Annotated in this window: 48 protein-coding genes, 2 tRNA genes and 1 pseudogene (2 of these 51 cut by a window edge); 18 read left to right on the top strand and 33 right to left on the bottom strand. The window is 65.1% G+C overall.

Annotated features, from left to right (window positions below):
• From CDN36_RS02025 to CDN36_RS02035, 3 genes are all read right to left on the bottom strand, one after another.
• Window positions 1-751: the 5' portion of a bifunctional helix-turn-helix transcriptional regulator/GNAT family N-acetyltransferase gene (locus CDN36_RS02025; protein WP_287495873.1), read on the bottom strand. 230 nt of this gene lie to the left of the window's left edge; 751 of the gene's 981 nt are visible here — the first part of the coding sequence; it begins with the start codon at window positions 749-751; the stop codon falls past the left edge of the window.
• A gap of 161 nt (window positions 752-912) precedes the next feature.
• Entirely contained in the window at window positions 913-2,115 is a 1,203-nt protein-coding gene (gene purT / locus CDN36_RS02030; RefSeq protein WP_287495874.1) for a formate-dependent phosphoribosylglycinamide formyltransferase, read from the bottom strand.
• Window positions 2,116-2,219: 104 nt separating this feature from the next.
• Window positions 2,220-2,915, bottom strand: a complete 696-nt coding sequence (locus tag CDN36_RS02035) for a TetR/AcrR family transcriptional regulator (protein ID WP_150556901.1) — start codon at window positions 2,913-2,915, stop codon at window positions 2,220-2,222.
• A gap of 270 nt (window positions 2,916-3,185) precedes the next feature.
• Between CDN36_RS02035 and CDN36_RS02040 the strand changes: the two genes are divergently transcribed.
• From CDN36_RS02040 to CDN36_RS02055, 4 genes and pseudogenes are all read left to right on the top strand, one after another.
• Window positions 3,186-4,091 (top strand): SDR family NAD(P)-dependent oxidoreductase, encoded by a 906-nt coding sequence (locus tag CDN36_RS02040; RefSeq protein ID WP_287495875.1) that lies wholly within the window; start codon window positions 3,186-3,188, stop codon window positions 4,089-4,091.
• A gap of 46 nt (window positions 4,092-4,137) precedes the next feature.
• The gene (locus tag CDN36_RS02045) at window positions 4,138-5,721 is read left to right on the top strand and encodes a flavin-containing monooxygenase (protein WP_287495876.1); all 1,584 of its coding nucleotides are present in this window, start codon (window positions 4,138-4,140) and stop codon (window positions 5,719-5,721) included.
• Between the two features lie 192 nt (window positions 5,722-5,913).
• Window positions 5,914-6,962 (top strand): annotated as a pseudogene (locus CDN36_RS02050) (alpha/beta fold hydrolase).
• A gap of 176 nt (window positions 6,963-7,138) precedes the next feature.
• A complete protein-coding gene (locus CDN36_RS02055; RefSeq protein WP_287495877.1) occupies window positions 7,139-8,833 on the top strand; it encodes an MBL fold metallo-hydrolase in 1,695 nt (564 codons plus the stop codon).
• A gap of 148 nt (window positions 8,834-8,981) precedes the next feature.
• On the opposite strand, the gene CDN36_RS02060 is transcribed toward CDN36_RS02055, so the two are convergent.
• From CDN36_RS02060 to dusA, 4 genes are all read right to left on the bottom strand, one after another.
• Entirely contained in the window at window positions 8,982-9,230 is a 249-nt protein-coding gene (locus CDN36_RS02060; protein WP_287495878.1) for a hypothetical protein, read from the bottom strand.
• 50 nt (window positions 9,231-9,280) lie between these two features.
• Complete coding sequence (locus CDN36_RS02065) at window positions 9,281-9,541, bottom strand: DUF1488 family protein (protein ID WP_174966457.1); 261 nt, start codon at window positions 9,539-9,541, stop codon at window positions 9,281-9,283.
• An 823-nt stretch (window positions 9,542-10,364) separates the two neighbouring features.
• Window positions 10,365-10,440, bottom strand: a tRNA-His gene (locus CDN36_RS02070).
• Window positions 10,441-10,613: 173 nt separating this feature from the next.
• Window positions 10,614-11,642, bottom strand: coding sequence for a tRNA dihydrouridine(20/20a) synthase DusA (dusA, locus tag CDN36_RS02075; protein ID WP_287495879.1), 1,029 nt, complete (start codon window positions 11,640-11,642; stop codon window positions 10,614-10,616).
• Between the two features lie 287 nt (window positions 11,643-11,929).
• Here dusA and CDN36_RS02080 point away from each other — a divergent pair, with 287 nt between their 5' ends.
• On the top strand, window positions 11,930-12,814 hold the full coding sequence (locus CDN36_RS02080; RefSeq protein ID WP_287495880.1) for an EamA family transporter: 885 nt from the start codon (window positions 11,930-11,932) through the stop codon (window positions 12,812-12,814).
• 202 nt (window positions 12,815-13,016) lie between these two features.
• Here the strand turns inward: CDN36_RS02080 and CDN36_RS02085 are convergent.
• Window positions 13,017-13,093 (bottom strand) — tRNA-Met (locus CDN36_RS02085).
• Between the two features lie 18 nt (window positions 13,094-13,111).
• Between CDN36_RS02085 and CDN36_RS02090 the strand changes: the two genes are divergently transcribed.
• The 7 genes from CDN36_RS02090 (at window position 13,112) to CDN36_RS02120 (ending at window position 18,552) form a co-directional block, all read left to right on the top strand.
• Complete coding sequence (locus CDN36_RS02090) at window positions 13,112-13,258, top strand: hypothetical protein (RefSeq protein WP_287495881.1); 147 nt, start codon at window positions 13,112-13,114, stop codon at window positions 13,256-13,258.
• 34 nt (window positions 13,259-13,292) lie between these two features.
• Entirely contained in the window at window positions 13,293-13,910 is a 618-nt protein-coding gene (locus CDN36_RS02095) for an NUDIX hydrolase (RefSeq protein WP_174966467.1), read from the top strand.
• A gap of 74 nt (window positions 13,911-13,984) precedes the next feature.
• A complete protein-coding gene (gene aat / locus CDN36_RS02100; protein ID WP_150556918.1) occupies window positions 13,985-14,749 on the top strand; it encodes a leucyl/phenylalanyl-tRNA--protein transferase in 765 nt (254 codons plus the stop codon).
• Window positions 14,746-15,522, top strand: coding sequence for an arginyltransferase (locus CDN36_RS02105; RefSeq protein ID WP_150556919.1), 777 nt, complete (start codon window positions 14,746-14,748; stop codon window positions 15,520-15,522). Before aat ends, CDN36_RS02105 begins: the two co-directional genes overlap by 4 nt.
• 210 nt (window positions 15,523-15,732) lie before the next feature.
• Complete coding sequence (locus CDN36_RS02110) at window positions 15,733-16,761, top strand: quinone-dependent dihydroorotate dehydrogenase (RefSeq protein WP_150556920.1); 1,029 nt, start codon at window positions 15,733-15,735, stop codon at window positions 16,759-16,761.
• 47 nt (window positions 16,762-16,808) lie between these two features.
• Window positions 16,809-17,606, top strand: a complete 798-nt coding sequence (locus tag CDN36_RS02115) for a cystine ABC transporter substrate-binding protein (RefSeq protein WP_244958204.1) — start codon at window positions 16,809-16,811, stop codon at window positions 17,604-17,606.
• Between the two features lie 286 nt (window positions 17,607-17,892).
• Window positions 17,893-18,552, top strand: a complete 660-nt coding sequence (locus CDN36_RS02120; RefSeq protein ID WP_150556922.1) for an amino acid ABC transporter permease — start codon at window positions 17,893-17,895, stop codon at window positions 18,550-18,552.
• Between the two features lie 141 nt (window positions 18,553-18,693).
• On the opposite strand, the gene CDN36_RS02125 is transcribed toward CDN36_RS02120, so the two are convergent.
• The 3 genes from CDN36_RS02125 to CDN36_RS02135 form a co-directional block, all read right to left on the bottom strand.
• Window positions 18,694-20,103 carry a lactate utilization protein B gene (locus CDN36_RS02125; RefSeq protein ID WP_150556923.1) on the bottom strand — a complete coding sequence of 470 codons (1,410 nt, stop codon included), beginning with the start codon at window positions 20,101-20,103 and terminating at the stop codon, window positions 18,694-18,696.
• 91 nt (window positions 20,104-20,194) lie between these two features.
• A complete protein-coding gene (locus CDN36_RS02130) occupies window positions 20,195-20,920 on the bottom strand; it encodes a (Fe-S)-binding protein (protein WP_287495882.1) in 726 nt (241 codons plus the stop codon).
• Window positions 20,921-21,012: 92 nt separating this feature from the next.
• Window positions 21,013-22,407, bottom strand: a complete 1,395-nt coding sequence (locus tag CDN36_RS02135; protein WP_287495883.1) for a hypothetical protein — start codon at window positions 22,405-22,407, stop codon at window positions 21,013-21,015.
• A 289-nt stretch (window positions 22,408-22,696) separates the two neighbouring features.
• On the opposite strand from CDN36_RS02135, the gene CDN36_RS02140 reads away from it, so the two are divergent.
• Window positions 22,697-23,524 (top strand): IclR family transcriptional regulator, encoded by an 828-nt coding sequence (locus tag CDN36_RS02140; RefSeq protein WP_287495884.1) that lies wholly within the window; start codon window positions 22,697-22,699, stop codon window positions 23,522-23,524.
• 134 nt (window positions 23,525-23,658) lie between these two features.
• Here CDN36_RS02140 and pbpG read toward each other — a convergent pair whose 3' ends face one another.
• The 4 genes from pbpG to CDN36_RS02160 form a co-directional block, all read right to left on the bottom strand.
• Window positions 23,659-24,918 carry a D-alanyl-D-alanine endopeptidase gene (gene pbpG / locus CDN36_RS02145; RefSeq protein WP_150556927.1) on the bottom strand — a complete coding sequence of 420 codons (1,260 nt, stop codon included), beginning with the start codon at window positions 24,916-24,918 and terminating at the stop codon, window positions 23,659-23,661.
• Between the two features lie 188 nt (window positions 24,919-25,106).
• Window positions 25,107-25,910, bottom strand: a complete 804-nt coding sequence (locus tag CDN36_RS02150) for a nitroreductase (RefSeq protein ID WP_150556928.1) — start codon at window positions 25,908-25,910, stop codon at window positions 25,107-25,109.
• A 44-nt stretch (window positions 25,911-25,954) separates the two neighbouring features.
• Window positions 25,955-26,992, bottom strand: coding sequence for a DMT family transporter (locus CDN36_RS02155; protein ID WP_287495885.1), 1,038 nt, complete (start codon window positions 26,990-26,992; stop codon window positions 25,955-25,957).
• Complete coding sequence (locus tag CDN36_RS02160) at window positions 26,989-28,002, bottom strand: histone deacetylase family protein (protein WP_287495886.1); 1,014 nt, start codon at window positions 28,000-28,002, stop codon at window positions 26,989-26,991. The genes CDN36_RS02155 and CDN36_RS02160 overlap by 4 nt, the downstream gene beginning before the upstream one ends.
• A 492-nt stretch (window positions 28,003-28,494) precedes the next feature.
• Here CDN36_RS02160 and CDN36_RS02165 point away from each other — a divergent pair, with 492 nt between their 5' ends.
• Window positions 28,495-29,055 carry a phasin family protein gene (locus CDN36_RS02165; RefSeq protein ID WP_150556930.1) on the top strand — a complete coding sequence of 187 codons (561 nt, stop codon included), beginning with the start codon at window positions 28,495-28,497 and terminating at the stop codon, window positions 29,053-29,055.
• Window positions 29,056-29,392: 337 nt separating this feature from the next.
• Here CDN36_RS02165 and lpdA read toward each other — a convergent pair whose 3' ends face one another.
• The 4 genes from lpdA to aceE all read right to left on the bottom strand — a co-directional run bounded on the left by lpdA (window position 29,393) and on the right by aceE (window position 36,352).
• Window positions 29,393-31,177: a dihydrolipoyl dehydrogenase gene (lpdA, locus tag CDN36_RS02170; RefSeq protein ID WP_287495887.1), complete on the bottom strand. Its 1,785-nt coding sequence runs from the start codon at window positions 31,175-31,177 to the stop codon at window positions 29,393-29,395.
• A 20-nt stretch (window positions 31,178-31,197) separates the two neighbouring features.
• Complete coding sequence (locus CDN36_RS02175) at window positions 31,198-31,779, bottom strand: Ntn hydrolase family protein (protein ID WP_150556932.1); 582 nt, start codon at window positions 31,777-31,779, stop codon at window positions 31,198-31,200.
• A gap of 81 nt (window positions 31,780-31,860) precedes the next feature.
• Window positions 31,861-33,567 (bottom strand): dihydrolipoyllysine-residue acetyltransferase, encoded by a 1,707-nt coding sequence (gene aceF / locus CDN36_RS02180; protein WP_287495888.1) that lies wholly within the window; start codon window positions 33,565-33,567, stop codon window positions 31,861-31,863.
• 97 nt (window positions 33,568-33,664) lie between these two features.
• Window positions 33,665-36,352, bottom strand: coding sequence for a pyruvate dehydrogenase (acetyl-transferring), homodimeric type (gene aceE, locus CDN36_RS02185; protein ID WP_287495889.1), 2,688 nt, complete (start codon window positions 36,350-36,352; stop codon window positions 33,665-33,667).
• 342 nt (window positions 36,353-36,694) lie between these two features.
• On the opposite strand from aceE, the gene CDN36_RS02190 reads away from it, so the two are divergent.
• The 4 genes from CDN36_RS02190 to CDN36_RS02205 all read left to right on the top strand — a co-directional run bounded on the left by CDN36_RS02190 (window position 36,695) and on the right by CDN36_RS02205 (window position 43,451).
• A complete protein-coding gene (locus CDN36_RS02190; RefSeq protein WP_244958205.1) occupies window positions 36,695-39,178 on the top strand; it encodes a PAS domain S-box protein in 2,484 nt (827 codons plus the stop codon).
• Window positions 39,175-39,819 (top strand): response regulator transcription factor, encoded by a 645-nt coding sequence (locus CDN36_RS02195; RefSeq protein ID WP_039410467.1) that lies wholly within the window; start codon window positions 39,175-39,177, stop codon window positions 39,817-39,819. Before CDN36_RS02190 ends, CDN36_RS02195 begins: the two co-directional genes overlap by 4 nt.
• Before the next feature lie 310 nt (window positions 39,820-40,129).
• On the top strand, window positions 40,130-40,984 hold the full coding sequence (folD, locus tag CDN36_RS02200) for a bifunctional methylenetetrahydrofolate dehydrogenase/methenyltetrahydrofolate cyclohydrolase FolD (RefSeq protein WP_287495890.1): 855 nt from the start codon (window positions 40,130-40,132) through the stop codon (window positions 40,982-40,984).
• Window positions 40,985-41,372: 388 nt separating this feature from the next.
• Window positions 41,373-43,451 (top strand): M3 family metallopeptidase, encoded by a 2,079-nt coding sequence (locus CDN36_RS02205; RefSeq protein ID WP_287495891.1) that lies wholly within the window; start codon window positions 41,373-41,375, stop codon window positions 43,449-43,451.
• A gap of 282 nt (window positions 43,452-43,733) precedes the next feature.
• Here the strand turns inward: CDN36_RS02205 and CDN36_RS02210 are convergent, their stop codons facing one another.
• The 14 genes from CDN36_RS02210 to ispG form a co-directional block, all read right to left on the bottom strand.
• Window positions 43,734-44,354, bottom strand: coding sequence for a DUF4189 domain-containing protein (locus CDN36_RS02210; RefSeq protein ID WP_287495892.1), 621 nt, complete (start codon window positions 44,352-44,354; stop codon window positions 43,734-43,736).
• A 275-nt stretch (window positions 44,355-44,629) separates the two neighbouring features.
• Window positions 44,630-45,166, bottom strand: a complete 537-nt coding sequence (locus CDN36_RS02215; RefSeq protein ID WP_150556938.1) for a phosphoribosyltransferase — start codon at window positions 45,164-45,166, stop codon at window positions 44,630-44,632.
• A gap of 27 nt (window positions 45,167-45,193) precedes the next feature.
• Complete coding sequence (locus CDN36_RS02220) at window positions 45,194-46,534, bottom strand: adenylosuccinate synthase (RefSeq protein ID WP_150556939.1); 1,341 nt, start codon at window positions 46,532-46,534, stop codon at window positions 45,194-45,196.
• Window positions 46,535-46,607: 73 nt separating this feature from the next.
• A complete protein-coding gene (locus CDN36_RS02225; protein WP_287495893.1) occupies window positions 46,608-47,768 on the bottom strand; it encodes an ATP phosphoribosyltransferase regulatory subunit in 1,161 nt (386 codons plus the stop codon).
• A 37-nt stretch (window positions 47,769-47,805) separates the two neighbouring features.
• Window positions 47,806-47,997 carry a DUF2065 domain-containing protein gene (locus CDN36_RS02230; protein WP_174966463.1) on the bottom strand — a complete coding sequence of 64 codons (192 nt, stop codon included), beginning with the start codon at window positions 47,995-47,997 and terminating at the stop codon, window positions 47,806-47,808.
• 72 nt (window positions 47,998-48,069) lie between these two features.
• A complete protein-coding gene (gene hflC, locus CDN36_RS02235; RefSeq protein ID WP_150556941.1) occupies window positions 48,070-48,969 on the bottom strand; it encodes a protease modulator HflC in 900 nt (299 codons plus the stop codon).
• Window positions 48,970-48,981: 12 nt separating this feature from the next.
• Entirely contained in the window at window positions 48,982-50,334 is a 1,353-nt protein-coding gene (gene hflK, locus CDN36_RS02240; RefSeq protein WP_150556942.1) for an FtsH protease activity modulator HflK, read from the bottom strand.
• A 221-nt stretch (window positions 50,335-50,555) separates the two neighbouring features.
• Window positions 50,556-51,722, bottom strand: a complete 1,167-nt coding sequence (gene hflX / locus CDN36_RS02245) for a GTPase HflX (RefSeq protein ID WP_150556943.1) — start codon at window positions 51,720-51,722, stop codon at window positions 50,556-50,558.
• A 100-nt stretch (window positions 51,723-51,822) separates the two neighbouring features.
• On the bottom strand, window positions 51,823-52,059 hold the full coding sequence (gene hfq / locus CDN36_RS02250) for an RNA chaperone Hfq (RefSeq protein ID WP_010807283.1): 237 nt from the start codon (window positions 52,057-52,059) through the stop codon (window positions 51,823-51,825).
• 125 nt (window positions 52,060-52,184) lie between these two features.
• Complete coding sequence (gene der / locus CDN36_RS02255; RefSeq protein WP_150556944.1) at window positions 52,185-53,522, bottom strand: ribosome biogenesis GTPase Der; 1,338 nt, start codon at window positions 53,520-53,522, stop codon at window positions 52,185-52,187.
• Window positions 53,523-53,598: 76 nt separating this feature from the next.
• The gene (bamB, locus tag CDN36_RS02260; RefSeq protein WP_353846840.1) at window positions 53,599-54,771 is read right to left on the bottom strand and encodes an outer membrane protein assembly factor BamB; all 1,173 of its coding nucleotides are present in this window, start codon (window positions 54,769-54,771) and stop codon (window positions 53,599-53,601) included.
• A gap of 98 nt (window positions 54,772-54,869) precedes the next feature.
• Complete coding sequence (locus CDN36_RS02265; RefSeq protein ID WP_150556946.1) at window positions 54,870-55,499, bottom strand: YfgM family protein; 630 nt, start codon at window positions 55,497-55,499, stop codon at window positions 54,870-54,872.
• 32 nt (window positions 55,500-55,531) lie between these two features.
• Window positions 55,532-56,920, bottom strand: a complete 1,389-nt coding sequence (gene hisS, locus CDN36_RS02270; protein ID WP_287495895.1) for a histidine--tRNA ligase — start codon at window positions 56,918-56,920, stop codon at window positions 55,532-55,534.
• 33 nt (window positions 56,921-56,953) lie between these two features.
• Window positions 56,954-57,671, bottom strand: the 3' portion of a protein-coding gene (ispG, locus tag CDN36_RS02275; protein WP_150556948.1) for a flavodoxin-dependent (E)-4-hydroxy-3-methylbut-2-enyl-diphosphate synthase. Its footprint extends 563 nt past the window's final position; only the last 718 of its 1,281 coding nucleotides appear in the window; the start codon falls outside the window, past its right edge — the gene reads right to left on this strand; the stop codon is at window positions 56,954-56,956.

The raw sequence follows: 57,671 nt of genomic DNA on the forward strand, positions 1-57,671 counted from the left end.
TGAACCAGCGCAGATGCGCGGCGCTGTTGCCGAAATCTTCGCCGAGGTCCTCGCCGTCGATCGCCACCGAGCCGACGATTTCGCCGGCTTGCCGCGCCGTCCAGATCGCGTTGTGCGGATTCGCGAGACGATCGCAGAACGCTGCGAGACCGCTCGCCACGACCGATTCGAACCGCTGGCCGAAGCCCGCCTCGCGGGCGTAGTAGCGCGCGTGCATTTCCGTGATGCGAGCGATGAGTCCGGGGCAGTAGCCTCGCACGAGTTCGATCGGTGCGGCATACGCCGCGCTCGCGTCGCCGTCGTGGGCGATGGCCAGTGCGCGCGCGTATAGCGTCATGTCTTCGAGCACCGCGCGGCCCTGATTGGGCTTCAGACGTCCCAACGCCTCGACGACCTGCGCCCGCGCGTATGCATGGACCGCCGCCACACGCTTGCGGCCAGCCGCCGTCAGCGACAGGAGTTTGACGCGAGCATCATGCGCGGCGGCCGTCTCCTTCACGTCGCCGGAGGCCACGAGCTTACGCAGCATGCGACTCACGCTCGACTTCTCCAGTCGCAACAACACGCCGAGCTCGCGCGCCGAAATTCCCGCCTTGCCTCGCCTGCTGCACTTCTCGATTTCGATCAACGCATGCACCGCGGACGGCGACAGGTCGGTGCCGGCAAACGCGCCGCCCATGAATCCCAGCTCGCGCACCATTTCGCGCGAGACGGCGCGAATCGCTTCCACCAGAGACGGATCGACGGCCATGGGAATACGCTCCTCGCTTCACATGGTTGTACATTACAACTTAATGGTTGCAACATACAACCATGAAAACAAAAAAAACGCCGCGGGGCAAAGGCCTCGCGGCGCCTTTCCTGCTGACTCGCCTGGGCCGGCGCCTCGCGCCGGGCGCGCGGCGCGTGTGCTCAGAGCGCGCGCGGCTTCACGCGACTGGCGGCCTCGAGCGCGTTGCGGCGCGCCACGTCGAGATCGTCGTCATACGCGAGCGCCACGCCCATGCGCCGCTTGACGAAGCTCTCCGGTTTGCCGAACAGACGCAGGTCCGTGCGCGGCACCTGCAACGCGCGCTCGACGTCGTCGAACACGATTCCCGTTGCATCCACGCCGCCGTAGATCACCGCACTGGCGCCCGGCGTCTTGAGCGAGGTGTTGACCGGCAAGCCGAGGATGGCGCGCGCATGCAACTCGAACTCGTTCTGCCACTGCGTGATCATCGTGACCATGCCCGTGTCGTGCGGGCGCGGACTGACTTCGCTGAACCACACGTCGTCGCCCTTCACGAACAGTTCCACGCCGAAGATGCCCTGCCCCCCGAGGTTGTTCGTGACCTCGCGCGCAATCACGCGCGCGCGCTCGAGCGCGACCGACGACATCGGATGCGGCTGCCAGCTCTCGACATAGTCGCCGCTCACCTGCTTGTGGCCGATGGGCGCGCAAAAGTGTGTCTCGATCTGCGCGTCGGCACCGCGTGCGCGCACGGTCAGCAGCGTGATCTCGTAGTCGAAGTCGATGAAGCCCTCGACGATGATGCGCCCGTGGCTCACGCGCCCGCCCGCCATCGCATGGTCCCAGGCGGCCTTGACGTCCTCGGGGCCGTCGATCTTGCTCTGTCCCTTGCCCGAACTGCTCATCACCGGCTTGACGATGCACGGATAGCCGATGCCGCCGTCGATCGCCGCCTGCAATTGCTCGAGCGAATCGCAGAACCGATACGGACTCGTGGGCAGCCCCAGCGTCTCGGCGGCCAGACGGCGAATGCCTTCGCGGTCCATCGTCAGGCGCGCCGCACGCGCTGTCGGGATTACGCGCACGACGCCGTCCGCCTCCAGCGCCTCGAGCATCGGTGTGGCAATCGCCTCGATTTCGGGCACGACGAGATCCGGCTTCTCGGCCTCGATAAGGGCCTTCAACTGCTCGGGGTCCGTCATCGTGATGGTGCGCGAGTGATGCGCGAGTTGCTGGCCGGGCGCGTTCTCGTAGCGATCGACGGCAATCGTCTCGACGCCGAGGCGCTGCAGCGCGATCAGCACTTCGCGGCCGAGTTCGCCGGCGCCCAACAGCATGACCTTCGTCGCGCTCGGCGACAGCGGGGTTCCGATAGTGGTCATTTGTGACCTTTGGAGAGTAAGAAATGGGGAAGCATCGACGCTTGCCGAGGTGCACGCCCGGCGCGTCATGCGAAAGACGTATTGTAGCCGCGCCGTTTGCGAATTCACGTCAGCGCGCCGCGCAGCACGCGACGGCAACTCGCCACCATGCGGGCTTCGCTGTCCTGATAGCCGGCGAGCACCCACGCCGTGCCGGCGTGGGTCATCGCACCAACGAGCGCCAGGCCGACGATCCGCGCTTGCGCCTGCGCCTCCTCGTGCGCCGGCGGCGGCGCATCGGCCATGCCCAGGATCAGCTTCGAGAATTCGAAGATATAGCGCTGATAGACGAGATCCGTCTGCGGACTCACGCCCATGACTTCGAGCAGCAGCACGCGCGCCGCGGGCGCACTGCGCAGGAACGAAAAGAAGGCGTGCAGGCCAGCGTCGATGCGCGCGTCGAGCGTGGGCGGACTCGAGGCGATGGTCGTCTGCAACTGGCGCAGCAGGGCCTGCGCGTGGTGTGCGTAGGTCGCCTGCAGCAAGGCCTCCAGGTTCTCGAACGCCGCATAGAAATACCGATCGTTGAGCTTTGCCAGACGGCACACCGCGCGCACGGTAGCGCGCCGAAAGCCTACGGTGCCGAAAACCTGCGTTGCCGCGTCGATGAGCGCCGTGCGACGCGCCGACTCGCGCTCGGCCTGCGCCACGCCGCCATAGCGCCGCCCGCGCGCCCTCGGGCCGTCGGTCGCACGAGACGCCGCTTCACCCGGGGCGGCTTCCTTCGATTCGAGTCCTTGTTCCATTTCGTTATTTGACATCACGGAAGCGGAAAACTAAAGTGGTGACGCACAACACCAAATTATAGGCGACGCCCTTATGGCAACACGCGCCGTCACATTCGCCGCTCGACACGTACCACCGCTCACGCCCGTGGCCATCAGTTGTCGACGCTTGCCGGACGTTGCCGGACGTTGCCGAAAGCCGGTGTCAGCCGTCATGCCGCGTCGGCATCCGTCGATGCCGGACACGCCAGCGACCTGCTGGCCGCGCTTCGGACTTTGCCCGGCGGGAATCCAGGGAGACGCACAATGAAGACGTTCAGGGACAAGGTAGCGGCCATCACCGGGGCCGGTTCGGGCATGGGGCGCTCGCTCGCGCTGGAACTCGCGCGCCGCGGCGCCCACCTCGCGCTCTCGGACATCGACGAAGCCAGCGTCGCCCGCACCGCCGAGGCGTGTCGGGCGCTCGGCGCGCGCGTCACGTCGCAGCGGCTCGATGTCGCCGATCGACAGGCCGTGTTCGCCTGGGCAAACGACACGCTCGCCGCCCACGGCAAGGTGAACCTGCTCTTGAACAACGCGGGCGTCTCGCTGTCGGTGCCGGTGGCCACCGCGCGGCACGAGGACTTCGAGTGGCTGATGAACATCAATTTCTGGGGCGTCGTACACGGCACCCAGGCGTTCCTTCCCGCGCTCACGGCGAGTGGCGACGGCCATATCGTCAATACGTCCAGCCTGTTTGGCATCATCGCCATGCCCACCCAGTCCGCCTACAACGCGAGCAAGTTCGCCGTGCGGGGCTTTACCGAAGCGCTGCGCATGGAGCTCGATCTGGCGCGCTCGCCCGTCTCATGCACATGCGTGCATCCGGGTGGCGTGGCCACCAACATCGTGCAGACCTCGCGCATCGACGAGAGCATGGCTGCATTCACCGGGCTCGACGCGCACACGCATCGCAAGCGGGCGAACCGGCTCATCGACGTGACGAGCCCGGACGCCGCTGCACGACAGATCCTGGCGGGGGTGGAGCGCAATGCGCGCCGCGTGCTCGTTGGCGCCGACGCCCGACGCGTGGACAAGCTCGCACGGCTGCTCGGCGCGTATTACCAGGCGCTGGTGGTCCGGCTGTACCGGCGCACCGCCATGGCGCGTGCGCCGCGCCAACGCCGCGATGCTGCGCGTCCTGCCGCCGCCGAATCGCCGGGTAAGCGATAAGTAAGTGAGTGAGTGAATGAATGAGCGACCGTCCGAGGAGAACGCCATGACCGGCAACGCTGCTGTCACCGACATTGCCTCCGCCACGACCGATCTCGACGTCATCATCGTGGGCGCCGGGCTCTCCGGCATTGCCGCGGCACACTATCTGCGCGAACGCTGCCCCGGCACACGGTTTGCGCTGCTCGAAGCGCGTCAGTCGCTCGGCGGCACATGGGACCTGTTCCGGTATCCCGGCGTGCGCTCCGACTCCGACATGTTCACGCTCGGCTTCAGCTTCCGGCCCTGGGCAAGCGATGAGGCCATCGCGGACGGCGGCAAGATCCTCGACTACCTGAAGGACGCCGCGCGCGCCGAAGGCCTCGATACCCGCATTCGCTACGGTCACAAGGTGCGCGAAGCGCGCTGGGACTCCGCCCTCGCCCGCTGGACGCTCGACGTCGAACGCAGCCATGCCGACGGGCAGCGGGACACGCAATCGCTCACGTGCCGCTTCCTGTTCATGTGCAGCGGGTATTACGCCTACGATGCCGGTCACGCGCCCACCTGGCCGGGCATGGACCGTTTCGGCGGCATCGTCGTGCATCCCCAGCACTGGCCCCGGGATCTCGACTATCGCGGCAAGCGGGTCGTCATCATCGGCAGCGGCGCGACGGCGGTCACCCTGCTGCCGAGCATGGCCCCCACTGCCGCACACGTGACCATGCTGCAGCGCTCGCCCAGCTACATCCTGTCGATGCCGCAACGCGACGGTCTCGCGGAGATGTTGCGCGCCGTGCTGCCGGCGGGCGTCGCGCACCGCGTCGTGCGCATGAAGAACGTGCTCGTCACGCTCGGCTTCTACAATGCCGCGCGGCGCTGGCCAAACGCCATCCGGCGCGTGCTGATCCGGCGCGCCGCCCGTCAGGCGCACGGGCATGCCGACATCGCGCGCGACCTCTCGCCGCGCTACAACCCGTGGGATCAGCGTCTGTGCCTCGCGCCCAATGGCGACATCTTCAAGGCGCTGCGCAGCGGCCGTGCGAGCATCGTGACCGACGAGATCGCGTCGTTCACGCCGACGGGGCTTGCGCTAACGAGCGGCAAGTCGCTCGACGCGGACATCATCGTGACAGCCACCGGCCTGCGCGTGCAATTGATGGGCGGTGCGCGCCTGTCGGTCGACGGCGCGCCGGTCGCGCTGGCGGATACCGTGGCCTACAAGGGGATGATGTACAGCGGCGTGCCGAACCTCGCCTCGATCTTCGGCTACACGAACGCGTCGTGGACGCTCAAGGCCGAGTTGATTGCCCAATATGTGTGTCGTCTCATCAACCACATGAACGCGCATGGCTTCGACACGTGCATACCGCAATTGCGCGACGGCGAGCATGGCGAGTTGCCGGCCATCGGGCTCACGTCGGGCTACATTCGGCGCGCGGCCGGAGTGTTGCCCAAGCAGGGCGGGCGCAAGCCCTGGGTGTTCTATCAGAGCTATCTGCGCGACCTGCGGCTCATGCGCTGGGGGCGTATCGAGGACGGGGCAATGCGTTTTGAACGACGTGCCGCGTGCGGCGTCGAAGCGAAGACGACAGCGCGAGGCGCTGGCGCATCGGGCGCCGGCGATAAGGTCCCCGCCGCTTCGCGTTAGCATGCGGGTTCGGTTACGCGCGGGGGCCGGGGCGCACCGGCGCAGACCGTGCGCTCCGGGTGTTGGCGAAGCGCCGTGCGACGCGTCACTGCATTGCATCGACACCGGCCGTTGCCCTTTGAACGTCCCTTTGAACGTCCCTTTGAACGCCTAACCTTGAACGCCTAACCTTGAACGCCCCCCTTTGACATCATGCTCATTGCCTACCTGTTCGGCTGTCTCGTCATCGCGCTCGTTGCCATGGGGTTCGTGCTGCGCCGCTTCACGCAACGCGTGGCGCGCCGCGCGCAGGCCGCCGTGCCGCCCGACGGGCAGTTTCTCGACATCGGCGCTCAGCGTGTGCATTACGTCGACTTCGGGCACGGTCCGGCCATCGTGTTCGTGCATGGCCTGTGCGGGCAGTTGCGCAACTTCGCGTATCTGCCGCTCGCCGCGCTCTCGCGCACGCATCGCATCGTGCTCGTCGATCGTCCGGGATCGGGCTATTCGACGCGCTCGGCACAAAGCGACGGCGACCTCGGCGCGCAGGCCGACGCCATCGCCGGACTCATCGATGCGCTCGGCCTGGGCCGGCCGCTCGTGGTCGGGCATTCGCTCGGCGGCGCGATATCGCTCGCGCTGGCGCTCGATCACCCGCAGCGGGTCGGCGCGCTTGCGCTGATCGCGCCGCTCACGCAACCGGTGGCCGAGCCGCCGGCTGCGTTCCGCTCGCTCGCGATCCGCCGCGCGTGGCCGAGCCGCCGGCTGCGTTCCGCTCGCTCGCGATCCGCCGCGCGTGGTGGCGTCGCTGGGTCGCGCGCACGCTTGCCGTGCCCGTGGGCATGATGACCGGACGTGCGGCCCTCGGCTACGTCTTCGCGCCGGAAGCGGCGCCAAAGGACTTTCTCGTTCGCGGCGGCGGCGTGCTCGCCTACCGCCCGGACAACTTCGAGGCGGCCAGCGTCGACATGCTCGCCGCCGAGCGCGACATGCCGGGTCTCGCGGCGCGTTATGGCGCGCTGTCGGTTCCCGTCGACATTCTGTTCGGTCGCGGCGATCGCGTTCTCGATGCCCGCGTGCATGGGCAGACCATGCCCGAGGCGAGCCCGCGCGTGCGCCTGACGCTCGTAGAGGGTGGCCACATGCTGCCCGTCACGCAGCCGGAAGCAACGATGGCGTGGGTGCAGGCGGCCGCCGCGCGCATGCCGTCGGCGTCCTACCGTGACGCCAGCCATGCCGCTCCCACCATGACGCCACCATGACGGTTTCGACGCACGCTGCCAACGACTCGCCCTGAGTCGATTGCGCCGGTGCCGCGGGTTGTGCGCTCGCACATTCGCGCCTCTCGCCCGCACATGGCATGCACGCGCCTGCGGCATCGCCCGTCCGATGGCACACTAGGGGCTTTCCAACTTCGCGCCGCGGGTGCGACCGCCCCATGTCCGAACGTGCCGACACCCCTTCCGCCCTGCCCGCCTTGCGGCTCGCCGCAAGTCTCGTCGTGCTGCGCGAGCGCGCCAGCGGTCTGGAGGTCTTGCTGCTGCGGCGCGCCGTGCGCGCGAACGACTTCAGCTCGGATGCCTATGTCTTCCCGGGCGGCGTGCTCGACGCCAACGATCGCGCGGCGCACGCCGTCTGCCTCGGCATGGACGATGCGACGGCGAGCGAGCGTCTCGGGCTGCTCGGCGCAGGCCTCGACTACTACGTGGCGGCCATGCGCGAGTGCTTCGAAGAAACCGGCGTGCTCTTCGCCAGCGACGAGCACGGCGCACCGCTCGACGCGGCGCGTCTGGCCGAAGTACGCGCCCGGCGTGAAGCGTTGCATGACAGGCAAATCGATATCGCCTCGCTGTGCCGGTCCTTCGGCATTCGCCTCACGCCCCGCCGTCTGCACTACCTGAGCCATTGGGTCACGCCACTCGGCCTGGCGAAGCGTTTCGACACGCGGTTCTTCCTTGCCGCGCTGCCCGAGGCGCAACAGGTCGAAGTCGATCATGTCGAGACGGCGGCGCATCGCTGGATGCGTCCGCAATACGCGCTCGCCCACGCCGATCAGTTGCGGCTGTTGCCGCCGACGCGCAAGTTGCTCCAGTGGCTCACGGGCATGGACACCGTCGAGTTGGCAATGGCCGCCGCCGGCGCACTCGTCGACGTGCCGCGCGTGCAGCCGCGGCTCGCGAACGGCAGGCGCGGACGCTGGCCAATCACGCCCGACGAGCCGGCGTGGGCAGAACTGACGCTGACCGATCCCGACGAGCGCGGCGGCGGCAGCTACGACATCGTGCCGGGGCGCGTGGTGACGCTGATGCCCGGCGTGCTGCGGCTCACCGCACCGAATCCCGGCATGATGACCGGGCCCGGGACGAACACTTATCTCGTCGGCGGCGGGCCGCAGAACGGTTGGGCGGTAATCGATCCCGGTCCTGACGACCCGGCGCACATCGACGCGATCGTGCGAGCCGCGCCGGGCGAGATTCGCCAGATACTGGTAACGCACACGCATCGCGATCATTCGCCGGGGGCGGCGCGGCTCCGGGCCCGCACGGGCGCGCGCACCTACGGCATGGCGGCACGTCATGACGTCGGGCAGGACACCGCGTTCTCGCCCGACGTCGAACTCGCTGACGGCGACACCGTCGTGCTGCCCGACGGACGCGTGCTGCGCGCCATCCATACGCCCGGACACGCGTCGAACCATCTTTGCTATGCGCTGGAGGACGCCAGACTCGTCTTCACCGGCGACCACGTCATGCAGGGCTCGACGGTGGTCATCAATCCGCCCGACGGCCATATGGCGACGTACCTGGCGTCGCTGCAAAGGCTGGCCTCGCTCGAACCCGAGTGGCTCGCGCCCGGGCACGGCTTTGTGATGGATCGCCCCGCGCAGCGCATCGGGCAACTGATCACGCACCGATTGGCCCGCGAAGCGCGCACGCTCGACGCGCTAGGGCAACTCGGCCCGGCAACGCTCGACGCCCTCACGCCGGCCGTCTATGCGGATGTGCCGGCGGCGCGGCATGCGGTGGCGCGTCGCTCGCTGCGCGCGCATCTGGACAAACTGGTGGAGGACGGTCGCGCCGCCGTGTCGCAGGACGGGCGCTGGCGCGCCGTAGACGTGAGCGCGACGCGGTAACGGGCGCCGGTAACGGGCGCCGGTAGCGGTCGACGCGCTCGCTGGGGCGCACCGAGGCGCGCACCGAGGCGCTCACCGGGGCGCTCACCAAGGCGTGTTATGCGGCCGGCTGCGCGTCGGGCTATGCCGGCGCTGCCGGACCGATGCGTCAGGCGTCGCCGTCGCCGAGCAGTTCGTCGACGATACGCTCGCCGGCCTTGCGCCCTGCCATCTCGGCGTCGACGCGATTGTCGCGGTGTCCGTCCGGAGAGCGGACTTCGGGGCCCTCCGGTTTGCCGTGTCGGATCACCTGCACCAGATAGTCCCAAGGCCCGGCGTACTCGTTCTGAAACGCGCGGACACGGATTTGGTAACCGGCGCGGTACTCATAGACCTGCTCATGCGATGCGTAGCTCATGACGGACTCCGTTCGGCGAAAGTGCGGAAACCGGGTTGCGCCCGACCGGCCTACGAAACGTCGTCGATCTCGATCGGTTCGCTCGCGGCGCCGGCGGCGATGACCCTGGCGGCACGCTCGACGATGTCGTCCTCGTGCTCCATGAACTGATCGAAGAGCGCATCGCCGGCGGCGTCGGCGCCAGCGAGACGGTTGAGCGCGTTGCGCGAGATCTGGCACGTCCAGACCTTGCCGTCGACGTTGAGGTAAAAGCGCACGAACCCGCCATCGTTGCCAACGAGCCCGAGACCACCATGCACAAAGGGATCCATTGCCATCTCCACGACGTGTCGATCGTCAAAACACCCGGTGTTGCCAAAAATGCTAGCACGTTCGAATTCGATGAGTCACATCGCGGCGCCGACGGTGCGCCGCGGCGCAGGGCAGCAAGATGACGGAGGGGGGAGGAGCGCGATGAAGGACTAAGGGAATAAGGGGCTAAGGGAATAAGGGGCTAAGTCGCTAAGTCGCGAAGCGGGGGAAAGGCGAAGAGGTAGAGCGTAGAGCGCCGGAGGAAGCGAAAAAAAGCCCGCCTGAGGCAGGCGGGTTCAAATCCGGGATGCATGGGGCACCATGGCGACCCCGGGAAGACAGGGTCATGAAAACATGACGGTTTCATTATGGGCCGCGCATGGCCGAGCGCACCTCGCTCTCGCGCACGGAATTAGATCTGGATCAAACCGGGGCTTTCATTTCGGTGCGGCGAAGCGGATGTCGACGGCCGAAGCGCAGATTCGGATCTCGTCGCCCAGCGACCACTCCGCGGCCCTGGCGAGCATGGCGGCAGGCACGGGTTGCAAGCCGGCACGCCAGCGGCCCTCGCCCTGGTGCGCCCTTGTTTGTTCCCGTTTGGTCACATCGGCAAGCCATGCGCGAATCCCACATGGACCATGCCCGCGAAGCGCCGATTTTGGCAGCCCGCCTGGCGCCATGCGCCAACGCAAACCCGCCGGCACTACACCGACGCGACGGCCGATGCGATGCGAGGGTCGTCAACGCTGCTCAAATTCTGAAATTGGGATCTTCGTTCCGAATTCACTGCGTGGAACGGTTGGACAAGCAGAAACGCTTTGAACTACAAGGCAAGGGGAATTTTGGGGTGACCGATGGGACTCGAACCCACGACGACTGGAATCACAATCCAGGACTCTACCAACTGAGCTACGGCCACCGCCGTGATCAGCAACGTGACTTGCTTGCTGAACAGAAGCAAGATTATAGCGACGTTTTTATCGCGTTGCCAAGCACTTTTTTCACGTCTTCAAAATATTTCTCGGCTCAGGTGCGCGTTCGACGCGCGGCACGTCCTTCTCGCGCGGGGAACGCTCGCCGCGCCTCGTGCACTCATGCCGCCGTCAGCGACGTCGCCTCCGTCAGACCTTCGACCTCACGCGCCGACAACGCGCCCGCACGCAACTGCGCGCGCGCCTCGTCGAACGCGCCTACCCCCGCCTTCAACCGCTTCGGGTCAGACAACACGCGACGCCAGCCGCGCGCGCCCGGCACGCCCCGATACAGGCCGAGCGCATGACGCGTGATCGCGCCCAGATATTGACCCTTCTCCACCTGCGCCGCCGCGTATTCGATGAGCGCATCCTCGATGGCTTCGCGCGACTTCACCGGCGACGTGTCGCCATAGAAACGGGCATCGACCTGCGCCAGCACGTAGGGGTTGTGGTATGCCTCCCGACCGAGCATCACGCCATCGACATGCCGCAAGTGCGCCTCGACTTCGTCGAGCGTCTTCACGCCGCCGTTGATCAGAATCTCCAGTTGCGGGAAGGCCTGCTTCAACCGATACGCATAGTCGTACTTGAGCGGCGGGATCTCGCGGTTCTCCTTCGGGCTCAAGCCCTTGAGGATGGCATTGCGCGCGTGCACGATGAACGTGGTACACCCGGCCTGCGCGATCTTGCCCACGAAGTCTTCCACGAACGAGAACGACTCCACGTCGTCGATACCGATCCGATGCTTCACCGTCACTGGCACCTGCACCACGTCGCGCATTGCCTTCACGCAGTCGGCCACCAACTCCGGCTCGGCCATCAGGCACGCACCGAATGCGCCGCGCTGCACCCGCTCGGAGGGGCAGCCGCAGTTCAGGTTGATCTCGTCATAACCCCACTGCTCGCCGAGCTTTGCCGCGCGCGCCAGGTCGTGCGGTTCGCTGCCGCCCAACTGCAACGCCACGGGATGCTCCACGGCGTCGAAATCGAGATGGCGCGCCACGTCGCCGTGCAGCAGCGCTCCCGTCGTCACCATCTCGGTGTAGAGCCACGTATGGCGCGAGATCTGACGATGGAAAACGCGGCAGTGCGAATCCGTCCAATCCATCATCGGCGCCACGCTCACGCGGCGGGCAGGCAGGTTCATGCAAATTCCTCAGCAACAGCAAACGCCGCCCCGCGCCAGCAAGACGACGTCTCTTGATAAACGAAACACGAAGTATACGTCATGCGCCCGCCGTACCGCCCCGGCGCGGCGAGTACGGCGAGTACGGCGAGTACGGCGATCGGACGACCAAGCGCGCACGAAGCGGCACGGGGCCCCATGCGGCGAGCGCGTGGATTCTTCGCACGACACGTTCACGCGCCAGGAGTACACTTTCGCCTTTCCCCAAACGACAAGCTGACGAACAACGCAGCGCAAGGAGAGGCCGCATGGCACCGAAGGATCTGTTACAGGCACTCGTCGTCGTACTCGCCTGGGGCGTGAACTTCGTCGTGATCAAGGTCGGCCTGCATGGCGTGCCGCCCATGCTGCTCGGCGCGCTGCGTTTCCTGCTGGCTGCCTTTCCGGCCGTCTTCTTCGTCAGGCGTCCGCAAGTGCCCTGGAAATGGCTGATCGCCTACGGCGCCACGATTTCCTTCGGACAATTCGCCCTGTTGTTTACCGCGATGTACGTGGGCATGCCCGCCGGCCTCGCTTCGCTCGTGCTGCAGGCACAAGCATTCTTCACGCTCGGGCTTGCCGTGCTCTGCCTCGGCGAGCGCTTTCGCGCGCAGAACGTCGCCGGCTTGCTGATCGCCGCAGCGGGCCTTGCGGTCATCGGTGCCCAGGGCGGCGGCGCCATGACGCTGCTCGGCTTCGTGCTCACACTGTGCGCATCGCTGAGCTGGGCAACCGGCAACATCGTCACCAAGAAAATCGGCAACGTCGATCTGGTCGGCCTCGTGGTGTGGGCGAGCCTGGTTCCGCCCATCCCCTTCGCCCTGCTGTCCTACGGGTTCGAAGGACCGCAGCAGATTGCGGATTCGCTCGCGCACATCTCGGCGGCCTCGGTGTTTGCGATCGCGTACCTCGCCTTCGTCGCCACGCTCGTCGGCTACTCGCTCTGGGGGCGTCTCATGACGCGCTATCCGGCCAGTCAGGTCGCACCGTTCTCGCTGCTCGTACCGATCATCGGCCTCGCTTCGGCCGCGCTGCTGCTCGACGAAAAGCTCGCCGCGCCCCAGATCGCGGGCGCCGTGCTCGTCATGTCCGGCCTCGCCGTGAACGTCTTCGGCGCCAGAATCAAGCAGCGTCTGATGCCGTCTTCACGCTAGCGAGCTGCATATGCAGGAGCGGGGACGGCCGCCCCTGCCCGTCGAGTTCGGAACCGCCCGCAGCGCAACATCGCCCCAAATGCCTGACATGGCAGTGTCTGACCAGGCATCGTCGATACAATTGGCGTTCGGACAACATCGGCACATGGCGACGCCAGAACGCAAAAAGCCTGATTTCGCGCGGAAATCAGGCTTTCGAATTTGGTTGCGGGGACAGGATTTGAACCTGTGACCTTCGGGTTATGAGCCCGACGAGCTGCCAGACTGCTCCACCCCGCGTCTGAAGAATAAGATTATATGACAATTGCCATCGCAGTGCAACAAGAAGGGCAGAATATCGTCGCTGCGTCCGCCGAAGGCTGCGGCACGCTCGGCGCGCTGCTCCGCAACACGGGTTATCCCGCGACGTCGGCCGCCGCGCCGCACAGCGTGCGCCGCCGATGATACACTCGCAGCAACCATGAACCGACGTCCTCCCATCCAATTCTGCTCCGCCTGCGGCCATCCGGTCGAGCTGCGCATTCCGCCCGGCGACAACCGCGAGCGGCATGTCTGCACCCATTGCGGCACCATCCACTATCAGAACCCGCGCAACGTGCTCGGCACGGTGCCCGTGTGGGGCGATCAGGTGCTGCTGTGCAAGCGCGCGATCGAGCCGCGCCTGGGGTACTGGACGCTGCCGGCGGGCTTCATGGAAATCGGGGAGACGACGGCGCAGGCCGCCGCGCGAGAGACGCTCGAAGAAGCCGGCGCCGTCGTGGAAGTCGGCGCCCTGTTCTCGCTGCTCAACGTCCCGCACGTCAATCAGGTCCATATCTTCTATCTGGCACAAATGCGCGAGCCGCAATTTGCCGCCGGCGAGGAAAGCCTGGAGGTCGCCCTGTTCTCGGAAGACGACATTCCCTGGGAGGACATCGCCTTCCCGACCGTGGCCAAGACGCTGCGCTTTTTCTTCGAGGATCGCCGCGCCGGCGCTTTCGGCGTGCATCTGGAACCGGTCGCCGACGACACCGCGCTGCCGGGTGCACCGGTGCCGGGCCTGCCGGTCAACACCGCGCACACCGAAGACATCCTCACGCCGATGCTGCGTGTCTGAGCGCGCCGCCACTCCATTGCGCACAGGTCCGGCCGCCGTCCACCGATTCGCTCGCTCCGCAGGTTAACGTCGTCATGGTCGTCTGGCTCGAAGCAAACGATCCCTTCCCTCCGGTCGACGAGGCGCTCGATGCGTCGAGCGACGCCCCGGGCCTGCTCGCCGCCGGGCTCGATCTCTCGCCGCAACGCCTGCTCGCCGCCTACCGCCGCGGCATCTTCCCGTGGTATTCGCAGGGCCAGCCAGTGCTCTGGTGGAGTCCCGACCCGCGCATGGTGCTGCGCCCCGAGAACTTCGTCGTCAGCCACAACTTTCGCAAGCTGCTGCGCCGCGTGCTGCGCGAGGACGCCTGGGAAGTCCGTCTCGATGACGACTTCGCGGCCGTCATGCGCGCGTGCGCCGAAGCACCGCGACGCGGTCAGGACGGCACCTGGATCACCCCGGCCATCATGAGCGCTTACCGCGCGCTGCACGACGCCGGCCTCGCGCACAGCGTGGAGACGTTCTACGAAGGCGAGCGCGTCGGCGGCCTGTACGGTGTGTCGCTCGGCCGCATGTTCTACGGCGAATCGATGTTCGCCAGACGCAACGACGCCTCGAAGATCGCCCTCGCGGCGCTCGTCGCGTTTGCACGCACATACGCAATAGAGGTGATAGACTGCCAGCAAAGCACTGCCCATCTGGCGTCGCTCGGCGGCGGCGAAATTCCCCGCCACGCGTTTGTCGCACACGTGCAGACGGCGGTCATGGCACCGGCACCGGTCTGGCGTCTGGACAAACAGATTCTGGGCGCACTGGCCTACGGTAACGCAGCAGACAAGGCTCACGAGGTTTCGCAGTGACCCATCCGAACGAACTGCCGCTCTCCCCGCTGTCCGCCCTTCAGTTCTACGCAACAGCGCCCTACCCCTGCAGCTATCTCGACAATCACACGGCGCGCTCGCAGGTCGCCACGCCCAGCCACCTGATCAACTCCGACGTCTACAGCGAGCTGGTTCGCGCCGGCTTTCGCCGTAGCGGCGTTTTCACCTACCGGCCGTATTGCGACGGCTGCCGCGCCTGCGTCCCCGTGCGCGTGCCGGTCGCGCGCTTCGCTGCAAACCGCACCCAGCGACGCATCTGGCGACGCCACGCCACGCTCGCGGTCAACGTCTCCGGCCTGCACTACACGGAAGAGCACTACCAGCTGTACATGCGCTACCAGTCGCGCCGCCATGCCGGCGGCGGCATGGACCATGACAGTCGCGAGCAATACGAGCAGTTCCTGCTGCAAAGCCGCGTGAACTCGCGTCTGGTCGAATTCCGCGAGCCGCCCGGCCACCAGGGTGCGGGCACGCTGCGCATGATCAGCATGGTCGACATCCTGAGCGACGGGCTGTCGTCGGTGTATACATTCTTCGATCCGGACGTCGAAGGCGCGTCCTACGGCACGTACAACATTCTCTGGCAGATCGAACAGGCGCGCGCCCTCGGGCTGCCGCACGTCTACCTCGGCTACTGGATTCAGGCGAGCCGCAAGATGGTCTACAAGGCGAACTTCCGCCCGCTGCAAGGGCTGGTCGACGGCCAGTGGCAGGACATGCCCGAACACCTGCTCGACGCGGCCGGCGGCTGACTGCGTCCGCGCCGGGCGGGGCCGCCAAGCACCACCAGTGCCATCACTGCCATGGGTGCCACGGGTGCCATCAGTGCCGCAGTGCGCACCGCGTTCATAGCACGCCTGAAGTTATGGGGGAAAGAAGTACGCAGAGCGTAGAAAAAGATGCGCTCTGCGACCCGTATCCCGGTAAAATGGCGACTTTCCGATTCCGCCGAACCTGACATCGTGCTTGCGCCTCTCTATCCTTTGGCCCGTCGCGCCCTGTTCTGTCTCGACGCCGAACAGGCTCACCATCTGACGTTGGCCACGCTACGCGGCGCCGCCTCGCTCGGCTTGGCCGGACTCGCCGGCCAGACGCTCCCCGAAGATCCGCGCACGGTCATGGGCATTCGTTTTCCGAACCCGGTCGGCCTGGCCGCCGGCCTGGACAAGGACGGCAGTTGCATCGACGGCCTCGCCGCCCTCGGCTTCGGCTTCGTCGAAGTGGGCACCGTCACGCCGCGGCCCCAGCCGGGCAACCCGAAGCCGCGCATCTTCCGTCTGCCGCAGGCCGAAGCGATCATCAACCGCATGGGCTTCAACAACGGCGGCGTGGAGCAATTCCTTCAGAACGTGCAGTCGGCCCGCTACAAGGGACCGCTCGGCCTGAACATCGGCAAGAACGCCGACACTCCGATCGAGCGCGCCGTCGACGATTACCTCATCTGCCTCGAGAAGGTATATCCATACGCAACATACGTGACGGTGAACATCTCGTCGCCCAACACGAAGAACCTGCGCCAGCTCCAGGGCGGCGACGAACTCGACGCGCTGCTCGGCAAGCTCAAGGACAAGCAACGTGCGCTGTCCGATCGCCACGGCAAATATGTGCCGATCGCACTGAAGATCGCCCCGGATCTCGACGACGAACAGATCAAGGTCATCGCGGGCACGCTCACACGCCACGGCTTCGACGGCGTCATCGCCACCAACACGACGCTCTCTCGCGAGGCGGTGGCGGGGCTGCCCTATGCGAACGAGACGGGCGGTCTGTCGGGGCGTCCGGTGTTCGAGGCGTCCAATCGCGTGATCCGCGCGCTTGCCGCCGAACTGGGCGGGGCGCTGCCGATCATCGGGGTGGGCGGCATCCTGAGCGGCGCGCAAGCCCAGGCCAAGCTCGACGCCGGCGCCAGTCTGGTACAGGTCTACAGCGGCCTGATTTACCGCGGACCCGAGCTGGTGCGAGAATGCGTGCAAGCGTTGCGCACGGCCTGAGCGCCGCACGTCACGCGCCCCTCATTCCCCAGGGAGACACCCTCACCATGAAACACTGGCTCAAGACGTTGTGCCTCGTCCCGCTGGCTGCCGCCGCGCTCGTGACCACCTCGCCGGCGCGCGCCGCCGACCTGCTGAGCACGGTCAAGTCCGCGGGCGTGCTCAAGATCGGCATCGAAGGCACCTATCCCCCGTTCAACTATCGCGGCGCTGACGGCCAGCTCGACGGCTTCGACGTCGACGTGGCCAAGGCGGTCGCCGAACGTCTGGGCGTGAAGCCCGTGTTCGTGACCACCGAGTGGAGCGGCATCATCGGCGGGCTGGTGGCCGGCAAGTTCGACGTCATCGTCAATCAGGTGGCGATCACCGACGAGCGCAGGAAGTCGGTGGACTTCAGCCAGCCCTACGTCTACTCGGCGGCCCAGCTCATTCAGCGCAAGGACGACACGCGCGAGTTCAAATCGCTCGAAGACCTCAAGGGCAAGAAGCTCGGCGTGAGTCTCGGCAGCAACTACAACACGCTCGCCAAGTCGGTGCCGGGCATCGACGTGCGCACGTATCCCGGTGCGCCGGAGTATCTGCGCGACCTGGCCGCGCAACGGATCGATGCCGCGCTCAACGATCGCCTGATGCTGGCCTACCTCATCAAGACGTCGAATCTGCCGCTGCGCCCGGGCGCGGTACTCCAAGGCGCCAACGAATCGGTCGGCATCCCGTTCCGCAAGGGCAACCCCGAATTCGCCAAGGCCATCGACGACGCCCTCACGAAGATGAAGCAGGACGGCTCGCTCGCCAGGCTCTCGCAGAAGTGGTTCGGCGAAGACACGTCGAAGCCTGCCCGCTAATCGAGTCGACACGACCCGGCTCGGCTCGGCCGATCCGGCAACGCAACGCTATCCCTCCAGGCCCGACGGCCGGCACCAGGCGCACGACGCGGGTGCCGGCCGTCGCGTTTGCGGCATCTCGCAAACGGGACATTAACGGGAGATTGCACAAGCTGCCGGCGCGTCCGCTTCACCGCGAATGACGTACGATGACGGCTGCGCCGGCGCCGGCTGACGAGACGCACGACGTCAGGCCGTCAGGCGTGGTCGCCGCCCCTTGCCTCATCGCCAAACACTGACAGTCCTCATGAATCCAATCGAACTCGCCGCCCAATCCATGCCGGTGCTTCTGCAAGGCACCGTGCTCACGATCAAGTTTGCCTTGATGTCGATGGTATTCGGCCTGGCGATCGGCATCGTCGTGGCGATCATGGGCATCGGCAAGATCCGCGTGCTGCGCGCCGTGGCCCGCGCCTATGTGAGCGTCATGCGCGGCACGCCGCTGCTCGTGCAGATTTTCGTGGTGTATTACGGCTTGCCCGGCATCGGCATCTCGCTCGAGCCGACGCCTGCCGGCGTGCTCACGTTGAGCCTGAACGTCGGCGCGTATCTGTCCGAGAGCATGCGCGGCGCGCTCGAGGGCATGCCGCGCGGCCAATGGCTCGCCTCGTACAGTCTCGGGCTGTCGTACTGGCAAACGCTGCGCTACGTCATCGCGCCGCAAGCGTTGCGCATTGCCGTGCCGAGCCTTGGCAACAGTCTCATCAGCCTGATCAAGGACACGTCGCTCGTGTCGGTAATCACCGTCACCGAACTGCTGCGCTCGGCGCAGGAAGTCATTGCTTCGACGTATCAGCCGCTGCCGCTTTATCTCGCGTGCGCAGCCATCTACTGGGTGCTCTCCACGGGCCTGTCCGCGCTGCAGCGGCGCATCGAGAAACGCCTCGCGCTGCCGGCAAGAAGTTGAGCGCCGGCGCGGCGCCGCCATGAAAAAAGCCGGCTCCGCGTCACGGGCCGGCTTCTGCCGATACAACGCCGGAACACCGGAACGCCGGAACGCCGGCAATACGCGCGCGCCCAGGACGAGCGCCCATCGCGATCCCGACGCTCAGCGCGGCGCGCGACGCTCGCGATACATGGCGCGGAACGTCTTGCCGCTCGGGGCCGGCATCTCGCGCGTGTCGGTCCAACCGCCGCCGAAAGGCAGCTTCGAGATACTGCCTCGCTCGCGCCCCATCCACTTAAGCACGCGCGTGCCAAGCCCGGAGAGCGCCGAGTAGAGACGCGGGCGCCGCGCCGCAAACGCCCACGCCGCCAGGGCCGCCCGCTCCTGCCACGGACGCAGCCCGCGGTCGACCTGACGCTCGCGCAGCTTGCGCAGCAGGTCCGAAATCGGGATACCCACCGGGCAGACGCGGTTGCATTCGCCGCACATCGTGGCCGCCTGGGGCAGATCGAGCGTCTTTTCCAGCCCCACGTAGCTCGGCGTGAGCACCGAGCCCATCGGCCCCGGATATACCCAGCCATACGCGTGGCCACCGATCTTCTGATACACCGGGCAGTGATTCATGCACGCGCCGCAGCGAATGCAGCGCAGCATCTCCTGGAACGCGCCGCCGATCAGGCCAGTGCGCCCGCCGTCGACCAGCACGAAATACATATGGTCGGGGCCGTCCACCTCGCCCTCGGCACGCGTGCCGGTGAGCAGCGAGAAGTAGTTCGACGTGCCCTGCCCGGTCGCCGAGCGCGGCAGCAAGCGCATGGCCGTCGCGAGATCCTCCAGCGTGGGCAGCACCTTCTCGATGCCCGTCACCGCCACGTGTACGCGCGGCATGATCGTACACATGCCTTCGTTGCCCTCGTTGGTCACCACCGCCACCGAACCGGTCTCGGCCACGAGGAAGTTACCGCCTGTCACGCCCATGTCGGCCGACAGAAACTGCGGGCGCAGCATCTCGCGCGCCTCGCGCGTCATGGCGGGAATCTCGTCGAGACGCGGCTTTTGGTGCACGCGCGCAAACAGGTCGGCGACCTCGTCCTTGTCCTTGTGCACGACCGGCGCAATGATGTGCGAGGGCGGCTCGTTATCGTTGATCTGCAGGATGTACTCGCCCAGATCCGTCTCGACCGACTGCACGCCCATGTCGGCGAGCACCTTGTTGAGCTGCAGCTCCTCGGTGACCATCGACTTCGACTTGATGACTTTCTTGACGTCGTGCTTGCGTGCGATCTCCGCGATCAGGCGTGCGGCGTCCTGCGTCGACTCCGCGAACAGTACTGTCGCGCCGCGACGCGTGGCCTCGCGCTCGAAGATCTCCAGCCAGACGTCGAGGGTCTCGAGGCCGCGATTGCGCCGCGCCTTGAGCGCCTCGCGCGTCGCCTCGAAATCGATCTCGTCCATGGCGAGCGCGCGTGCGGTCACGAACTTGGTCGAGAGCTTCTTGAGGTTGGCCTGCAGGCGCTGGTCGGCAAGCTTCTGCCCGGCGCGCGCCTTGAATTGCATCGATTGAACTTGCATCGCGACTCACGTGAGGTGATGGCGCCCGGCGCGCGCCGCAGCAGGCGGCGTGGCGCGCACGGACGTGTTGAGCGGGGAGATGGCCGCGAGATCAGGCATCGCCGGCGAGCACCTGCGCGATATGCAGCACGCGCGTTTTCGTGTCGCCGGTGCGGCGCAGACGCCCTTCGATGTTGAGCATGCAGCCCAGGTCGCCCAGCACGACGGCAGGCGCACCGCTCGCGGCGATATTGGCGCATTTCTCGTCGACGATGGCCGTCGAGATGTCGCCGTACTTGAGCGAGAAAGTGCCGCCGAAGCCGCAGCACGCCTGGCAGTCCTTCATCTCGGTCAGCTTCACGCCGGGCATCTTCGCGAGCAGCGCTCGCGGCTGCGACTTGACGCCAAGCTCGCGCAGGCCTGAGCATGAATCGTGGTACGTCACCTCGCCGTTGTAGTCACCCGGCACCGCCTGCACGTGCAGCACGTTGACGAGGAAGTCGGTGAGTTCGTACACGCGCGGACGCAAACGCTCGTAGCGGCCCATGAGTTCGGGATCGTCGGCGAAGAGGTCGCCATAGTGCGCCTTGACCATGCCGCCGCACGAGCCCGACGGCACGACGACATAGTCGAACGATTCGAATTCATCGAGAAATTTCTGGGCGAGATCGCGGGCAATGGCCCGTTCGCCGGAGTTGTAACCCGGCTGCCCGCAACAGGTTTGTGAATCCGGAATCACAACCTCACAGCCGGCCGTCTCCAGCAGCTTGAGCGTCGAGAAACCGATCTCCGGACGCATCAGGTCGATCAGACACGTGACAAAGAGTCCGACGCGCATTGGGGAAATCCTCTTTTCGGGAATAATGGGCCATTATAAGTCGCTGGGCCGTACTGGCCCAGCGTGGATTCCCGGAGCGCGTGGACGATCCGTTACGGCAGCAGCGTTCCCCTGCGGGGATGCCGGTAAGTCTCCAATGATTCGGCCCGCTCCATGGGTGCGCGGCGCGCCTGTTCGGGGACGCCGGCGGCGGCCGCCTCCGCCCCGGCCTCCTGCTTGGCCTCTTGCTTGCCTGCTTGCCCCCCCGCCCTGGTCTCGGCCCCGCTCTCGGCCGCCGCCCCTGCCTCGGCATCGGCCCGTGCCCCGCGCGAGCTTGGCCGCGCCCACGTGCGCGAGGTGGCCTCGAGCGACAGCAGGTTCAGCACGCGCTTCAGGTCGACCGCCATGTCGTCGGTCTTCTCCTCCAGGTTCGACATGCGCGCCGACATACGCGCATCGAGCGCACTCACCGAGTCCGCCGTCGCCTGCACCTGGGCCTGGAGCGCGTGCACCAGTTCCAGCGTTTTCTCGCCCTGACTGCGGCTCTCCCGAGCCAGCCTCAGGGCCTCCTGCCCCTGCTGCCAGGCCAGCGACTGCTGCTCGGCCTGCTCCCATGTGGCAATGCTGTGGATGTTCGAGTACATGCTGTGCTCCTCGCTGTTGATGAACTCCTTGGTGTGATTCAGAAGGTCCTCTACGGCCTTCCACCCCTTTTCTCGGTCGAATCCCCGGATACTTCCCAGGCTTACGCACCGAATCAGCACGGTGACGGCAAAACCCACGATCGCCACCGCCGCCGACGCTACCAGCAACGCAACGGCAGCCACCACCGCGGCGACTGCATAAACGCCGCCGGTGATCGCCTCGCGCGTGCCATGGCGCTTCTTGTCCGGCCGGACGCTCTCGAACGCCCGATCGATCGTTCGCCGCATCTGCTCGAGCAAAGGCGCCGTCTCGTCGCGCAGCGTCATGCATCGGCGCTTGGCCCGATCGAGCGTCTGCCATCTTCCTTCCGGACTCACATACGGTTCGTCGCGCGATAACGCGCGGGCGCCCTTGAGCACCGTCTCGTAGCGCGCCAGCATCTCGCGTTCGTACTCCAGCGCTTCGCCGAATGCCGTCAGTACTTTCAGGAATCGCCGCGCGGAGGGCGTAAGCAACTCGGCGCATTGCTCGTCCAGTTGATCGCCGACCATCGAACAGAAGACGCCGGGCCGGCCGGGCGTCGCAAGACAGCGCCAAAACGGGTCGCGAAGGCCGCCGCGCCAGTAGCCGGCAGTCGCCTTGTCGAACGACTTTTCGAATCTCGCCGTGAGCCTTTCGATGGAGTACGTGCTCAGATTCAGCGCCTTGCACGTGTTCCGAAGGTGCTTGAGCTGTGCGGCGATCTCGGCCCGCTTCTCCGCGATGGAAGCGCCCTTCTCATAGACCCCTGCCGGCGCGAACCACGGATTCATGTCCATCGGCCAATCCGGGTAGCCCAGGTATCCCATGTATTCGTTGTGCATCCGTCCATCTCCTTTTTGATGCCGGGCGCCCCGCGCACGCCGACGGGGCCCGACACCGTTACGGAAAAGAGGGTCATGCTAACGACGCGATCGACGGCGCACTTTGGATTCCTGTCACGGCATCGATGCAACCCGTCACGCTGGGGCAGGAGGTCGGCGATGGGGACACGCAGCATGCGGCAACCGGGCGTCGCAACTGCGTTTTTCGCAGGATTCTTCTACGCCAAGCCCTGCGAATTTTTCACAATATGATATAGAATCATCCCTATACGAAACTCGGCCCTACCTCATGAAAGACGAAAGCAGTCAAGGCGCGGAGTCGCGCACGTCCATTCAGGTAATCGAGCGCATGATGCGTCTGCTCGATGCCCTCGCCGCGCATGCCGATCCGGTCAGCCTCAAGGATCTGGCGCAAGCTACCGAACTTCACCCGTCCACTGCCCACCGCATCCTGAACGACATGGTGGCGTGCCGCTTCGTCGACCGTTGCGATCCCGGCACGTATCGGCTGGGCATGCGCCTGCTAGAGCTCGGCAACCTCGTCAAGGCGCGTCTGTCGGTGCGCGACGCGGCGCTCACCCCCATGCGCGGGCTGCACCGCATCACCGGTCAGACAGTCAATCTGTCGGTACGCCAGGGCGACGAAATCGTGTATATCGAGCGCGCCTACAGCGAGCGCTCGGGCATGCAGGTCGTGCGCGCCATCGGCGGCCACGCACCGTTGCATCTGACATCCGTCGGCAAGCTGTTCCTCGCCGCGGACGAGGCGGCACGCGTGCGGGCATACGCCACGCGCACCGGGCTGTCCGGTCATACGCGCAACAGCATCACCGATTTGCAAAAGCTCGAGCGCGAGCTGAGCCATGTGCGCAAGTCGGGCTACGCGCGCGACAACGAGGAACTGGAGTTGGGTGTGCGTTGCATCGCTGCGGGGATCTACGACGACAGCGGCAAGCTCGTGGCGGGATTGTCGTTGTCGGCACCGGCGGACCGTCTGCAGGACGCATGGCTTGCGAACCTGAACGAGACGGCGCTGCAGATTTCGGCGTCGCTCGGCTTCCAGGCGCCGAATCCCGACGCGGGCGGCGCAACGCCTCAGGCCGCGACCACCGAGTAAGCCAGCGCCAGCGATAGCGATACGCGGCGCGCAGAACCGCACAAAACGAAAGGCGCTCCCTCGGGAGCGCCTTTGCTTTTACTGCGCGCGGTGTACGCGGCGCCTGTCGGCGCCCGGGACGATGAGTCCGATTACTACAGCGCGTGCTCGCTGTTGGTGGCCACCTGCGCGGTGGGCGCCGTGCCGGCCGTGCGTTGCGGCGTCGCACCGCCGCCTTCGAGCAACCACTTGCGAACGCGCGTGGCGTCGGCGAAGCGCGAATACTTGCCGGTCGAATCCAGCAGAATCATGATCACCGGGCGGCCGTCGACGTTGGCCTGCATCACCAGACACTGCCCGGCTTCGTTGATGTAGCCCGTCTTCTGCAGACCGATTTCCCAGCCCGGGTGACCGATCAGGTGATTCGTGCTCACATAATGCAGTTCCCGGCGTCCCGTGTTGACGTCGTAATTGCTGTCCGTCGAGAAACGACGAATCAGCGGGTATTGATAAGCCGCCTTGACCATCTTCACGAGGTCACGCGCGCTCGACACGTTCTGGCTCGACAGGCCCGTCGGGTCGTTGAAGTGCGTGTCGTTCATGCCGAGCAGCTTGGCCTTGCGGTTCATCGCCGCGACGAACGCCGGACGGCCGCCCGGGAAGTAGCGCGAAAGTGCGGCAGCCGCGCGATTCTCCGACGACATCAGCGCGATGTGCAGCATGTCCTCGCGCGACAGACGCGAGCCCACCGACAGGCGCGAACCCGTGCCCTTCTCGTAATCGCGATCCTCGTCGGTGACTTCCATCATGTCCGTCATCGGAATGCCGGCATCGAGGGCGACCATGGCGGTCATCAACTTCGAGATCGAGGCAATCGGCAGCACCGCTTGCGAGTTCTTGTCGAACAGTGACTCACCGGTGCGCTCGTCCACCACATAGGCCACCGACGAGCGCAGCGCGAGCGCGTCCGGCGTTTCATGCAGACCGAACGCGCGGCCGGTCGACAGACGCTCCGGCGCCTGCGGCGCGAAATTGACGGTGCGATACGACGTCACGACACGGCGCTTGCCGTTCTTGTAGACGACGCGTTTGACGGCAACGCGCTTGGCGGCAGGTCCATCGTCGTCGACGGCGGCAAGCTTGCGGACCTTGGTACCGGCCTTCGCGCCGCGCGTCTCGCGAGACGCCGTGGTCGCGACGGCGCGTTTGGCGCCCGCCTTCGACGCGGAAGCGGATTGGGTGTTGGCGCACGCGCGCTTCTGGGCTGCCGTCTTGGCCGTCTTCGGCGAGCATTCGCTCGCTTTACCGGCAGCGTGGACGATGGCCGGGGTGCCGGCGGCGAGCGAAATCGCCACGACGGCAGCACCCCAGAGGCGGGAGCGGCACAGACGCGCAAGGGCGGTGATCGCGTACATAGATTGGGGGTAGCGTAAGGTTGGCGGGCAACGAGTTTGGGAGAAGTTTAGTAACTTCCGAAAAAATAAGCAATATGAATGACTTAGCTGAAATACTTAAACTGGCATCTGGCAGTTTTGTGCAACGCAACGCCTGAAAATGCACATCCGCCAAGTTTTGCAAAATAACGCCAACTCACCGAGATCCGTCAGTTCAAGAAGTGCGCCCATTCCTGCAGGGGCGCGCGCTCGGTGACGAGTCGGTTTTCCACCGCGTCAGGGTCCGCGTAACCCAGCGCCATACCGCAGACCACCATCCGCGCTTCCGGCAGGTGCAGCTGCTCGGCAATGATCCGATGGAACGTCGCGAATGCCGCCTGCGGGCACGTATCGAGCCCGCGTGCCCGCGCCGCCACCATGACGCTTTGCAGGAACATGCCGTAGTCCAGCCAACTGCCCAGCTCGAGATGCCGGTCGATCGTGAAGATCATGCCGACCGGCGCGTCGAAGAACCGGAAGTTGCGCGCATGTTGCCCATGCATGCGGTCCTTGTCCGCGCGACCGATGCCCAGCAACCCGTACAAGTCCCAACCCACCTTGCGGCGCCGCGCCTGATAAGGCTCAGTCCACTCGCGCGGATAGTAGGCGTACTCCTCCTGATGCATCAGACGTTGCGCCGGGTCGTTGAAGGCGTCGAGCAGTCGCGACGTCAGACGGTGCAGTGCGTCGCCGGTCAGCACATAGGTCTGCCACGGCTGGATGTTGCTGCCTGACGGCGCGCGCGAAGCCACCGAAAGAATCTCTGCGACGGTGTCTTGCGGCACCGGCGTTGGCAGGTAAGCGCGAATCGAGCGACGGCTGCGGATTGCCTCGTCCACATATTCCACGCGCAGGTCGGGGTTGCCGTTGACAGCGGCCAGATGCGGACTTTCCCCGGGGCTCGCGGCTTCGACCGGATTCTGCTCCTCGGACAACGGCTGCGCGGCGTGCGCGCTCGGATGCGAATGCTTCATGGGATCTCGCTTACGACAAAGATGGAACGGCGCCTGGCGCCGCGTCAGGACGCGGGTGCGGCCGGCACCGTGCGCCGCTCGATCACGAGCGCCACGCCAAGCGCGGCGACCACCATGCCGGCCGCGCTCAATGGGGACAAGGTTTCACCGAACAACAGCCAGGCCATGACGGCCGTCGTCGGCGGCGTCAGATACATGAGACTGGAGACCTTGGTGGCCGCACCATGCCGGATCAGCAGAAACAGCAACGAGATTGCGCCGATCGACAGCGCCAGAACCGACCATGCGAGCGCACCGATCATTTCGGCATTCCAGCGCACTTGCATGGTTTCCAGGGCCCAAGCCGCCGGCAACGTCACGGCGAACGCCGCGCCGAACTGCACCAGCGTGCCGACACGCAAATCGAAATGCGCGCAGAAGCGCTTCTGATAGAGCGTGCCCGAGGTGATCGCGAATAGACTGAGCACGCACAGCGCGACGCCCGTGGCGTCTACGCCGCGCACGCCCACCTTGTTGGCAACGACCAACCCCACCCCCGCGAAGCCGCACAGCAACCCAAGCCATTGACGACGCGACACCGGCTCTCCGACCACGCGCGCGAAGAGCGCCGTCAGCAATGGCTGGATGCCGACGATGAGCGCCGCCAGCCCCGCCGGCACCCCTTGTTTGATGGCCGCCCACACACCGCCGAGATAAACCGCCTGGATAAGAATGCCGGATACGGCAAGATGCGCATAGAGCGGCCAGTCGGCCCGCGTCCGCGGGGTCGCGGCGCCCGGTCCCGGCGCGGCCGGCCCCATTTGTCGCACCTGTCGCACCTGTCGCACCTGTCGCACCTGTTGCGTCTGCCGTGTCGGCCACGGTGTGCCGGTGAGCAGCGCCACCGGCAGCATGACGAGCAGCGTGCCGCCGAAGCGCAGCGCGAGAAACGTCAGCGGTTCGGCGTTCGGCATGCCGTACTTCGCCACGATGAACCCTGTGCTCCAGATGAGCACGAACCACCAGGGCATGGTGGCGCTCCACGTGGCCATGCCGCCCGCGCCGCGCGAAGCGCTCGCCGACGTCGTCGGACGGTCGCTCATACGAATACGTCCCCCTGTTGGGCGGAATGGGCCGGTCGGGCGGGACCCGACATGGTCGACGGCGGCGGCGAACTCGTCGGCTGCGCCGACGGCGGGCGATGGAACCGGCGGCCGGACCGATGGAACTGGCTGGCCAGCCGAACCGTTCCAAAGTGCGCCGCGACCGTTTGCTCGATGTCGCGTCCATACCCGCCCGCCATGGCGATGGCAACCGGCACCCCCCGCTCGGCGCAGGCGGTAAGCACGCTGCGGTCGCGTGCGAGCAAGCCGTCGTGGGTGAGCGCGAGGCGGCCGAGCCGATCGTTCTCCAACGGGTCTGCACCGGCGAGGTAGATGGCGAGCGTGGGCGTGAACTGCGCAAACAAGTCGGTAAGCGCGTGTCCGAGCGCGACCAGATAGTCGTCATCGCCGCATCCGTCGGGCAACGCCACATCCAGATCGCTACGCGCCTTGCGGAACGGATAGTTGTGTTCGCCGTGCAACGACAACGTAAACACGCTCGGGTCATGCTCGAAGATGGCGGCCGTGCCGTTGCCCTGATGCACATCCAGATCAATGATCGCGACCCGCGTGCCGGCGCCAAGGTCGGCCTGTACCGCGCGCGCGGCGACGGCCGCATCGTTGAACACGCAAAACCCTTCGCCCCGATCGGCGTAAGCGTGATGCGTACCGCCCGCGAGATTGACGGCCACCCCCTGCGCGAGCGCAGCCCGGCAAGCGGCGAGCGTCGCGCCGGCGGAGCGCCGTGAGCGCTCGACCATCTGCGGCGACCACGGAAAACCGATCTCGCGCTGCTCTTTCGGATTCAACGCTCCCGTACTCACGCGCACAACGTAGTCGTGCGCATGGACGCGTCCGAGCATCCCGTCGTCCGCCGGCAGCGCTTCGGTCAACGCGACGTGCGGCAACTCGCCGGCCACGCGCTCTCGCAACCGGGCGTATTTCTGCATGGGAAACCGGTGCCCGGGCGGCAACGGCAGGACGAAGTGATCGCTGTAGAACGCTTGCATCGACGCGAGTGCCCGGCAAGTGCCGCGGGCAAGGGAAAGAGAGGGACCGGGGTCGGCATCGGCACCGAGCGGCGTGACGCGCAACGCGTGCAAGAAACAACGCCGCGCCGCCGTCGCATTTCCCATCCGACCGGTACCGGAACGGGACGATAGTACCATCGCCGCTCTCGCTTCGCCGGGCCCCCGAGCGGTGCAAAGCCGCACCAATCCTGGATTTCCACGAGGGCCACCACGTTCGCCGCGCCGCGACGGACGGCTCCCATGACGGGATCCCAAGCTTTTGATTTTTTAAGTTTTTATTGAATTTGTGCAACGCACAAAAACAACTTGACACCGCCAAAAAATTCTCTACACTTGCGATTGTGCGATGCACAAAAAGAGATCGCACCCCAATGAGAGGCCCCAACCGTGTTTTCACCGGCACAAGGTGAGAACCGACAAGCGAACACGGAGTGGGTCGATACGCTGTGTATGACACCATAGGAGAACGCCATGTCGTTTCTGACCCCCGAACAACTCGCCGCCGCGCACAAGGCCAACCTCGAAACCCTGTTCGGCCTGACCAACAAGGCATTCGAAGGCGTGGAAAAGCTCGTCGAGCTGAATCTGCAAGCCGTGAAGGCATCGCTGGCCGAGTCGGCCTCCACCGCCCAGAAGGCTTTTGCCGTGAAGGACGCTCAGGAACTGCTCGCGCTGCAGGCGAACCTGGTTCAACCGGCTGCCGAGAAGGCGCTCGCGTATGGCCGCCACCTGTATGAGATCGCTTCGTCGACGCAAGCCGAAGTGACCAAGGTGGCCGAAGCCAAGCTCGCCGAAAGCTCGCAGAACGTGCAGGCGCTGTTCGACAACCTGGCCAAGAACGCCCCGGCCGGTTCGGAATCCGCCGTCGCGCTCGCCAAGTCGGCCCTGTCGGCCGCCAACAGCGCTTTCGACAGCGTGCAAAAGGCCACCAAGCAAGCCGTGGAAATCGCCGAAACGAACTTCGCCGCGGCAACCAACGTCGCCTCGAAGGCTGCCGCACAGGCTTCGCGTGCCGCCAGCGCCAAGAAGTAATCCACCGCGTCTGACGTGAATTGACGAGGAACGCCTGAAATACCGTCGTTGCACCCCAGGCGGATGCAGCGACACCCAGTTGTCTCCTCGGTACCGCAGGTACCCTTTAAACCCGGCCCGAGCCGGGTTTTTCTTTGCCCGAGCCGCGAGAGCGGTCCACGCTCTGTCCGCCCCCTCCAGAATGGTACGGAAGCGGTACGGAAGTGGCACGGAGGCGCCACAGGAAAAGCCGCCATCCGGCACAAAAAAACCGCCATCCCGAAAAGGACGACGGTTTTCTTGTCTCGGCAGCGCCGCCGCCGGCTTGCGCCGCGGCGCGCATGCCGCCGGAGAGCGATTACTTCTTGCGCGCGGGCGGGACGTCGGTACAGACGCCTTCGTAGATTTCCGCGGCCATACCGACCGATTCGGCCAGCGTGGGGTGCGGGTGAATCGTCTTGCCGATATCGACCGCATCCGCGCCCATTTCGACGGCCAGGCACAGTTCGCCGATGAGGTCGCCCGCGTGCGTGCCGACGATAGCGCCGCCGAGGATGCGATGCGTCTGTTCGTCGAACAGCACCTTGGTGAAGCCCTCGTCACGACCATTAGCAATGGCGCGGCCCGACGCCGCCCACGGGAACACGGCCTTGCCGTACTTCACGCCTTCGGCCTTCAACTGGTCTTCGGTCTTGCCCGCCCAGGCCACTTCCGGATCGGTGTAGGCCACCGAAGGAATCTGGATGGCGTCGAAGTATGCCTTCTCGCCGTTTGCCGCTTCCGCCGCCACATGGGCTTCATGCACGGCCTTGTGCGCGAGCATCGGCTGACCGACGATGTCGCCGATCGCGAAGATGTTCGGTACATTCGTGCGCATCTGCTTGTCGACCGCGATGAAGCCGCGCTCGCTCACCGCCACGCCGGCCTTCTCCGCACCGATCTTCTTGCCGTTCGGGCTGCGGCCCACCGCGACGAGCACCAGATCGTAGCGCTGCGCTTCGGCCGGTGCGGCTTCGCCCTCGAAGCTCACGTAGATGCCGTCGGCCTTCGCTTGCGCGCCCACCGTCTTCGTCTTGAGCATGACGCGGCCGAAACGCTTGGCGTTCATCTTTTCCCAGACCTTGACGAGATCGCGGTCCGCACCCTGCATCAGGCCGTCGAGCATTTCCACGACGTCAATCTCCGCGCCGAGCGCACTGTAGACCGTTGCCATTTCCAGGCCGATGATGCCGCCGCCGATCACCAACATCTTCTTCGGGATCTGGCGCAGTTCGAGCGCGCCGGTCGAGTCGACGATGCGCGGGTCTTCCGGCAGGAACGGCAGCTTCACGGCTTGCGAGCCGGCGGCAATGATCGCCTGCGCGAACTTCACCACGCGCTTGCTCCCGTCTTCGGCCACCACTTCGAGATGGTTCGGATCGAGGAACGCGCCCACGCCGCGCACCACTTCGACCTTGCGCATCTTCGCCATGCCGGCCAGCCCGTTCGTCAGCTTGCCGACCACGCTTTCCTTGTAGGCGCGCAGCTTGTCGAGATCGATCTGCGGCTTCGCGAACGAAATGCCGTGATGGCCGAGCGCCTGGGCTTCCTCGAGGACGGCGGCGGTATGCAGCAGCGCCTTCGACGGGATGCAGCCGACGTTCAGACAGACGCCGCCGAGCGTTGCGTAACGCTCGACCAGCACCGTCTTGCGGCCGAGATCAGCGCTGCGAAACGCTGCGGAGTAGCCGCCGGGGCCCGCGCCGAGCACGACCACGTCGCACTCGATGTCCGCACCACCGCTGTGCGTGGCGGCGGCCGGGGCCGGGGCGCTCGGCGGATCTACGGGCGCGGCCGAGCTCGCCGCGGGGGCGGCGGCCGGGGCCGACGGGGCCGCAGCAGGCGCGGCGACCTTGGCGGCGCCAGCGTCGTCGGCTTCGACCAGCGCGATCACCGTGCCTTCGCTAGCCTTGTCGCCGACCTTGATCCTGACTTCCTTGACCGTGCCGGACACTTCGGACGGCACCTCCATGGAGGCCTTGTCCGATTCGAGCGTGATGAGTGACGCTTCCTTGGCGATCCTGTCGCCGGGCTTGATCATCACTTCGATGACGTCCACGCCCTCTGCGCCGATATCCGGCACCTTGACTTCAATGAGACTCATGCGGGGTCTCCCTGTCGCATTTATGACTTGATGGTGGTATCGATCGGAAACGCATGCACCTGAAACGGGCCGGCCGAACTCTTGTCGAACTCGGCGCCCGCCCTCACGCCCGCTTCGGCGATGGCGCGTGCGCTCAGATCCTGGTCGTAGAGGGCGTACATGGCGCCGAGCGCGAAGTTGCGCCCCGAGCCAATCCCCCAGAACCGATCGAAAACAAACACTTCCCGGTAGGAATACACGCCGTAGATGCCCGTCGGGTTCGCAATCACGGACGTGATCTGCGACGACTCATACGGATCGTCTTCCTCTTCCTTGGTATTGAGGAAATATTCTTCCTTGAGCTTCTGATGGACGCGGCAGAACGTGCGAAACACTTCGTCACGCGAATGCAGACGGCATTCGTCCGCCATTTCGGAAAGAATGGCCCGCATGACCGGAAAGTGCGCGGTCGTGCCCGCCAGGCCGACATAGGAATCGCCTACCAGGAAGACCTTGCGGTTCTCCTCGTAGGACTGCGACAGTCGCGTATCGCCGAACGTCACGAGTGAGTCGGCGGCAATGGCGATTTCGCCGGCTTTCTTGACGACTACCACGGTGGTCATGAGGCCCTCCCCGTCCAGATCCGAAGCTCGCGCGCGAGCGCCGCCGGCCTGCGCTTGCGCGCCACCGGCGACGTCCGCCATTTACAGCATTGCGCGACGGAAGTCCTGCAACAGTTGCCCCAGGTAGGCGTTAAAGCGCGCAGCCTCGGCGCCATCGATCACGCGGTGATCGTAGGACAGCGACAGCGGCAGCGTCAGTTGCGGCAGGAATTGCTGCTTGCGCTCATCCCACACAGGCTTCTGATACGAACGCGACAGGCCCAGGATGGCCACTTCCGGTGCATTGATGATCGGCGTGAAGGTGGTCCCCCCAATACCGCCGAGCGACGAGATCGAGAAACAGCCGCCCTGCATCTGGTCGGGCTTGAGCTTGCCTTCGCGGGCGAGCTTGGCCAGTTCCGACGTCTCGCGAGCGATCTCGAACACGCCCTTCTTGTCGGCATCACGAACCACCGGCACGACGAGACCGTTCGGTGTATCGGCCGCGAAGCCGATATGGAAGTACTGCTTGAAGACGAGGTTGTCGCCGTCAAGGCTGGCGTTGAACGTCGGGAACTTCTTGAGCGCCAGCACACAGGCCTTGATCACGAACGCGAGCATCGTCACCTTGATGCCGGCCTTTTCGTTTTCCTTGTTCAGTTGGACACGGAATGCTTCAAGCTCGGTAATGTCCGCTTCGTCATTGTTCGTGACGTGCGGGATCATCACCCAGTTGCGGTGCAGATTCGCGCCGGAGATTTTCTTGATGCGCGACAGAGCCTTCGCCTCGACCGGACCGAACTTCGCGAAGTCGACCTTCGGCCACGGCAGCAGATTCAGCTCACCGCCGCCGGCCGGTGCGGTGCCGCCGGCGGCCGCCGGGCGATGGCCCGCCAGGGCGCTCTTGACGAAGCTGCGCACGTCGTCGGCCGTCACGCGGCCCTTCGGGCCGGTGCCCCTGACCTGCGTCACGTCCACGCCCAGCTCGCGCGCGAACTTGCGAACGGACGGGCTGGCGTGACTGATCGGCTGGCCGCCTTGCGGCGCGGCCGGCGCGGGGACCGGTGCTGCCGCGGCGACGGGCGCGGGCGCCGGTGCAGCCGCGGGGGCCGGTGCGGTGCTCTGTGCTGCCGACGCCGCAGGTGCCGGAGCGGCAGCCGCCGGCGCTGCGGCTGCCTTGCCAGGCGCAGCAGCGCCCTCGAGCACCAGGATCAGCGAACCTTCGGAAACCTTGTCGCCCACATTGACCTTCAGTTCCTTGACCACGCCTGCGGCGGGACTCGGCACGTCCATCGACGCCTTGTCCGACTCGAGCGTGATGAGCGACTGCTCCGCCGTCACGGTATCGCCGACCTTGACCAGCACGTCGATCACGGGTACGTCGTCGTAGCCGCCGATATCCGGCACCTTCACGTCGATCTTGCTCGTGTCGCCCGTGGCTGCCGGCGCCGCAGAAACAGCGGGCGCAGCGGCAGGGGCTGCGGCAGGCGCCTGTGCGGACGCCGCGGCTTGCGGGGCGGGGGCGGCAGCGGGTGCCGCCGCGCCGTTGGCCTGCGCGCTCGAGCCGTTGGCCGTTTCGAGCGTCAGGATGAGAGAACCCTCGGACACCTCGTCGCCCACCTTCAGGTTCATTGCCTTGATGGTGCCGGCGGCGGGGCTCGGCACGTCCATCGTGGCCTTGTCCGACTCCAGCGTGATCAGGGCCTGTTCGGCATCGATCTTGTCGCCTTCCTTGACCAGCACTTCGATGACGGGCAAATCCTTGAAGTCACCGATGTCCGGGACTTTCACTTCGATCACTTGACTCATTTTCCACAGTCTCCTCGAGGCTGCGCTTGGCGTGCGGCACGCGCCCGCCAGCCGCTGGGGGACGGCTGGCGGGCGTCTTCACCGCACGAAGCGGCCTTTAGACGGTCATCGGGTTGGGTTTGTTCGGATCCAGGTTGTACTTGGCAATTGCTTCGGCGACCTTGCTTGCCGGCAGCGTGCCTTCGTCGGCCAGCGCCTTGAGCGCCGCGACCGTCACCCAGTTGCGATCCACCTCGAAGAAATGACGCAGCTTCTCACGCGTATCCGAGCGGCCATAGCCGTCGGTGCCGAGCACCACGTAACGACCGCGCACGAACGGACGAATCTGGTCGGCGTATGTACGGATGTAGTCAGTCGACGCGATCACCGGACCGCGGGTCTCGTTCAGGCACTTCTCGACGTGCGACAGACGCGGCGCCTCGGTCGGGTGCAGCAGGTTGTAGCGCGCCACGTCGTTGCCTTCGCGGGCCAGCTCGGTGAAGCTCGGGCAGCTCCACAGATCCGATTCGACGCCCCAGTCGTTCTTGAGCATTTCGGCGGCAGCGATGACTTCGTTGAAAATCGTGCCCGAGCCCAGCAACTGCACGCGCGGCGCCTTGCTGTTCTCGGTGCCGCGGCGGAACGAATACATCCCCTTGAGGATGTCCTGCTCCACGCCTTCCGGCATGGCCGGATGGGCGTAGTTCTCGTTCATCACCGTCAGGTAGTAGTAGACGTCTTCCTGTTCCTGCACCATGCGGCGCAAACCATCCTGAACGATCACGGCCAGTTCGTAGGCGAACGTCGGATCGTACGGCAGGCAGTTCGGAATCGACGAGGCCCACAGCAGCGAATGGCCGTCTTCATGCTGGAGACCTTCGCCGTTGAGCGTCGTGCGACCGGCCGTGCCCCCGACCAGGAAGCCGCGGGCGCGCATGTCGCCAGCCGCCCACGCCAGATCGCCGATACGCTGGAAGCCGAACATCGAATAGAAGATGTAGAACGGGATCATCGTCTCGCCGTGCGTCGAGTACGACGTCGCGGCCGCAATCCAGTCGCACATGCCACCGGCTTCGTTGATGCCTTCCTGCAGAATCTGGCCGTTCTCCGATTCCTTGTAGAACATCAGCTGGTCCTGATCCTGCGGGATGTAACGCTGCCCCACCTGGCTCCAGATACCGATCTGGCGGAACAGGCCTTCCATACCGAAGGTGCGCGACTCGTCCGGCACGATCGGCACGATGCGCTGCCCCAGCGTCTTGTCCTTGAGCAGCACGTTCAGAATCCGCACGAACGCCATCGTCGTGGAAATCTCGCGCCCTTCCGCGGTTGCCTTGAGCAGCGCGTCGAACGCACCGAGCGCCGGCACGGGCAGCGAAGCGGCCTTGGTGCGACGCTGGGGCAGGTAGCCGCCGAGCTCCATGCGGCGAGCACGCATGTACTCCAGTTCCTTCGAGCCTTCCTCGAACTTCAGGTAGGGCACGTCGGCGATCTCGTCGTCCGAAATCGGCAGCTTGAACTGGTCGCGGAACTTCTTGAGCGACTCCACCGGCATCTTCTTCTGCTGGTGAGTGATGTTCATGGCCTGGCCGGCTTCGCCCATGCCATAGCCCTTGATGGTCTTGGCGAGGATGACGGTCGGCTGGCCCTTGTGCTGGGTCGCGGCGTGGTAGGCCGCGTAGATCTTGTGCGGATCGTGGCCGCCGCGGTTGAGCGCCCAGATGTCCTCGTCCGACCAGTCGGCCACCATGGCCTTGAGTTCGGGCGTGTTGAAGAAGTGCTCGCGAACGTAGGCGCCGTCCTTCGACTTGTACGTCTGATACTCGCCGTCCACGCACTCCATCATGCGCTTCATCAGCAGGCCCTTCTTGTCGCGGGCGAGCAACGAATCCCAACGGCTGCCCCAGATCACCTTGATCACGTTCCAGCCCGCGCCACGGAATTCGGACTCGAGCTCCTGGATGATCTTGCCGTTGCCGCGCACCGGACCGTCCAGACGCTGCAAATTACAGTTGATCACGAACACGAGATTGTCGAGCTGCTCGCGGCCGGCCATGCCGATGGCGCCCAGCGATTCCGGCTCGTCCGTCTCGCCGTCGCCGAGGAACGCCCAGACCTTGCGGCCTTCGGTCTTCACGATGTTGCGCGACTCGAGGTACTTCATGAAGCGGGCCTGATAGATCGCCATGATCGGGCCCAACCCCATCGACACCGTCGGGAACTGCCAGAAGTCGGGCATCAGCCACGGGTGCGGATACGACGACAGACCACCGCCGTCCACTTCCTGGCGGAAGTTCTCGAGCTGCTTCATCTCCAGGCGCCCGAGCAGGAATGCGCGGCTGTACACGCCCGGCGACGAGTGACCCTGCACGAAGACGAGGTCGCCGCCGTGCTTTTCCGACGGCGCATGCCAGAAGTGATTGAAGCCGACGTCATACAGCGTGGCGGCCGAGGCGAACGATGCGATGTGACCGCCAACGTTCGTGTCCTTGCCGGCGCGCAGCACCATCGCAATCGCATTCCAGCGGGTGTACGAGCGGATCTTGTGCTCGATGTCCTGATCGCCCGGGATCCGGGCCTGCTGGTCGACGGGGATGGTGTTGATATACGGGGTGTTGGCCGAGAACGGGTGATGCTCGCCGTTGATGCGGGCAAATTCGATCAGCTTCTCGAGCAGGTAGTGGGCGCGCTCCGGGCCCTCCGCGGCCAGCACGCCTTCGAGCGAGGCCAGCCATTCTTGCGTTTCTTGGGGATCCGCATCCGCAGGGGACACGATCTTCAGGGCTTCTTCAGGTACGGCGGACATGGTGTCTCCTTGTCTGTCGTTAGCGGGTTGGCGTAACAAGTGATACCCGCTTCATGGACGGGCCCACCGGCATTTTTACCGGGGCATTGTACGAAGGATATTCCTGGCTTCGCAAGCGAAATTTCAGATTACGATAGCAAATTTCATGATGCGGAATTCTGCTGCACTGCACATAAAATCAAGGAGTTGCCGACGCCATCAGACCACGGATTCCATGCGTACCGATCGGTATCGAGCGCGAATTGAGCGACCGTCTTACTAAAAAGATCGGACGCTTCCGAAAAGCAAGACGCCATGCGGCATGACAGCGGGAAACCGGCCGGCCTGAGCTACAATCTCGGCATGCTTTCGCCACGCCTTGCCAACTCCGCTCCGCCGTCCCGGTCCGCCGCTACACCTGCCCGCTCCAATCGCTGGTTGCAGGGGTTCGCGGAGTCGCACTACTACTTGCTGGTGCCGCTCGTCTCCATTGTGATCTTCCTCGTGGTGATGAGTTTGATCCTGTGGAGCCTGAATCGCCGCGAGACCGAGCAGCAGCAGGACACGCTCTACCGGAACGTGGCCTGGGCGCAGCAACAGATCCGCCTCAATATGCTGGCCATCCAGGACCAGATCAGTTCCCTGGCACGCGACACGGCGGCGAGGCCGCAGGACGTGGCGCACTTCCAGAATACGGCAAGCGAGCTGATGCAAAACCATGCAGACATCGTCTTCATGAACTGGCTCGACGCCTCCCAGCGGCCCCGCTGGGCCGTGCCCGCCGATTCGCCGTTCGCCTCGCGCCTGCAGGGCTCGGCGGCCCACCCGATGGAAGACGAGCTGCTCGTGGCGTTTCGCGCCGCGCGCGATTCACGGCGTTCGGCCTACTCCACGCTGATCTACGACGCCTCGGGCGCGAGCTACATCGTCGTGCAGGTGCCCGTGCTGCGCGAGCGCGAGTTTCTCGGCACGATCAGCGCCGTGTACTCCGTCGAGGGACTGCTGATCCACGAACTGCCGCAGGAGCTGGGCGACAAGTTCAAGGTGTCGTTCATCGACACGCACAACAACGAACTGGCCACGACATCCACGCGGCCGCCGCTGCCGCGAGACGTCTCTTACGAGTTGCTGCTCGATCCGCCGGGGCACAGTCTTGCCGTTCGCATCTACTCGTATCCGGCCGTCGGCAACTTCGTCAACAACACGCTGGTCTGGCTGATTGCCGGGCTGTCCTGTTTCGTGCTCTGGAGCCTTTGGAGCCTGTGGCGGCACACGCGCCAGCGATTCGAAGCGCAGCAAGCGCTGTTCAACGAGACGTCGTTCCGACGCGCGATGGAGAACTCCATCGTGATCGGCATGCGGGTTCTCGACCTCCAGGGCCACATCACCTACGTGAACCCGGCCTTCTGCCGGATGACGGGGTGGGACGAGCAGGACCTGATGAATCGCGCGCCGCCCTACCCGTACTGGCCCAAGGACGACATCCATGAAATGCAGCGTCGCATCGACATGACGCTGCGCGGCAAAGCGCCGTCTCACGGTTTCGAAATCCGAGTGCAGCGCAAGGACGGCACGATCTTCTACGCGCGCATGTTCGTCTCGCCGCTGGTCGACGCGCATGGGCGCCAGACCGGCTGGATGTCCTCGCTGACGGACATCAGCGAGCCCAAGCGCGCGCGAGAGGAACTCGCGGCGGCGCATGAGCGCTTCACGACGGTGCTCGAAAGTCTCGACGCGTCGGTGTCCGTGCTGGCCGTCGACAAGGCGGAACTGCTCTTTGCCAACCGCTACTACCGTCAATTGTTCGGCACGCGCCCCGAAGGCCATCTCGAGCTATCGGGCGGTGGCGAGCTGTCCCCCACGTCGCTTGACCATATCGATATGGTCGACGCGTTCGCGGGGCTGCCTGCGGCGTCACTCACCGATACGTCGGCCGAGACGCAGGAAATCTATCTGCCGGCGCATCAGAAATGGTTCGAAGTCCGGCGCCAGTACATTCAATGGGTCGACGGTCACCTCGCGCAATTGCAGGTGGCCACGGACATCACGGCCCGCCGCCACGCGGAAGAACTGGCACGCCAGGAAGAGGAGCGCCTGCAGTTCACCGGACGTCTGACGACGATGGGCGAAATGGCGTCGTCGCTCGCGCACGAACTCAATCAGCCGCTCGCCGCCATCAACAATTACTGCATGGGAACGGCTGCGCTCGTTCGCGCGGGTCGCACGTCGCCCGAGACGCTGCTGCCGGCGTTGGAGAAGACCTCCCAGCAAGCGGTTCGCGCCGGCATGATCATCAAGCGCATCCGCGCGTTCGTGAAGCGCAGCGAACCGAAACGGCAGCCGTCGTCGATCTATGAGATCGTGGCCGACGCCGTGGGCCTGGCTGAACTCGAAGCCCGCAAGCGCCGGATTCGCATCGTGACGGAGTTGCCGGCAGGCTTGCCGCAGATTTACGTCGACCCGGTGTTGATCGAGCAAGTGCTCGTGAACCTGCTGAAAAATGCGGCCGAAGCCATGCACGGCTACACGCCCGCGCCAGGTCAGCGACGCGACCCGACGGTGCGTCTGCACGTGCAACGGCGCGACAAGGCCGTGGAATTCCAGGTTTCGGACCATGGCCCTGGCGTGGACGAAGCGACCATCGAACGACTGTTTGAACCTTTCTTTAGCACCAAATCGGACGGCATGGGCATGGGCCTGAACATCTGCCGCTCCATCATCGAATCGCACCACGGCCGTCTGTGGGTTGAAAACAATGAAGTCGACGGCGTGCGGAATGGTTGTACTTTTTGTATTCTGTTACCGTTAGAAAGCGATACGACATCCGGCCCCGGGGGAGGACTATGACGACACCCAACACCAATATCGATCAAGAAACCGTCTTTGTCGTCGATGACGACGAAGCCGCCCGCGACTCGCTACGCTGGTTGCTGGAAGCCAATGGCTACCATGTGCGCGTTTTTCCCAGCGCGGAGGAATTTCTTTCGCACTACAACGGACACCAGGTCGGATGCCTCATTCTCGACGTGCGCATGCCGGGCATGAGCGGACTGGAGCTCCAGGAACAACTGATCGCGCAGAAGATCAACATCCCCATCATCTTCGTGACGGGCCACGGTGACGTGCCAATGGCGGTCGACACGATGAAGAAGGGAGCCATGGACTTCATCGAGAAACCCTTCGAAGAAGCGGAATTGCGCGGCCAGGTCGAGCGTATGCTCTCGAAGGCCCGCCAGGACGCCAGCAGCCAGCGTGAACAACAAGCGGCCGAGGAATTGCTCTCGAAGCTGACGAGCCGCGAACATCAGGTGCTCGAGCGAATCATTGCCGGCCGGCTCAACAAACAGATTGCCGACGATCTCGGCATCAGCATCAAGACCGTCGAAGCCCACCGCGCCAACATCATGGAGAAGCTCAACGTCAACACTGTTGCCGATCTGCTCCGTCTGGCGCTCTCCAAACGCTCCAGTGGCTCGCCCCGCCCCTAATATTCGCCGACTAATATTCGCCGACTAGTATCCGCCGACTAGTATCCGCCGAATATCCTGACGCCTCGATGCCCGAGGCCCGGAGGTCCGAACCCCGGCGCCTCCGGCATCGGCCCCGAGGCCGTCAACGCCTGATGCGGGTAGCGCCGATCGTCAGTCCCGCCGTGCGTTCGGGACCGGCCTTCCGGTCTCCTCCCGTCCGATTCGACGCCCCGTTATAATGTCGTTTTTGCGTCGTCGCGCGCCCGACCGACGCCGCCGTATCCGGCCCTGCGGGCCAGCCCCCTTCCTTCATAGACATCCACGCAACATGACCGCCACCCTCATCGACGGCAACGCCCTCGCCAAACGCATTCGCGCCGAAGTTGCCACCCGCGCCGCCGCGCTCACGGTTCGCGGCCATCAGCCCGGCCTCGCCGTGGTGCTGGTTGGCGACGATCCCGCCAGCCAGGTCTACGTCCGCAACAAGGTCAAGGCCTGCGAAGACAACGGCCTGTATTCGTCGCTCGACCGCTACCCCGCCGACCTGACGGAAAGCGCGCTGCTCGCGCGCATCGATGAGCTCAATCGCGATCCGAAAATCAACGGCATTCTGGTGCAATTGCCCCTGCCCAAGCACATCGACAGCCACAAGGTGCTCGAAGCGATCGTGCCCGAGAAGGACGTGGACGGCTTCCACGTCTCGAACGCCGGCGCTCTCATGACTGGCGCACCGCTGTTCCGCCCGTGTACACCTTACGGCTGCATGAAAATGCTCGAGTCCGTCGAATTCCCGCTGCGCGGCGCAGTCGCTGTCGTGATCGGGGCATCGAACATCGTCGGCAAACCAATGGCCATGATGCTGCTTCAGGCAGGCGCCACGGTCACGATCTGTAACAGCAAGACACGCGATCTGGCCGCTCACACGCGCAACGCCGACGTGATCGTTGCAGCGGTGGGCAAACGCAACATCGTGACGGCGGACATGGTCAAACCAGGAGCTGCCGTGATCGACGTCGGCATGAATCGCGACGACGAAGGCAAGCTATGCGGTGACGTCGACTTCAATGGCGTCAAGGAAGTGGCCGGCTACATCACGCCCGTGCCGGGCGGCGTGGGCCCGATGACGATCACCATGCTGCTCGTCAACACGATCGAAGCCGCCGAGCGAGCGCTCGCCGGCTAAGCGCCGCCAAACATCACTGAACGCCTCTGAACGCCTCTGTGTGCCCCTGGATGCCCCTGATGCCCCGGGGCATTTTCCTCGCGGGCAAAGACAGTGGCGTCACGACGCTTTGCCTGCGTCGGCGCGCCCCTTACAAGTTCCGATCACACAGGCGAAACGCCTGTCCCGAGACTCGGATTCTCCCGAAAAACCAGTCCGCGTCGCGTAACAGCGCGGCCGCAACACTGGGCTCTCGCTCCGCCTCGCACGCCGCAAATCCCCAGCCGGCAAGGCTTCTCGCCTGACTTCCGGGCAGCGCAGTCAATCACCCCGGTTGAAAAAAACGACTGGAAAAATCCACAGCTTGCCCCCACACTCTTCGTAAGCCCTTTCAGTGGACAACGAACGCATGAATACGCCGCAAACCAATCCTCTGCTCGATACCGAAGGTCTTCCCCGCTTTGCCGACATCCGCCCCGAACACGTGACGCCCGCCGTGGACGTGCTGCTCGAGCGTGCGCGCGCAGCGGTCGATCGCGCGGCCGATCCCGCGACGCCGGCGACCTGGGCCAATATTCTGGACGCGGTCGAAGACGGCACCGAGGGTCTGGGCCGCGCCTGGGAAATCGTCGGCCACCTGAATGCCGTGGCCGACACGCCCGAATTGCGCGCGGCTTACAGCGAGAATCTGCCTCGCGTGACGGAGTTTTCGGCGAGCGTCGGCCAGAACCTGGCACTGTTCGAAAAGTACAAGGCCATCGCTGCCGGCCCCCAATTCGCGGGGCTCTCGCCCGCGCGCAAGAAGATCCTCGAAAACGAGATGCGCGGCTTCCGCCTGGGCGGCGCCGAACTGCCGGAGGATAAGAAACCGCGCTTCGCAGAGATTCAGGAAGAACAGGCGCGCCTGGCCAAGAACTTCTCCGACCATGTGCTCGACGCGACCAACAGGTTCTCGCTGGTGATCACCGACGAAAAAGAAATCGCCGGCCTGCCCGAGGACGACAAAGCCGCCGCCCGCGCAGCGGCAGAACGCGATGGCGTGGAAGGCTGGAAATTCACGCTGCACTTCCCGTCGTATTTCCCGGTACTGCAGTACGCCGACAACCGCGCGTTGCGCGAGACGCTCTATCGCGCGAATGTGACACGCGCGTCCGAACTCGGGCCGGAGTTCGGCAACGGCGAAGCGGATTGGGACAACACCGACATCATCGTCGAGCAACTCGCACTGCGCCGCGAAGAGGCGCAGATGCTCGGATTCAAGAACTACGCCGAAGTCTCGCTCGAACCGAAGATGGCCGAGTCGCCGGCCCAGGTGCTCGAGTTCCTCGAAGATCTCGCGCGTCGCGCACGCCCCTACGCCGAAAAGGATTGGGCCGAGTTGCAGGCCTTCGCGGCGAAGTCGCTTGGCATCGACAAGCTGGAACCGTGGGACACCGCTTACGCATCGGAAAAACTGCGCCAGCAGCGCTATGCGTTCTCGGAGACCGAAGTCCGCCAATACTTCCCGCTGCCCAAGGTACTCGAGGGTCTGTTCCGCGTGGCCGGCACGCTGTTCGACGTGACGATCCGCCCGCAGGATGCCGAGACGTGGCATCCGGACGTGCGCTTCTATCGCATCGAACGCGATGGCGAACTGATCGCCCAGTTCTACATGGACCTCTTTGCCCGCGAAGGCAAACGCGGCGGCGCCTGGATGGACAGCGCGCGCACGCGCAAACGCCTGCACGACGGCAAGCTGCAAACTCCGGTGGCCTATCTCGTCTGCAACTTCCCGGCCCCGGTGGGCGGCAAACCCGCGCTACTGCCGCACGACGACGTCATCACCCTGTTCCATGAGTTCGGCCATGGCCTGCACCACATGCTCACGCAAGTGGAAGACGCAGGGGTGGCAGGCATCAACGGCGTGGAATGGGACGCGGTCGAACTGCCGTCGCAGTTCATGGAGAACTTCTGCTGGGAATGGGATGTGCTCGAACACATGACGGCCCATGTCGACACCGGTGCGCCGCTGCCGCGCGCACTATTCGACAAGATGGTCGCCGCGCGCAACTTCCAGAGCGGGCTGATGATGCTGCGCCAGTTGGTGTTCTCCGACTTCGACATGCATCTGCACTACGATTTCGATCCGCGCGGCAAGGAGTCGGTGCTGGCGCTTTCGCGTCGCATCAATGACCGGCTGCACGTCACGCCACAGGCCGAATTCTCGCGCTGGCCGAACACGTTCAGCCATATCTTCGCCGGGGGCTACGCCGCGGGGTATTACAGCTACAAGTGGGCCGAGGTACTGTCGGCGGACGTGTATGCGGCCTTCGAGGAAGCGGCCAAGGTGAGCGGCTCGGTGCTCGATACAGCGACCGGTGCGCGCTATCGAGATGAAATTCTCGCCGTCGGGGGAAGCCGTGAAGCGATGGAATCGTTCATCGCCTTCCGGGGCCGTGCACCGCAGGTGGACGCGCTACTGCGCCACAGCGGGATGTCGGCCAACTAACGGCGTCTCGGCGCCCGGAACTTCTGGCAACCGGGCGTCCCGGCTTTGGGGCTTTGGGGCTTTGGGGCTTTGGGGCTTTGGGGCTCTGGGGCTTTGCGGCTTTGCGGCTCTGGGCCGGGCGTTTGGCCTTTTCAGCGTTCGGGCACCCGGGCGTTTGGCGCTCGCGTGCACGAACGATGACGCAGCGAGTGGCGCTGGGTAGTCCACCGATGTCTCGCCGGCATGCCGTTCCCTCACCGCCATAGGCGAAGGAGCGACGCGCCGTGGCGCTGAACCAGGCGGTCAGCGATCGTCGTCGCAGCCGTTGGGCCGCCACACGTAGGTGTTCGTTTCCCGATCAAGGCAGCGCGCGGCCTGAAAGCGGATCGTACAGCCGTTCTCATACGTCCGGGTGCATTCACCGTTCACGCAGCGCGTCTGCATGCGAACGACTTGCCCCGTTGGAATCCGGCACTGGACCTGCGCAGGCAGGCCTGCTGGCGTCGGGGGCAGACGCTTTCCGGGGCGCTGCCCCTCGTCGAGCCACCGTTGGGCGCCGTCGGTCGTACACTGCCCGCCGCGCTGGCAGACGGCGAACGCATCCTGCAACGCCGCTTCCTGCGTCTCACCGAGCGCAATGCCGACCTCGCCATTGCTCGCGTGCACGACCGCCCAGTAGGCCGGGCCATTGCCCGCCATCATCACTTCGCATCGCCCTCCCCGACTGCCGGCACCGAGCCGGCTTCGGCAGCGCTCCAGCACGGCCAGCTTTGCCTTGGCCATCGACGTCTGGTTCGTCACATAGACGAGTCGAACGCCGCCCGCCGAGCGCACGCCGGCTACGGCGGAGGCGGCGTCGGCCGGTGCGCAGGTCAGCATCATCAGACCGGCACAGATCATCGGGAGCGGGCGCAAGCGTGTCATCGGATCGAGGCCACGAGGGCAGCAGAAATGAGGACAGATCCGCATCAGACCATATCCGCGCGCCCGATCAAGCCCGGAGCAACGGGTAACTTGCCCGCCTTATGTCCTGAAGTCCCCGGTTTTCCGGCGGAAGCGTCCACTCTGAGACCCGGCAAAGACGGCGCACACGAAAGCGAAACAGGCGGTGCATCTTTCGATGTCACCGCCTGTTTGCCGAGGCATATCGGTCGTTCCGTGCCGCTCGACCTCACCGGCCGTCGCCACCTTGTCTCGGCTCAGGTCCCGCGTTTGATCCACGCCGCCAGATTATGCGGACGCAGCGTGTCGTACTCTTCGAACGGCTGATGAATCCACGGGTTCGTCGGCAGGAACTCCACCGCGTAATCCGGCGCCACCTTCGAGCAGGCCTTGTGCCACAGCACGGCCGAGCGCACGTCCGAAACCTTCGGGAAACGCTCCTTCAGGTGCTGGCCCACACGCTCGAGCGTCACACCCGAGTCGACCAGATCGTCCACCAACAGCACGCGGCCTTCCAGCTCGCCGCGCGTGATGGTGATGTACTGGGCAATGTCGAGATCACCGCGAATGGTACCTTCGGCTTCCCGATACGAACTCGTCGCCAGAATGGCGAGCGGCACGTCGTAGATGCGAGCGAGCTGGTCACCCACGCGCAAACCGCCACGGGCCAGACACAGGATCTTGTCGAACTTCCAGTTGGACTCGTAGACCTTGAGCGCCAGACGCTCGATCAGCCGATGGTAGTCTTCCCACGAGACCCAGAGGTTCTTATCGTCGTTTTGGGGCAGATTCATGGTGTGCCTTGCCAGTCCTACGAAAATTCAGTTCTTGAACGGATGACGCAGGAGAATCGTCTCCTCACGATCCGGACCGGTCGACACCATGTCGATCGGAATACCGCTCACCTCTTCAATACGTTTGAGGTAGTTCTGCGCCTGAACCGGCAATTGATCCCACGACTTCACGCCGAACGTGCTCTGCGACCAGCCCGGGAAATCTTCGTAGATCGGCTCGCAGCGCGCCACGTCCACGGCGCCGCGCGGCAGGATGTCGACCGACTTGCCGTCGATCTTGTAGCCCACGCACAGGCGCACGGTCTCGAGGCCGTCGAGCACGTCGAGTTTCGTCATGCACAGCCCCGTCACGCCATTGATCTGGATCGAACGCTTGAGCGCTGCGGCGTCCATCCAGCCCGTGCGGCGCGGACGCCCCGTCACCGAGCCGAATTCCTTGCCGACGGTTGCCAGTTGCAGGCCGATCGGCTCCTGACGCGCGGGATTGTCGGCGTCGTACAGCTCGCTCGGGAAGGGACCCGCGCCCACGCGCGTGCAATACGCCTTCGTGATGCCCAGCACGTAGTGCAGTTGTTGCGGCCCCACGCCCGCGCCCGCCGAGGCGGCGCCTGCCACGCAATTGCTGCTGGTCACGAACGGATACGTACCGTGATCGATGTCGAGCAGCGTGCCCTGCGCGCCTTCGAACAGCAGCTTCTGCCCTTCCCGGTTGGCGGCGTACAGCGCTTGCGACACGTCGGTGATCATCGGACGCAGACGATCGGCGTAGCTCAGCATCGTGTCCAGCGTCTTCTGGAAGTCCACGGCCTCGGCGCCCAGATACTGGGTCAGGACGAAGTTGTGATAGTCGAGGTTCTCACGCAGGCGGGCAGCGAACGCTTCCGGATCGAACAGGTCCTGCACGCGCAGCGCGCGACGGCCGACCTTGTCCTCATATGCCGGCCCGATGCCGCGACCGGTCGTGCCGATCTTGCCCGCGCCGCGACGCGCTTCACGCGCCTGGTCGATGGCAACGTGATACGGAAGGATCAACGTACAGGCTTCCGAGATGCGCAGGCGGCCGCAGACGTTCAGACCGGCGCTTTCGAGTTCTTCGATTTCCTTGAACAGCGCCTCGGGCGAGAGCACCACGCCGTTGCCGATGTAGCAGGTGACGCCATCGTGCATGATGCCCGACGGGATCAGGCGCAGAATCGTCTTCTTGCCCCCGATGATGAGCGTATGCCCGGCATTGTGCCCCCCCTGGAAACGCACCACGCCTTGCGCGTGATCGGTCAGCCAATCGACGACCTTACCCTTGCCTTCGTCGCCCCATTGGGTTCCGATAACGACGACGTTGCGTCCCTGATTCAAAGCATTGCCGGACATAACAATAGTTGGTTTGGTTAAAAACGTATTCTACCCGTGTTGGCGTGCGCCAGTGCCGCTTTTTTCAGCGGAGTCACCGGGGTGTCACCACCCACTGGCCATCTTTCTCGACGAGCACCCGATCTCCGGTGAACTCCTCGAAATCCTGATCGTGACCGGGCAGCATGCGGATGACGACCTCGCCCGCATCACGCAGGCTGTCGATCTTGGCGCGCAGGCCCGGCACATCGTCCGCCGGGGCAAGAATCGCGGTACTGCGGGCTTCCACCGGCGAAATCGCCGCCAATTCGCGCAAATCGAGCGAAAAACCGGTCGCCGGTCGGTCACGCCCGAACGCCTGCCCCACCTTGTCGTAACGCCCGCCGCGAGCGATCGCGTTGGGAATGCCGTCGACATACGCCGCGAACATCACCCCGCTGTGGTACTGGTAACCGCGCAAATCGGCCAGGTCGATCGACAGGACGGCCGGACCGTCCTTGCCCTGCGACGCGGCCAGGTAAGCCAGATCGTCAAGCGCCGCCGTCACGCCAGGCAAGTCCGGCAGCGCCTTGCGAGCCCGCTCGAGTGTCTCCGACGGCTCACCATACAACGTGGTCAAGGTCAGCAGCGCCTCGCGCAGGTGCACCGGCAGGTTCTGCGTCAGCGCTTCGAGTTGCGGCACGTCCTTGGTGGCGAGTGCGCCGAACAACTGGCTTTCGATGGCTTCGGCCGCCGGCACGCCCCCGATCAGCGCTTCGAGCACGCCCGCGTGGCACAAATCGATACGAATCTGCTTGAGCCCGGCCAGTTGCAGGCAAAACAGCAGCAATTCCTGGATTTCGAGATCCGCTTCCAGACCGCTGTGACCGAAGATTTCCGCCCCGATCTGAAACGGCTCGCGCGTGGCCAGCAGGTTGCGCGGCCGGGTAAAGAGCACGCTGCCCGCATAGCACAGACGCGTCACGCCCTTGCGATTGAGCAAGTGGGCGTCGATGCGGGCGATCTGGGGCGTGATGTCCGCGCGCAGCCCCATCGTGCGGCCGGAGAGCTGGTCGACCAGCTTGAACGTGCGCAGGTCGAGGTCATGCCCGGTGCCGGTGAGCAGCGACTCGACGTACTCGAGCATCGGCGGCATGACCAGTTCGTAGCCATAGGTGCGGAAACGGTCAAGCATGAGCCGGCGCAGATCTTCGATCTTGCGCGCCTCGGACGGCAGCACGTCGGCGATATTTTCGGGGAGTAGCCAGTTCGGCATGGGTATTTCGGTATTCAGGCGGCGCGAGCGAGCGCCTTTAGTGATCGGCCAGCAGCATGAGCATCAGCCCCAGCGCGACGGCGGCCAGGCCGAAGAAACGGATCTGGCCGGATGGCATTTCCGTTATTTTACGAAAACTTTGCCGCCACCGGTCCGGCGCGACAAACGGAAACATTCCCTCGACGATCAGCATGAGGGCCAAAGCGAGAATTATCGTGCTGCTGGTCACAGGGAGACTCGGCCAAAATGCCACCGCCCGCGATTGACGCGGGCGGTGGCTGCTACTCGGGTGTCAAAGGCGTTATTTTCCCGCTTTTCCGGTCGATGCGCCAGCGCCGCCCGATCCCCGCATGAAACGGAAGAAGTCGCTGTTCGGATCGGCGATGATCACGTCCTTCTTGTCGCGGAAGGTGGCCTTGTACGCTTCCAGGCTTTGATAGAACTGGGCGAACTGCGGATCGCGTCCGAAGGCCTGCGCATAGATGCTGGCCGCGGCGGCATCGCCCTCGCCCTTGACCTGTTGCGCCTTGGCGTATGCCTCGGCCACCACCACGTCGCGCTGACGGTCGGCATCGGCGCGAATCTGTTCGGCCTCGGCAGCACCGGTCGAGCGCAGTTCGTTGGCCACGCGCTTGCGCTCGGCCGCCATCCGGCTATACACCGAATCGCTGATGCCCGCGGCCAGGTCCACGCGGCGCATGCGCACGTCGACGATCTGGATGCCGACCTGCGCCGCATCGTCGCCGACCTTCTGCTTGACCCACTGCATCACCTGCTCGCGCTGCGAAGAGACCACTTCGGTCACCGTTCGCTTGGTGAAGGCTTCCTGCAGGGCCGAGCGAATCTGCTGCGTCAGGCGATCCTGCGCCAGGCGATTGTCGCCCTTGAAACTCACGTAGAACTTGCGCGGGTCGACGATGCGCCACTTCACGTAGGAGTCGACGATCAGGTTCTTCTTCTCGGCCGTGATGAAGCGCTCCGGCTCCGGGTTGTCGATGGTCATGATGCGCTTGTCCAGATACAGCACGGTCTGGAGCGGCGGCGGCAGCTTGAACTTGAGGCCGGGCTGGCTGTAGACGTCCTTGATCTCGCCGAGCGAAAACACCACGGCATAACGACGCTGATCCACCACGAACATGGTCGAGGCGAGCACGATCAACAGTACGATCAGCGCGACGATAACGGTTCCAATACGGTTCATGCGCTTATCCCCTTAGCGTGAATCGCGGTCGCGGTTGCGCAGTGCCGCGCGCGATCGATCATGGTCGACATCGTTGTTGTCATCAGCCGCCGGCGCACCGGCGGCCGGCCCCGTGCCCGCGCCGGAAGCGGGGGCCGGGCCCGACGCGTCCGTGCGCGAGCGCTCCATGATCTTGTCCAACGGCAGGTACAACAGGCTGTTGTTCTTCGAGTCCACCATGATCTTCGTGGTGCGCGAGTAGATTTGCTGCATCGTGTCGAGATACATGCGCTCGCGGATCACGCCCGGCGCCTTGGCGTAGGCTTCCTGCACCGACTTGAAGCGATCGGCGTCACCCTGCGCCTGCGACACGACGCGCGCCTTGTAGGCGGCCGCCTCTTCCGTCAGACGCGACGCCGTACCCTTGGCGCGAGGAATCACGTCGTTGGCATACGCCTGCGCCTCGTTCTTCGCGCGCTCCAGATCCTGCCCCGCCTTCACGGCGTCGTCGAACGCCGCCTGCACCTGCTCGGGCGGCTGCACGCTCTGCATCGTCACGCTGGTGACCAGAATGCCGGTCTTGTAGCTGTCGAGAATGCGCTGAATCGACGTGACCAGTTCGTTGGCGATTTCCTCGCGGCCGGCGTAGAGCACGAAGTCCATCTTGCTCTTGCCGACGATTTCGCGCACCGCCGTCTGCGCGGCCAGATTGACCGACGATTCGGCGTCCACGTTGTTGAACAGGAACTCGGTCGCGTCCTTGATGCGGTATTGCACTGCAAAGCGCACGTCGATGATGTTCTCGTCGCCGGTGAGCATCGACGAGTCCTTCAGGTCGGTGTCGCGAATCGTGTTCGAGCGGCCGATTTCGACCGACCGGATCTGCGACATGTTGACGATTTCGACCGACTGGAAGGGATACGGCAGACGCCACTGGATGCCCGAGGTCGTCGTGTACTTGTACTTGCCGAATTGGGTGACGACCCCGACCTGGCCTTCCTGCACGATGAAAACGCCGGTCGCGAGCCAGATCAGAAACGCGAGCGCGATGACCACGCCTACGCCAATGCCCGAGCCGCGCGAACTGCCGGGAAGATTGCCCGAGCCGCCGTTGCCGCCCCCGCCGTTCTTGCGGCCGAAGATGCGGTTCAGCCGCCGGTTGAAATCGCGCCAGAGTTCATCGAGGTCAGGCGGGCCGTCCTGCTGCGGGCCCTGCGGCCCGCGCTGCGGCTCCTTCGGATCCTGCGAATTCGGGTTGTTCGCACGATCGGGGCGGTTCGGCTCCTGATTACCGGACGGCGTATCGCCGCCGCCGTCCCGCCCCCAGCGCGGGTCGTTCAGGGAGAAGATCAAGCCAACTCGTCGCATCAAAGCTCTTGGAAGCATAGGTAGAAGCGTGGTGACTGAAGCGGTCTTGGCGGTGCGACCGGCGCGCTGCTTCGGAGCGCGCATGCTGCCGGTTCGCGCGTGGTTCCCGAATCTGGTGTGCCGATCGGCGGCCTTGCCCGGCCTCCGTCTAGTCTCTTGCCAGTTCGTCACCCGCGTCGGGCCGTGCTGCCGGTATTCCCCGTGGCAGCCTGCCTCTCACGGTGCGACGTCTCGTGTTATCAGTCTTCTGCGCGCGGCTCGTCGTCCAAACGGTCGATGAGCCGGACATCGGGCGCTTCGTGCTGCGATTGTAACCCAGCAGTGCCGGCGACAACCGCCTCGCTGATGGCCTCGCGCAGCAGGTCCAGCCCTTGTCCCGTGCGTGCGCTCAGGAAGACTCGCGTGATACGCCCGGCTTCGTCCCGCTCGATTCTCGGCCCTTGCGCGGCCAGCTCCGGCACCGCGTCGATCTTGTTCCAGACGAGGATCTGCGGGATGTCCGCCGCATCGATCTCCGCCAGCACGGCGTTGACCTCGGCCATCTGCTCCTGGCGCACCTGACTCGAGGCGTCCACCACATGCAGCAGCATGTCGGCGTGCACCGTCTCTTCCAGGGTTGCCCGGAACGCCGCCACCAGTTGGTGCGGCAACTCGCGGATGAATCCGACAGTGTCGGACAGCACGATGTTCCCCGCCTCGCCCAGATAAACGCGACGCGAGGTCGTGTCGAGCGTGGCGAAGAGCTGGTCCGCCGCATAGGCGTTGGCCTTCGTCATCGCGTTGAACAACGTGGATTTGCCCGCGTTCGTATAGCCGACGAGCGAAATCGACATGGTGCCGCTGCGCTGACGCGCGCGGCGCTGCGTGTCGTGCTGACGGCGCAGCTTGGCCAGACGTGCCTGCAGCGACTTCACGCGCTCGCCCAGCAGACGCCGGTCCGTTTCGAGCTGCGTCTCGCCCGGCCCGCGCAGGCCGATACCGCCCTTCTGACGCTCCAGGTGGGTCCAGGCGCGCACCAGGCGCGTGGACAGGTACTGCAGTTGCGCCAGTTCGACCTGCAGCTTGCCTTCGTGGCTCTTCGCGCGCTGGGCGAAGATATCGAGGATCAGGCTCGTGCGGTCGACGACACGGCGCTGCAGCAGGTGTTCGAGATTGCGCTGCTGCCCGGGCGTCAGGGCGTGATTGAAGATGACCAGCTCGACGTCGTACTCGGCGATGGCCTCGCGCAGCTCCTCGGCCTTGCCGCTGCCGATGAACAGCTTCGCGTCCGGGCTGTGTCGGCGACCGGTAATGGTCACGACAGGCTCGGCGCCTGCGGATTGCGTCAAAAGATCGAGTTCTTGCAGACTGGCGTCGAAGTCGAGTTTGCCGAAATCGATGCCGACGAGCGCGGCGTTGGTGGTCAAGCTACGCTGGGGATGGGTATTGGGACTGTTGGACAAGAGCGGGCGATGGGGAAGAGAAATTCGCCCGGCCGGAGGAAACTCCCGGTCGGGCGAGCCTGAATCAGGACTGCTCGGCTTCCGGATGGAAATTCACCGGACGCGCAGGCACGACCGTCGAAATGGCATGCTTGTAGACCATTTGCGTGACCGTGTTGCGCAGCAGGACGACATATTGGTCGAAGGACTCGATGTTCCCCTGCAGCTTGATACCGTTGACCAGATAGATCGAGACGGGAACATGCTCCTTACGCAAGGCGTTCAGAAACGGGTCTTGTAGAAGTTGCCCTTTGTTGCTCATAAGTTACTCCATTGTATTTTTAGCAGATGACCGTACGCCAGGGCGTGTGCGCGCTTCCCGCCCTGACTCCCACACTATAGCTGATTTTGCTAGGCTCGCCAGCAAAACCCCGCCCGGGACTGGCGTTACTCGCCCTTGGCGTAAGGGTTCGCGCTGTTGCGGAACTCTATGCGTAATGGAGTGCCCTTCAACTTAAAAGTTTCGCGGAAACGGTTCTCGAGATAGCGGCGATAGCTGTCCGTCACGCCATCGAGATTATTCCCGTGAATGACGATGATCGGCGGATTCGACCCACCTTGGTGCGCGTAGCGCAGTTTCGGGCGCGAAAATCCGGAACGGCGCGGCTGCTGGTGCTCCACGGCCTCGTTGAGCGCGCGCGTGAGCTTGGGCGTGGGCAGTTTGCTCATGGCCGCGGCATACGCCTCGTCCACCGAGCGCATCAGCGCGCCGATGCCCGTGGCCCGGGCCGCCGAAATGAAGTGGAAGTTCGCAAAACTCAGGAATTTGAGCTTTCGCTCGAGTTCCTGCTTGGTCTGATCGCGCGTGTATTCGTCCAGACCGTCCCATTTGTTCACGCCGACGACCAGCGCACGGCCCGACTCGACGATGAAGCCCGCAATGTGGGCGTCCTGATCGGAGATGTCCTGGCGCGCATCGAGCATCAGGATGACGACGTTCGCGTCGGCGATCGATTGCAGGGTCTTCACGACCGAGAACTTCTCGATCGCTTCGAACACCTTACCGCGGCGGCGCAGTCCAGCCGTATCGATGAGCGTGTAATGGCGGCCCTGGCGCTCGAAATCGATATGAATCGAGTCGCGCGTGGTGCCGGGCATGTCGAACGCGATCACGCGCTCCTCGCCGAGCAGCGTGTTGACGAGCGTCGATTTGCCGACGTTCGGGCGGCCCACGATGGCAATTTTCACGCGGCCGTCGTTCTGCTCGTCGTCCTCGTTTTCGTCCTGATCGGCGTAGAACGGCGCAATCGCCTCGTCGATCACCTCCTTGACGCCGTCGCCGTGCGCGGCCGAGATGGCCAGCGGATCGCCGAGCCCCAGCTCGTAGAAATCGTTGGCGACCGCGGTGTATTTCATGCCCTCAGCCTTGTTGACCACGAGCATGATCTTGCGGCCGGTCTTGCGCAGATACTCCGCGATGATCTGGTCCTGCGGCGTGAGCCCCTGGCGTCCGTCGACGATATAGATGACGACGTCGGCCTCGACCACGGCCTGGCGCGTCTGCTTGGCCATCTCGTGGAAGATGCCGTCCTTGGCCACGGGTTCGAAGCCGCCGGTATCGATCACCAGATACGGGTGCTCGCCAACGCGCCCCTCGCCGTAGTGACGGTCGCGCGTGAGCCCGGGCATGTCGGCGACGAGCGCGTCGCGCGAGCGGGTCAAACGGTTGAATAGCGTCGATTTGCCGACGTTGGGGCGCCCTACGAGCGCGATCACGGGTTTCATGAATAAGCCCTAAAACGAAGACGGCCGGCGCGCTGCCGGCCGTTCCCGGAGTTGCCCGGGTGCTGCCGGTTGCCGGTTACTCCGGACGGAAGCCGTAGATGTTGCCGTCGCGCGTCTGTACGACCAGCGTCTGGCCGGCCAATACCGGCTGCGCGCTGATGGCACCGCTGAGCTTGACGCGGGCGAGAAAATCGCCGTTGTCGCGCGACAGGAAATGCAGATAGCCCTGCTTGTCGCCCACCACCACGACACGGCCCAGCGCCAGCGGCGCCGACAGGTCGCGGTACTTGAGCTTGTCGTTCTGCCACAGTGTACTGCCATCGACAGCGCTAAAGGCGTACACGGCGCCGTCGGTATTGACCGCCGCCACCACGCGCTCGTCCTGCGACACGCCGTTCGGCGACGAGAAGTCGCGCGCCCACAGACCGTTGCCGGTCTGCGCGTCCACGCAGCCCACGCGGCCCTGGAAGCTCGCACCGCAAATCTGACGGCCGAAGACGACAGGCGAGCCCGTCACGTCGTTCACGCGTTCGACTTCTGTCACGCCCTTCGGGTAGGACAGCGGCGTGATCCACAGCGGGTTGCCGGTGTTGGCGTCGAGCGCGACGAGCTTGCCGCCCGGAAAGCCGGTGACCACCGCGCGGTCGCCCACGAACGTCATGCCGGTGCCGGTGCGCAGCGTGAGCGTCGAGACCGGCTGCGAGTACGACCAGCGCACCGAACCGGTGCCCGCGTCGAACGCCGTCACGCGGTTGTTGATGGCGCGCACCACGACCAGACCGCGGCCCACCAGCGGCGCGGTGAGCACTTCGCTGCCTGCGTTGGCCTTCCAGGCCTGCTTGCCGTCGTGATCGAACGCGATCACGTCGCCCTTGTGCGTGGCAACGACGGTCGTCTCGCCATCGCTGCCGGGACCGGCGGTGATGCTCGTATCCGCCTTCGCCGACCACGTCGTCGCGCCCGTGACGGCGTCCACGCGAACGATGCTGCCGTTGGCACCCGCCGCAAAGACGGCGTCGCCCACGGCAACCGGTGCAAAGCTGTATGCACCCGCCTTGCCGACGCTCGCCGTCCAGGCCTGCTTCACGGTCAGCGCCTGCTTGATCTCCGTGAGGGGCGTGGGCTCGTGGGCCGGCTTGCTGCCGAAGAGCCCGCAGCCACCCAGCGTGCCCAGCACCGCCAGCGTCAGCACGGCACCGAAAATGCCGCGGCGCGCGGGGACCGGCGGCTCGGCCTGTGACGTGGCCATCGTTTGCGGCATCGATCGACGGAAGTCGTTAAGGATCATCATGTACCCGGTTATGCGTTATGGGAGGGTAATACTTGCCAACGGAATGCCGACGCGCCTCAGGCCCCCAGCGCGTCGAGCTTGAACTGCACGAACTGGCGCATGCCCGCATCCTGCTTGTCGAGCTTCTCGAGCGCCAGCTTGTACGCGGCGCGAGCGTCGGCCACCTTGCTCTGCGCGACGAGCACGTCGCCGCGGCGGTCGGCAAACAGGCCCGCGTATGCCGCCGGCGGATTGTCGAGCAGCTTGAGCGCTTCGTCGAACGCCTTCTCGTCGAGCAGCACACCGGCCAGACGCAGCTTGGCGAGCTGCCTGTACTCGTCGTCCTTCGCATTCGATACGGCCCACTGCAGCTGCGCCTTGGCGCCCGCGACGTCGCCGGCGTCGGCGAGCGACTTCGCGGCGAGCAGTGCCGTCATCTGCGCATACGGCGTGCCGTTGTACTTGCTCTCCATGTCCGACGCGATACGCGCCACCTTCGCCTTGTCCTTCGCGTCGATGGCGTTCTCGAGCTCGCCGTAGAGCACGCCCGCCTCGACCGTCTGCTTACGGTCGTAGTAGCGCCACAGATTCCAGCCGCCATAGGCCAGCATGATGACGACCAGCGTCCAGATAACGTAATTGCCGTACTGCTTCCACCAGGCCTTTACGTTCTCGATCTGTTCCTGTTCCTCGTGATAGCTGCTCATTCGCCGGGGTTCTCCGTGTCTGGCGTCGTGGATTAATGAAGGGTTTCGTTGCCCGCGCCGCCGTCGGCCAGGCTTTCGCTCACGCTTTCGTTCACACTTTCGTCGGCGCTCGCCACGATGGCGTCGATCAGATGTTCGGCGAGCGCGTCGAACGCCACGCTCGTCTGGTTGTTCGTCTGATCGGCCGCACGCAGATGCTTGACCACGGCGGCGCCCGAAGCAACCTCGTTCTCGCCGATGATCACGGCGAAGTTTGCGCCACTGGCGTCGGCCCGCTTCATCTGCGACTTGAAGCTGCTGCTCTTGCCGTCGGGGCTGCAGTGAAACACCACGTTCAGGCCCGCATCACGCATGCGTTCGGCCGCGACCAGCGCGGGCGCCACGGCACTCTCGCCCTGATGCACGACGTAGACGTCCGCCCCTTCGGCCTGCGGCGCCAGATCGTCCTCGCGCAGCAGCTCGAGAATGCGCTCGACACCCATCGCCCAGCCGCACGCCGGCGTGGCGTCGCCGCCCAGTTGCTCGATCAGCGGATCGTAGCGACCACCGCCGGCGACCGTGCCCTGCGCGCCGAGCTTGTCCGTCACCCACTCGAACACCGTCAGGTTGTAGTAGTCGAGGCCGCGCACCAGACGCGGGTTGATCGTAAACGGAATGTTGTTCGCCTTGAGCAGCGACTGCACGCCCTCGAAGTGCTTGAGCGACGCCTCGCCGAGATAGTCGATGAGCTTCGGTGCGCCTTCGACCATCGCCTGCATCGCCGGGTTCTTCGTGTCGAGCACGCGCAGCGGGTTCGTGTAGAGACGGCGCTTGCCGTCCTCATCGAGCAGATCGGCATGCTTCTCGAGGTAGGCGATCAGATCGGCACGGTGACGTGCGCGCTCGTCGCTCTGCCCCAGCGAGTTGAGTTGCAGATGAATGCCCGTGAGCCCGAGGTCGTCCCACAGGCGCTGGCACATCAGGATGATCTCGACGTCGGCGTCCGGGCCGGCCAGACCGAGCGCTTCCACGCCGACCTGGTGGAACTGGCGATAACGGCCGCGCTGCGGCTTCTCGTGGCGGAACATCGGGCCGAAATACCACAGGCGCTTCGGGCCGCTGTAGAGCAGATTGTGCTCGAGCGTCGCGCGCACGACGGCCGCCGTGTTCTCGGGGCGCATCGTCAGTTGCTCGCCGTTGAGCGAGTCGGTGAAGCTGTACATCTCCTTCTCGACGATGTCGGTCACTTCGCCGATACCGCGCGTAAAGAGCTGCGTGTGCTCGAGAATCGGCGTGCGGATCTGCTGGTAGCCATATGCGCGCAGCATGGCGCGCACCGATTCTTCGAAAAACTCCCACAGGGCTTCGTCCTGCGGGAGGATGTCGTTCATGCCTTTGACCCCGGCCAGCTTGGCGGGGCGCTTCTTCTTCGCTTCAGTCATATTCTCTTGTGTCGTGCCAGCTTACCCGCCGACTTACGCGGCAGCCGCCCCTGCGGCCTGCCCGTAGCGCGTCTTCACGTATTCGTCGACGATCTGCTGGAATTCTTCGGCGATGTGCTCGCCGCGCAGCGTGCGCACCTTCTCGCCATCGACGAACACCGGCGCCGCCGGCGATTCGCCCGAGCCCGGCAGGCTGATGCCGATGTTCGCGTGCTTCGATTCCCCCGGACCGTTCACGATGCAGCCCATCACGGCGACGTGCATGTTCTCGACGCCCGGATATTGAGCCTTCCACACCGGCATTTGTTCACGCAGATAAGTCTGAATGCTCGACGCCAGTTCCTGGAACACCGTGCTCGTGGTGCGGCCGCAGCCCGGGCAGGCGATGACCATCGGCGCGAAGGCGCGCAGGCCCATCGTCTGCAGGATCTCCTGGGCCACCACGACCTCGCCCGTGCGCGCACCGCCCGGCTCGGGCGTGAGCGAGATGCGAATGGTGTCGCCAATGCCTTCCTGGAGCAGCACCGCCAGTGCCGCCGTCGACGCCACGATGCCCTTGGACCCCATCCCCGCTTCGGTCAGGCCCAGGTGCAGCGCGTAGTCGCAACGCCTGGCCAGTTCGCGATAGACCGCGATCAGGTCCTGCACCGCGCTCACCTTGCACGAGAGCAGAATCTTGTCGGCCGACAGCCCCACGCGCTGCGCGAGCGCCGCCGATTCGAGCGCCGACGTGATGAGCGCTTCGTACATC

It is taken from the genome of Pandoraea sp. CB10b_02 (assembly GCF_002216225.1).
GTDB lineage: Bacteria > Pseudomonadota > Gammaproteobacteria > Burkholderiales > Burkholderiaceae > Pandoraea > Pandoraea nosoerga.

What these genes read in the sequence shown, in the direction of transcription:
- CDN36_RS02225 (WP_287495893.1), bottom strand. Translation starts at nt 47,768, where the DNA reads ATGCCGAACTGGCTACTCCCCGAAAATATCGCCGACGTGCTGCCGTCC.
- CDN36_RS02120 (WP_150556922.1), top strand. Translation starts at nt 17,893, where the DNA reads ATGAATCCAATCGAACTCGCCGCCCAATCCATGCCGGTGCTTCTGCAA.
- aat (WP_150556918.1), top strand. Translation starts at nt 13,985, where the DNA reads ATGGTCGTCTGGCTCGAAGCAAACGATCCCTTCCCTCCGGTCGACGAG.
- CDN36_RS02150 (WP_150556928.1), bottom strand. Translation starts at nt 25,910, where the DNA reads ATGAAGCATTCGCATCCGAGCGCGCACGCCGCGCAGCCGTTGTCCGAG.
- pbpG (WP_150556927.1), bottom strand. Translation starts at nt 24,918, where the DNA reads ATGTACGCGATCACCGCCCTTGCGCGTCTGTGCCGCTCCCGCCTCTGG.
- CDN36_RS02175 (WP_150556932.1), bottom strand. Translation starts at nt 31,779, where the DNA reads ATGACCACCGTGGTAGTCGTCAAGAAAGCCGGCGAAATCGCCATTGCC.
- CDN36_RS02265 (WP_150556946.1), bottom strand. Translation starts at nt 55,499, where the DNA reads ATGAGCAGCTATCACGAGGAACAGGAACAGATCGAGAACGTAAAGGCC.
- CDN36_RS02115 (WP_244958204.1), top strand. Translation starts at nt 16,809, where the DNA reads ATGAAACACTGGCTCAAGACGTTGTGCCTCGTCCCGCTGGCTGCCGCC.
- CDN36_RS02160 (WP_287495886.1), bottom strand. Translation starts at nt 28,002, where the DNA reads ATGCAAGCGTTCTACAGCGATCACTTCGTCCTGCCGTTGCCGCCCGGG.
- CDN36_RS02220 (WP_150556939.1), bottom strand. Translation starts at nt 46,534, where the DNA reads ATGTCCGGCAATGCTTTGAATCAGGGACGCAACGTCGTCGTTATCGGA.
- CDN36_RS02130 (WP_287495882.1), bottom strand. Translation starts at nt 20,920, where the DNA reads ATGCGCGTCGGACTCTTTGTCACGTGTCTGATCGACCTGATGCGTCCG.
- aceE (WP_287495889.1), bottom strand. Translation starts at nt 36,352, where the DNA reads ATGTCCGCCGTACCTGAAGAAGCCCTGAAGATCGTGTCCCCTGCGGAT.
- purT (WP_287495874.1), bottom strand. Translation starts at nt 2,115, where the DNA reads ATGACCACTATCGGAACCCCGCTGTCGCCGAGCGCGACGAAGGTCATG.
- CDN36_RS02045 (WP_287495876.1), top strand. Translation starts at nt 4,138, where the DNA reads ATGACCGGCAACGCTGCTGTCACCGACATTGCCTCCGCCACGACCGAT.
- CDN36_RS02155 (WP_287495885.1), bottom strand. Translation starts at nt 26,992, where the DNA reads ATGAGCGACCGTCCGACGACGTCGGCGAGCGCTTCGCGCGGCGCGGGC.
- hflK (WP_150556942.1), bottom strand. Translation starts at nt 50,334, where the DNA reads ATGCTTCCAAGAGCTTTGATGCGACGAGTTGGCTTGATCTTCTCCCTG.
- CDN36_RS02215 (WP_150556938.1), bottom strand. Translation starts at nt 45,166, where the DNA reads ATGAATCTGCCCCAAAACGACGATAAGAACCTCTGGGTCTCGTGGGAA.
- CDN36_RS02035 (WP_150556901.1), bottom strand. Translation starts at nt 2,915, where the DNA reads ATGTCAAATAACGAAATGGAACAAGGACTCGAATCGAAGGAAGCCGCC.
- CDN36_RS02060 (WP_287495878.1), bottom strand. Translation starts at nt 9,230, where the DNA reads ATGAGCTACGCATCGCATGAGCAGGTCTATGAGTACCGCGCCGGTTAC.
- hisS (WP_287495895.1), bottom strand. Translation starts at nt 56,920, where the DNA reads ATGACTGAAGCGAAGAAGAAGCGCCCCGCCAAGCTGGCCGGGGTCAAA.
- lpdA (WP_287495887.1), bottom strand. Translation starts at nt 31,177, where the DNA reads ATGAGTCTCATTGAAGTCAAGGTGCCGGATATCGGCGCAGAGGGCGTG.
- CDN36_RS02080 (WP_287495880.1), top strand. Translation starts at nt 11,930, where the DNA reads ATGGCACCGAAGGATCTGTTACAGGCACTCGTCGTCGTACTCGCCTGG.
- CDN36_RS02165 (WP_150556930.1), top strand. Translation starts at nt 28,495, where the DNA reads ATGTCGTTTCTGACCCCCGAACAACTCGCCGCCGCGCACAAGGCCAAC.
- CDN36_RS02190 (WP_244958205.1), top strand. Translation starts at nt 36,695, where the DNA reads ATGCTTTCGCCACGCCTTGCCAACTCCGCTCCGCCGTCCCGGTCCGCC.
- hflC (WP_150556941.1), bottom strand. Translation starts at nt 48,969, where the DNA reads ATGAACCGTATTGGAACCGTTATCGTCGCGCTGATCGTACTGTTGATC.
- CDN36_RS02040 (WP_287495875.1), top strand. Translation starts at nt 3,186, where the DNA reads ATGAAGACGTTCAGGGACAAGGTAGCGGCCATCACCGGGGCCGGTTCG.
- CDN36_RS02210 (WP_287495892.1), bottom strand. Translation starts at nt 44,354, where the DNA reads ATGACACGCTTGCGCCCGCTCCCGATGATCTGTGCCGGTCTGATGATG.
- dusA (WP_287495879.1), bottom strand. Translation starts at nt 11,642, where the DNA reads ATGAACCTGCCTGCCCGCCGCGTGAGCGTGGCGCCGATGATGGATTGG.
- der (WP_150556944.1), bottom strand. Translation starts at nt 53,522, where the DNA reads ATGAAACCCGTGATCGCGCTCGTAGGGCGCCCCAACGTCGGCAAATCG.
- CDN36_RS02195 (WP_039410467.1), top strand. Translation starts at nt 39,175, where the DNA reads ATGACGACACCCAACACCAATATCGATCAAGAAACCGTCTTTGTCGTC.
- CDN36_RS02090 (WP_287495881.1), top strand. Translation starts at nt 13,112, where the DNA reads ATGACAATTGCCATCGCAGTGCAACAAGAAGGGCAGAATATCGTCGCT.
- bamB (WP_353846840.1), bottom strand. Translation starts at nt 54,771, where the DNA reads ATGGCCACGTCACAGGCCGAGCCGCCGGTCCCCGCGCGCCGCGGCATT.
- CDN36_RS02205 (WP_287495891.1), top strand. Translation starts at nt 41,373, where the DNA reads ATGAATACGCCGCAAACCAATCCTCTGCTCGATACCGAAGGTCTTCCC.
- CDN36_RS02135 (WP_287495883.1), bottom strand. Translation starts at nt 22,407, where the DNA reads ATGCACAACGAATACATGGGATACCTGGGCTACCCGGATTGGCCGATG.
- CDN36_RS02065 (WP_174966457.1), bottom strand. Translation starts at nt 9,541, where the DNA reads ATGGATCCCTTTGTGCATGGTGGTCTCGGGCTCGTTGGCAACGATGGC.
- folD (WP_287495890.1), top strand. Translation starts at nt 40,130, where the DNA reads ATGACCGCCACCCTCATCGACGGCAACGCCCTCGCCAAACGCATTCGC.
- CDN36_RS02055 (WP_287495877.1), top strand. Translation starts at nt 7,139, where the DNA reads ATGTCCGAACGTGCCGACACCCCTTCCGCCCTGCCCGCCTTGCGGCTC.
- hfq (WP_010807283.1), bottom strand. Translation starts at nt 52,059, where the DNA reads ATGAGCAACAAAGGGCAACTTCTACAAGACCCGTTTCTGAACGCCTTG.
- CDN36_RS02125 (WP_150556923.1), bottom strand. Translation starts at nt 20,103, where the DNA reads ATGCAAGTTCAATCGATGCAATTCAAGGCGCGCGCCGGGCAGAAGCTT.
- aceF (WP_287495888.1), bottom strand. Translation starts at nt 33,567, where the DNA reads ATGAGTCAAGTGATCGAAGTGAAAGTCCCGGACATCGGTGACTTCAAG.
- CDN36_RS02140 (WP_287495884.1), top strand. Translation starts at nt 22,697, where the DNA reads ATGAAAGACGAAAGCAGTCAAGGCGCGGAGTCGCGCACGTCCATTCAG.